Here is a 54,342-nt window from a genome sequence, read left to right as displayed (position 1 = left end):
GTTGAGGTCTGTTTTCACACACTGGGTTTAACACCCTCCGCCTTCGATTAACAGCGCCCACGCGGGAAAAGTCCGATCGGACTGAGCGGTTGGCGTGCTACCAACCGATTAGGACTCACTCATCTAGACTAGGAACACACCCGCGGGAGTGGTGGAATTGGCAGACACGCAGGATTTAGGTTCCTGTGCTTTCGAGCGTGGGGGTTCAAGTCCCCTCTCCCGCACATGGTCCACATTTCAGCACTCGACAGCACGTTGAACGACGTACTCTCCCATACGGGCGCCGTTCTTTTCTACCTGCTAATTTGGGGCTTGGTCTTCGCCGGAACAGCACTCTTTTTGGGCGTGTTCATTCCATTCATCACCGGCGATTCGCTATTGTTCGGATCCGGCCTCGTGGCCGCCTCCACGGGCAACATTAACATCGTGATCCTGGTCATCGGCACGGGCATCGCAGCGTTCCTCGGCGACCAGGTGGGTTTTCTGCTCGGACGTCACTACGGGCGCGGCTATCTGGAACGTCACGGCGGCCGGCGCACCCAGACCGCGATCGTCAAAACCGAATCCTTTTACCGCAAGTTCGGCTGGTGGTCGGTGGTCATTGCCCGATTCATGCCGTGGGCTCGGGTCTTCGTTCCCGTGGTCGCCGGAGTCGGTCGTATGAATTACTACAAATTTCTCACTAGCAATCTGCTCGGAGCGCTGTCCTGGGGCGTCGGCCTCACCCTCACCGGGTATTACGCGGCGACGATCCCCGGCGTCAAGAGTGCGGCGTACATTATCGCGGGCGTTCTCATCACGGCCTCGATCGTGGTCGGGTATCGCACCTGGCGAATCGACCGCGCCCAGCGCACAGCGGATGCCGCAGCCCGAGACCTCGAGACCAGCCCCCCAATCGGCTGAACCATCCCCTGTTTCAGGGGTTGGCGGCCGGGCATTCTCTCACCATTAGGCGATACCCTGTGACTCGGCACCCGCCGTCGTTACCCGAACGTCTGCCCCCCGCCGACAGGAGTTCCCGCGTGATTCACACCGCACTGATTCCCTGGCTCGACCCGACAAACATCATTGAGTCGGCCGGTCCCTGGGCCCTGCTCGTCGTCTGCGCGATCGTCTTCGCCGAGACCGGCCTCCTCGTCGGGTTTCTGCTGCCGGGCGATACCCTGCTGGTCATCACCGGCCTGCTCGCCTTCCCCGCCGCCGGAGTCATCCGAATCGACATCTGGTGGGTGGCGCTGGCGATCGGCTTCGCGGCCTTTCTCGGCGGCGAGGTCGGCTACCTGATCGGGCATAAGTTCGGTCCGCGCGTCTTCGAGCGCAAGGAATCCGGGCTGTTCAGCATCAAGAATGTCGACCGCACGAATGCGTTCTTCGTGCGCTTCGGCGGCGTCGCCGTCATCGTCGCGCGGTTCGTGCCGATCGTGCGCACCTTCGCGCCGGTCGCCGCCGGTGTCGGCCACATGGAATACCGCAAATACACCCTGTACAACCTGATCGGCGCACTGCTCTGGGGTGCCGGCCTCACCTTCGGCGGGTACTTCCTGGGCTACATTCCGCCGGTGGCCGAATTCGTCACGAAGTACATCGACCTGATCTTGCTCGGCGCGGTGGTCGTCACCCTCATTCCCACGGTGTACCACTACGTGCTGTCCGTCGTGAAGGCCCGCCGGTTGCGCGGCCAGCCCAGCACCGCCACGGGCAGCCACCTCCTCAACCCCGAGACGTTCAAGACCAACCACAACGGGCGCCACGAGAGCTGATCGGCACCGATCGGCTCAGCGTTCAAACAATTCAGCGGTGCTGGTGGTCTTCGTGCTCGGCGTGCTCGGCCGGTTCCAGTTGAAACGTCGAGTGCGCGACGTCGAAGTGTGTACTGAGGCATCCGGACAGCTCATCGAGCAGAGCGTCGGTGCCGTGAGCGAGTACGGCCGCCTCCACGACGATGTGTGCGGTGAAGACGTGGGCTCCGCTCGTGATGGCCCAGACATGCACGTCGTGCACGGCGACCACGCCGGCAGTGCCGAGCAGATGGCGCCGAATCTCGGAAATATCGGTATCGGCCGGCGTGGATTGGCCGAACACGCGCACGACGTCACGCAGCAGCACACAGGCGCGCGGCACGATCATGGCGGCGATGACCAGCGAGGCGACGGCATCCGCCCCGGTAAAACCGGTCACGAGGATGACGATGGCCGCGACGATCACGGCGACCGACCCGAGCGCGTCCCCGAGCACCTCGAGGTAGGCGCCGCGCATGTTGATCGACCCAGCGACTGCGGGGCGAAGCAGCATTATTCCGGCGATGTTCGCTGCCAGACCGATGATGGCGACGATGAGCATGGGGGTGGGCAACACAGCGCTGTCGCTCGGACTAATGAGGCGGGCGATCGCGGCGACCGAAACGGCGCCGGCCACAGCGAGCAGAATCAGGCCGTTGATCAGCGCGCCGAACACCTCGGCCCGTTGAAAGCCGAAGGTGGCCCGGTCAGTCGCCGGGCGCGCAGCGACCACGGTTGCGGTCAGTGCGACAATGAGCCCGAACAGGTCGGAGAGCATGTGCCCAGCGTCGGCCAGCAGCGCGAGCGATCCGGTCAGAGCGGCACCGATCACTTCGAGCAGCAGCACGGATGCCACGATGCCGATGGCGAGGGTCAGTCGCCTCCGGTTCGAGCTGGTGCCGTGCGCGTGATCGTGGCCCATGGCTCAAGATTAGGGCCGGGCGGGCCTGCTTGCCAGCCGCACGCCTAGTTGGGAATGAATGCCGTTCTCAGCTCCCTAGGGCTGGCCGAGCACCTCGCGCAGCACCGGAACGAGGCCCTCGAAGGCGATCGCCCGATGGCTGACCTGGTTCTTCACGTGGGCCGACAGCTCGGCGGCCGAAATGGCATACCCCTCGGGCAGAAAGATCGGGTCGTAGCCGAACCCGTTGGCACCGGCCGGTTCGAACAGAAGCTGACCCGGCCATTGGCCGGTCACGGCCCGCTCGGTACCGTCGGGCAGGGCAAGGGCTGCCACACAGGTGAAATGGGCGTCGCGGTGCTCCTCGGGAACGTCGCTGAGCTGCCAGAGGAGCAGGCGCAGGTTCTCGCCGGCGTCCTTGGCCGGCCCAGACCAGCGCGCCGAAAAGATTCCGGGTGCTCCGCCGAGAATATCGACGCAGATGCCAGAGTCGTCGGCGATCGCCGGAAGTCCGGTGTACGCGGCTGCGGCGCGAGCCTTGATCAGGGCGTTTTCGGTGAAGCTGATGCCGTCCTCGACCGGTTCGGGGCCGTCATAGGCCAGCACCTCGATACCGGGAAGCTGCGAGGCGAGAATGCGCCGCAACTCCTCGACCTTGTGGGCGTTGTGAGTGGCCAGAACGATCTGCACCGCTCAGCGCCCCGAACCGCTGGCCAGTGCGCCGGTCTGGAATTCGGTCAGGGTGACGGCGCCCTTCAGAGCGAGGTCGAGCAGCGTGTCGAGCTCGCTGCGGTCGAACGGTGCAGCTTCGGCTGTGCCCTGCACCTCGACGAACTTGCCGCGCCCGGTGACGACGACGTTCATGTCGGTGTCGGCCCGCACGTCTTCGGTATAGGCGAGGTCGAGCATCGGAACCCCGCCGATGATGCCGACGGACACGGCCGAGACGCTGTCAATGAGGGGCTGCGCCTTCTGGGAGATGAACTTCTTCGTGCGTCCCCACTCGAGGGCGTCGGCGAGGGCTACGTAAGCACCGGTGATGGCCGCGGTTCGGGTGCCGCCGTCGGCCTGCAGCACGTCGCAGTCGAGCACGAGGGTGTTCTCGCCGAGCGCCTTCATGTCAACGACCGCGCGCAGGCTGCGGCCGATCAGGCGGCTGATCTCGTGGGTGCGACCGCCGATCTTGCCCTTGACCGATTCGCGATCCATGCGGCTGTTGGTCGAGCGCGGCAGCATCGAGTACTCGGCGGTGACCCAGCCCTTACCCTTGCCGCTCATCCAGCGCGGAACGCCGTTGGTGAACGACGCCGTGCAGAGCACCTTGGTGCGGCCGTAGGAGATCAAAGCCGAGCCTTCGGCCTGGTCGCTCCAGCCACGCTCGATCGCGATCGAGCGCAGTTCGTCGTTGGTGCGCCCGTCGGCGCGCAGGGTCTCGGTCACGGTGTACTCCTACTGGTTCGGGTGCTGTGGGGACTGTGCGGGCAGGCGCGTGGCTGCTGCCAGCTCTGCGAGGTTGAGGGTGCCGGTCTCGATCAGGTCGACGCGGCTGACCTCCGGTCCGATCAGGCGATGGGCGAGAGCCAGAAAGTCCTCGGCACTGTCGCCGGTGGCCTCGTAACGGTAGCTGGGTGGACTGGTGTGTGAGCGTTCCAGGCCCTGACTCACCAGCACCCGATACACGTCATTGGCCGTTTCGGTGTCGCTCGAGACCAGGGTGACGCCCTCCCCCATCACGTACGAGATGGCGCCGCGCAGAAAGGGATAGTGGGTGCAGCCGAGCACGAGGGTGTCGACCCCAGCTGCGCGGAGCGGCGCGAGGTATTCCTCGGCGACGGCGAGAACCTCGTCACCGGTCGTGACTCCGGCTTCGACGAACTCGACGAACCGCGGGCAGGCCTGGCTGAACAGGGTGATCTGGGGCGCGGCGGCGAAGGCATCGTTGTAGGCGCGTGAGTTGACGGTGCCGAGGGTGCCGATGACCCCCACTCGGTGGTTTCGAGTGGTCGCGACGGCGCGGCGCACTGCGGGTTGGATGACCTCGATCACGGGCACGCTGTAGCGTTCGCGAGCATCCCGGAGCATCGCTGCCGACGCCGTATTGCACGCGATCACGAGCAGTTTCACGTCTTGCGCCACGAGATCGTCGAGCACGTCGAGGGCAAAACCACGCACGTCGGCGATCTTCTTCGGCCCGTATGGCGAATGCGCCGTGTCCCCGATATAGAGAATGGATTCGCCCGGCAACTGGTCCTTGATAGCCCGGGCGACGGTCAGGCCGCCGACTCCGGAATCGAAAATACCAATCGGTGCATCCGTCACGGTGATCAAGCCTAGCCCGCCAAGCGGATAAGCTGTGCCGGGTGACCCCGTCCCCCGCTCCAGCACACCGTGGTCCAGCCGACCGCACACCAGCACTGCGCACCGATCGGTACGAGCTCACCATGGTGGATGCCGCCATCCAGAGCGGCACCGCCGATCGTGCGTGCATGTTCGAGGCCTTCGCCCGCCGCCTGCCCGCCGGTCGCCGCTACGGCATCGTCGCCGGTACCGGCCGCCTGCTCGAGCTGATTCGCGACTTTCGCTTCGAGACCGAGGAACTGACTTGGCTCGCCCAGAACTCGGTCGTACGCACTCCCACCCTCGACTACCTGGCCGACTATTCCTTCAGCGGCAACGTCTGGGGCTACCAGGAGGGTGAAGCCTACTTTCCCGGATCGCCCCTGCTACTGGTGGAGAGCACCTTCGCCGAGGGCGTCATTCTGGAGACCCTCATCCTCAGTGTGCTCAACTACGACATCTCCGTTGCCAGCGCCGCCGCGCGCATGGTCTCGGTGAGTCTCGGCCGCCCGATCGCCGAGATGGGATCCCGTCGCACCAACGAGCACTCCGCGGTCGCCGCCGCCCGCGCCGCCTTCATCGCCGGCTTCGCGTCGACCAGCAACCTCGAAGCCGGCCGCCAGTGGGGCCTGCCGACCATGGGCACCGCCGCCCACTCGTTCATTTTGCTGCACGACAGCGAGGAAGAAGCGTTCCAGGCGCAAGTGGATGCCTTCGGTTCCGCCACCACGCTGCTCGTTGACACCTACGACGTACCGGCTGGAATCGCCCTGGCGGTCAAGATCGCCGGGCCCGAGCTCGGCTCGATTCGCATCGACTCTGGTGACCTGCCCACCGTCGTTGCCGCGGCACGCGCTCAGCTCGACGCCCTCGGCGCGGTGAATACCAAGATCACGGTCACGAGCGACCTCGACGAGTTCGCTATCGCGGCCCTGTCGGCCAGTCCGGTCGACGCCTTCGGGGTTGGCACCTCGGTCGTCACCGGGTCGGGCGAACCGGCCGCCGGCCTCGTCTACAAGCTCGTCGCCCACAAGGGCCACGGCGATGACTGGGTCTCCGTCGCGAAAACGTCGACCGCGAAACTCTCCATCGGTGGCCGCAAGAGCGCACTGCGCCGAGTGGATGCCGCGGGTACCGCCCAGGAAGAAATCGTGCTGCTCGGCGACGGCCCCGGCGGCCCGTCCGACTCCGGCAGCGGCCTGGAGCGGGCGCTGCTGGTTCCGCTGATCCAGGATGGTACCGTCTGCGAACGTTATCTGGGAGCATCCGGGACGCTGCGCGCCCGCGCGCACAACGCATCCGTTATGCAGGAACTGCCGATCGAGGCTTTTCGATTGGGGCGCGGCGAAGCCATCATCCCAACCTCGTACCGCTAGCTGCGGCCAAAAATGCTACTTGGCCTTCATCTTCTCGTAGATGGCCTTACAGGTTGGGCAGACCGGAAACTTCTCCGGGTCGCGCCCCGGCAGCCATTTCTTGCCGCACAGGGCCTTGACCGGCTTGCCCGAAATGGCCGATTCGAGAATCTTGTCTTTGGGCACATAGTGCGAAAAGCGTTCGTGATCGCCCGGCTCGATCTGCTCCTGGTTCAGGAGTTCTTCGAGTTCACGGTCGAGCGTGGACGTTCCGCCGCCGGGCTGGCCGGGTTCTGCAATGCTCGCACGAATTTCAGTCATGGGAACAGTCTAAACAGTCAGCAGGTCAGGCGCGCTGGGCTGAGGCGAGCATCTCCGGACCGCGCCGGTCGAAGGCACGAGAGCCGGCCCAAATTCCCACGACCACGGCCACGATGCCAAGGCCGAGGCCGGCGCCGAGAGCGCGCAGGTGCCAGGCCGGATCCTCGAAGATTCCGAGGTAGGCGAAGATGAGCGCGGGCAGCGCCACCACGATCGAACCGGTGAAGGTCAGCGACTGCACCAGCGCCGAGGCGGTTTCTGAGGCCTGCGGCTGGGCGAATGGGCTGTCACCGGGTTTGGTCACCGGGTAGGGAAACCGGGTGGAGGTATAGCTGGAGAAGCCCAAACCGGCCAAGAGGATGCACGTACTCACGCCCAACATAGACGGCAACACCGACCAGTCCCCGTAGAACGAAACACTGATGGCCGAGCCAATACCAATGAGCGGGATGCCCACGGCCAGCGCGGGAGCGAGCCGGCCGAGGCGGTCGGCGACGCCGCGCGTTCCTGAAGCCACGTGCAGCCAGATGGCTGTGTTGTCGTAGGCAACGTCGTTGTGCATGGTCCATCCGAGAAAAATGCACATGAGAGGCACCGGCACAAGGGCGAGGTAGTGCAGCGGCACGCCGACGATGCTCAGTGGCACGATCGCGATGATCGGAACGATCGGAATCATGATCAGCGACACCCAGTACCGCGAGTCGCGCGCCCAATACGTGAAGGTGCGTGCGGCGATAGCACCAACGGAACTGTGCGGAAGGCGGTCGAACCAGCCCAGCCCGGAGTACTGCTTCGCCGCAGCCTCACGACCAGGCGATACCAGCATGCGCGCCACGACAAGCTGCCAGATCAGCCATAGGGTGTAGGCAGAGACCGCGGCAATGAGCAGTTTGAGGATCGCGGCGCCCCAGGCACCGGTGGAGGCATCCCCGGGGGCAGCCCACGCTGCGCCGAGCGGCGTCCAGCCCAGAATCGTGGCCAAGGTGGCAAGCAGGCCACGGCCATGACGGCCCCAATCCGTGCTGAGCAGCACCACAACGAGTGGAGATATCAGCACCAGCACGACGACACCGATCATGCCGGTGAACTCCCGCGAGCGTCTGGTTGACAGGAGGAAGGCGGCAAGGGAGGCGCTCACCCGCGACAGCAGAATGCAGGTCGCGAGGATCAGCGCGGCCGATACCAGAGCGAGCACGGTCTGCCCGATGCCGCGCGACCAGGTGAAAACGGTGCCGAGCAGCACGATCGTCAGAGTGAGCGCCGGAACGCCGATCAGCGCCGAGCCGGCCAGTCCGAGCGACAACGAACGGTTGGGAATTCCGAGGAACGCAAACTTGCGGGGGTCCATGCTGTCGTCGATGCCAACCACAATCGGGATGACCAGAAAGCCCAGTGCCACGGCCGATCCGGCCACGGTGAGTGAATCACGAATGAGTTCGAGGTCCCCAACGAATCGCAGGGTGATCAGGGCGACGAGAATTGTGATGGCGACGCCGAGGCCGTAGAGCAGTCCGACGACGAGGCCGACGACCTGCCAGGGACTACGACGGAACAGATTGGCGAGGAGCCGGAGCTTCAGTCCGAAAAATTGTGCAACCATTCCATGCCCTCCGCGACCTTGCGCCCGCCGGCGAGTTCGACGAACCGATTTTCCAGCGTCTTCTGTCCGCGCACCTCGTCGACGGTTCCCGCCGCCAGGACGCGGCCCTGCACGATGATGGCAACGTGATCGCAGACGCGCTGGATCAGATCCATGCCGTGGCTGGACAGCACGACGGTTCCCCCGGCAGCCACGTACTTCTGCAATATCTCGGTGACGTTAACCGCGGAAACCGGGTCGACCGACTCGAACGGCTCGTCGAGCACGAGCACGCGCGGGGAGTGGATCATGGCGCAGGCCAGGGCGATCTTCTTGGTCATTCCGGCGGAATAGTCAGCGACCAGACGGTTGAGGGCGTCCTCGAGGCCGAACGCCGCCGCGAGATCTGCCGAGCGGGCGCGCACGGTGTCGTTGTCGAGGCCGCGCAGGGTGCCAGCGTAATAGAGGAGTTGTGCGCCGGTCAGGCGGTCAAAGAGGCGAAGTCGGTCGGGCAGAACGCCCATCACACGCTTGGCCTCGTTGGGCCGAGCCCAGACGTCGATACCGTGAACCAGAACTTTTCCGGCGGTCGGCCGCAGCAGCCCGGTGATCATCGACAGGGTCGTGGTCTTTCCGGCCCCGTTCGGCCCGACGATGCCATAGAACGAACCAGCTCGAACGCTGAGGGCGAGATCGGAGACCGCGACGTTGTGACCGAACCTCTTCACGAGTCCGACGGCTTCAATGACGATCGGGGCTTGCGCGATCGAGGTCACATCGGCTGCGGGCTGCACGGCTGGCTTCGTCGCTGGCCTTTCGGCCAGCGATGCGGCCAGCGGTGCGATCGGCTTCGCCGGCAGCTTCGCGTTCGACTTCGCGTCTGTGGAGCTGACGGACTTCACGGCTGGCTCAGCTGGGGTGCTGGGAGTGGACGGCGGCGGTGTTGTCTGCACGGCAGGATCGCTGATCGGTTCCGGCAGAGGTACAACCGGCGTGGCCAGCGACGCTCCCGTTTCGATCGTGACGAGCGCGTCGCGGGTCACGTAGGGCCGCGTGGTTTCGTCGGTGGAGTTCTCGGCGAGCGTCTGTTCGGCCAGCCTGGCCAACCCGGCGACCGCCGGGGATTTCGGCGTCGTCGGTTTCTTCGGCATCGTCGACGTACTAACGGTCGGCTTGCGCACTGCTGGTTTGCGCACTGCTGGCTTACGCGCGCCGGTAGCCGGCGTTACAGCATCCGGCTTGGCCGCCGCAGACTTGGCGGCAGACTTGGCGGCAGTCGACTTCACGGCACTTGGCTTCGCGACAGCGGCCGTGGTGCTCGCCGTCGTGCGCACCGCTGGCTTACGCACCGCTGGCTTACGCACCGCTGGCTTACGCACGGCGGGTTTGCTAGCCAACGGCGTAGCGGCGAGCGGTGCCGTCGATTCGGCTGCGCGGTTCGCGGCAGACTCGTCGTCACGTTCAGGGTGGGGCGGCACAAAAGTCACTCCGCTAACCTACCAAGGACCGCTGACCCGGGGGCACGGAAGACGCCCGGGCCACGGTTTCAACCTGTGAGTACGCTCCACGCCGGGTCACGAAATGGACACGTGCTGAGCTGATTCTTTCTTCGGAACGACCCAACAGGTTATGGTGAGATTGACATAACGGTGTGTCTTTACGTGAACATGTGGGTAAATCCTAAGCAAACTCTTCGCATCTGAGTGGGTTTTGCGGTGTAGCCCCAACCATTCTTGAGGAGATAATCGTGACGACGCAGGCAAATGTGCGCGCAGTCAAGACGCAAGTTGTCATTCTGGCAGCCGGCATGGGTAGCCGCCTTGGGCGTTCCCTGCCAAAGCCGCTCACCGAGCTGAGCGACGGCCGCACGATCATGCAGCAGCAGTTCGACAACATCAACCACGCCTTCGGCAACGCTGCCAAGGTCACGATCGTCGTCGGCTACAAGCTCGAGCACATCATCGAAGCGTTCCCGCAGGCTTCCTTTGTCTACAACGAAGAGTACGACCAGACCAACACGTCGAAGAGCCTGCTGCGCGCCCTGCAGGCCTCGAAGTCGGGCGGTGTGCTCTGGATGAACGGTGACGTCGTCTTCGACCCGGCGATTCTCGACCGCGCGGCCGTCATGATGGCCCGCGACCAGTCCTTCGTCACCGTGAACACCGACAAGGTGTCCGATGAAGAGGTCAAGTACACCACGAGCGCCGAAGGCTACATCAAGGAACTCTCGAAAACCGTCAAGGGCGGTCTCGGCGAAGCCGTCGGCATCAACTACGTGTCGAGCGCCGACAAGGCAACGTTGATCCGCCAGCTGAGCAAGGTCGCCGACCAGGACTACTTCGAGCGCGGCATCGAGTTGGCCATCGAGCACAACCGCATGCTGGTGGAGCCGGTGAACATCTCCGACTTCTACGCCGTCGAGGTGGACTTCGCCGAAGACCTTGAGCGCGCCAACCTGTTCGTCTAACCGACACACCGCACGACAAAACCCTCACGCTTCGGCGTGGGGGTTTTGTCGTTCTGGATAAGGTCTAACCGTTGCCATCGTGCCCACACGTCGCGGGTACAAGACGCCCCGAGTGAAGCCGGTGCCGATCGCGACGGGACCCACGCACGTGCGGTCGTGTTATGCCGACGTCGGCATAAGTCGTGGGACGTTACCGATCTGCGCACTCCGTGGCGAGGGAAGCCTTCAAGGCCCACTCGATCTTCGACATCTGGTCTCGCAAGATCGTCGGCTTCCGGGTCGAGAAGCGCGAGAGTGACCATCTAGCGGTGGACATGTTCGAGACCGCGTGGCGAGAGGCCTACCTCAAGCGTGAGCTCACCGTACACGCCCACCACCAGAAGAACCCGGAATGATTCCGCACACAACCGAAAACACCCGCGCGAGCTGGCGTTGTCGGGATCAATTTGCCCGACAAAAATCGCCAGAAGTCAACCCAAGTGACTCAAAACAGCTTGACGTTGATACTGGAAACAGCCGTTCGGAGCATGACCCTCAACTTGGCTGACGGCCCCCGCGAAGGGTCTGTCTTTGCTTTGATCTGCCTGCCCTGGTCGGTGTTAAAGTGTCGGCTGGCCGGGTATGACCTCATAGGAGCTTGACCTCTTCGACCCGGTCTCGTCAACGTCTTGTCTGCCCTACCCGGCCGCCACTTCCCATTCTGAAACACGACCGACGGGAAGTACACCATGAACGATCAGTCTCTGATCGTTGCGGGCGTGGACACGCACCAGAACACGCACTAAGCGGCGGTGATCTCCGTCACTGGGGAACACCTCGGAGCAGCCTAATTCCCCGCTGGCGACGCCGGCTATCGCTCGCTTGAGAGCTTCATCACTTGCCACGACGCACTGCTGCGCGCCGGTGTTGAGGGCACGAACTCATACGGCGCGGCCTTGACCCGGCACCCGACTACCGACATTCCCGAGGAACATTCATGCTTAAAAGCACTAAACCAGCGAAATTCGCCAAAGAATACTCAAAGAAATGTTTTCGCGGACGGCCACCGGCACACACGGCTCGATTTTGGGGCCGGGTATCGGGTCCGTGTCGTTGGTAACGCGTCGACGGCTTGCCCGGCGGATGCCGGATTCGCTCCACGCAAGGTAGAGAATGAAAGTGTCGAAGTGGGTCGACAGAACGATCGAACAGAAATGTGAGCGCGCCGCTGGCGTAGATTTGAACTAGGAGACTTTCAGAGGATGGATGGACGTGGCGCAGGATAGCTTGACCGACGACCGCGACACTCTAGAGGTCGAGACCGTGGTGTTGGTCGCCGAGGACGGAACGCCCATCGGTACGGCCGACAAAGCGCTCGTGCATGACCTCGATACTCCCCTGCACCTTGCTTTTTCCTGCCATGTCTTCGATGAGCACGGGCGCATTTTGGTCACCAGACGGGCGCTGATAAAAAAGGCCTGGCCGGGCGTGTGGACAAACTCCTTCTGCGGTCACCCGGCACCCGGTGAAACCCTGGCGGATGCTGCCCTACGCCGGGCGAGCCATGAACTCGGCATCGGGCTGACCGAACTCACCCTGGTCTTGCCCGATTTTCGGTACCGTGCAGTCGACGCGTCGGGAATCGTGGAAAACGAAATATGCCCGGTTTTCACGGCAGTCACGTACTCGACGGTTGAGCCCCGTGCCGACGAGGTCATGGAATGGCGGTGGGTGCCTCGCGACGACCTTGTGATAGCGGTGCGCACTACCCCGTGGGCGTTCAGCCCCTGGCTGACCCTGCAACTTCCCCTGCTCTTCCCGCACGACTAGTTCGGCCCGATCGAACTCGGTTGTTTCACCCGCGAGCGTCAGCCCGGGACGAAAATGGCCACGTGAACGCTGCATCGGCATCCGGAGTTGCTCGCAAGGTTGTGGTCAGTGCGCCGCTGCGCGCTTTAGCTCGAGATCATTTTGGTGACCATCGGCATCGGCCTGGCCGCCCACTGTTCTGCGCGAGTCGGGCGCGCCCGACTCTCACCGGTGTCAACAGCAGCTCGCGGCTACGCCACCCATCATTCTGCCAGAGCCTGGCCTCGTTTCTCAGGGAGTCTGAAGGTACCGAGCGCGCGACCGGAAGCTCGGCTCCCAGGCCGAGCCCCACGAGGAATCGCCAGGCGATCAGCACGGCCACCGATCCGGAAAGAGCGGATGCTCCCGTCGCCACGCCGTAAACGAGGAGGGTCAGCGCAAATACCTGGCGGCGTCCGATGCGGTCGGCCAATAGTCCACCGAGAACGGCGCCCACTGCCATGCCGACGAAACCGGCGGACGCGATCCAGGATAATTCCATGCCGGTCGTGTTCCACTGCACCGCTAATTGGGCCAGCACGAAGGAGATGAGCCCCACATCCATGGCATCCAACGCCCAGCCTAGGCCGGAGCCGACCAGAAGACGTCGATGCTCCCGCGTAAACGGCAGGGCATCCAATCGGGCGGTACGCGTCAATCGTGCCGGGACGTTCACGGGCACTGCTCGATTGACATTTGCGGGAACTTCGGTGACACGGTTGCCACTTCACTTAGACCAGAACAATCAACCAATATTTTACGCGCGTGATTACCGTGGCACCGAGCCCCGGCGCGGCAGCCGAGAAACGGTTACTGTGGCTGCGGCGCCCGCGTCCGGCGGGACGATCACGACTTGCCTGGCCGGAATATCGCAGCCGGCCGTTCGCACCAAAAGTTCGGCCGTTGGATCGGTGCCGCGTTTGATGACCGCGAGCGCGACCATACCTAATTCAAAATGCCGGGCAACCGAAGTCACCCGCCCGACGATCTGGTCCGCACCGTCTTTGTTCGGTGCCACAACTTCGTCGCCGCGCGAGGGCCGCACACTGTGTTTATCAACACTGTGCGCATCTTCCGGGTAGAGCATCACGAGCCGGCGCGGCGGATGACCGATGTTGTGCACCTTGGCCACCGTCTGCTGGCCGCGATAACCGCCCTTGTTCAGGTGCACGGCTGTGCGCAACCAATCAAGTTCATGGGGAATCGTCTTTTCATCAACCTCCGAGGAAAAAAGCGGCCGCCAGGCTGCTATCCGCAAGGCCTCGAGGGCGTCCAGCCCAGCGACAGGAATATCGGAGGCGACGATCCCCGCCAGGGCGCTTCGCGGCACCAATACCTCGCTGTAGGTCCAGTCCGCCGCCGGATGCCTGGTCGCTTTCGCGTACTGAAATCCACCCGGGCCAACGCTCATCCACCGGTCCCGCCAGACCACGGGAAGCCCATGAGGGGCCGTCACCGGAAGCGGCGGCTGGCCGAGAGTGCCGATGGTCGCGAATTCGATGGAACGATCCATCAGTTCTACCCGCAGCGCGAATTGCATGCTGCCCAACCATGTGAGCAGCCCTGCTACTTCGTTTCGCTCCAGCAGCAGCCACAGATCGGTTCCGTCATCAAACAGGCGCACCGCATAGTCGATCCGCCCGGTCATATTGAGTAGAAGGGTCTCCGAGGATTCGCCCGGCGCCAAACCGGCGACACTCTGGCTGGTCAATGAATTTATCCAGCTGAGGCGATCTGGACCGCTGATGGTAATCACGGCCCGGTGTGAGAGGTCCACGATCGCGGTTCCTGCAGCCAGTGCGCGCTGCTCGGCGAGCGGGTCCCCATAATGGGCGGCCACTCCGGCATCGACCGCCTGGTCGGCACCGACCGCGCCGGGCCGGTTTAGAAATTCGTTGAACACGACCGGCACGTTCCCGACGGAGATCTGCGGAGCGAGCATTCCCTGCGTTGAATTCATCTGTCTCCATTGGGCGCCATCAACTGCCCGATATTGTCGTGCCTGGTTAGTACATTCCGAGTTGGAGCCGAGCGGCTTCCGACATCCGGTCCTGGCCCCACGGTGGGTCCCAGACCAGTTCGATATCGATCTCGCCGACGCCCGGAACCGCCTGAATTGCTGTGCGGGCATCCTCTTTGAGCACATCGCCCATGCCGCAGCCCGGAGCGGTCATTGACATGTTGACTTCGACCCGGTGGGTGCCATCAGGCAGCGGCTCCGCCTGGCACAGATAGATCAGACCCAGATCGACAACATTGATCGGAATTTCCGGGTCGAACACGTTCTTGAGCGCATCGAGCACCTGGTCCAGGTCAAACGGACCGTCATTCATGTTCACGGTTTCGGCGACCGGTCGGCTCAGGCCGAGCGCGGCCGAGTCTTCGGCACTGATCCGAACGAGGTAGCCCATTGAGGTTTGGACGGTGACGCTCGCACCGAGGGTTTGCGTTATGACAACCTGCTCGCCGGCCTGAAGCAGCATCGGTTGCCCGCCCGGAATTACCGTCGCCTGGCAGCTGTGTTCGAGTTCGACGATCTTGTATTGGCCTGAGTCCATCGGCTACTTCTCCGTCCCGACGACACGGCTGCCGTCCGCGCGGTCGTCACCTTCCAGCGCATTGCGCAACGCCTGCCAGGCCAGGGAGGCGCACTTGACCCGGGTCGGGTACTCCCATACGCCAGAGAGCACCGCGAGCTTGCCCACCTCGGCCAATGCCGCTTCCCCCTCGGATTCGCTGGTGAGCATGGTGTGCACGCGAGCGAACAGCGTCAGGGCTTCCTCCTCTGCCAGACCCTTGACGGCCATGGTCATCAGCGAAGCGGATGCCTGGGAAATGGTGCATCCGCTCCCCGTGAAGGCAACGTCGGTGATGACGCCGTCGGTGAGTTGAATGGCGAGAGTCAACTGATCGCCGCATAGCGGGTTAACGGCCTCGATCGAGCACGTCGCACGGTCGATTGTACGAAAATTCCGTGGCCGGCGGCCATGGTCGATGATCATTTCCTGGTAGAGACCCGCGATTCCCGCACTGACCGAAGCGATCCCTGGGCCGGCCGTCATGGAGCGACCACAGTGGCGTCACTCCCGAACCGGGTAGCGACCACGCGTTCCAACTGGGCGCGCAGTGGGTCCAACTCGATCCGGTCCACCATTTCGTGTACAAACGCGTAGATGAGCAGGCCCCTGGCCGCTTCCAGCGGGATGGCACGCGTCTGAAGGTAGAGGAGAGCCTCCTCATCCATTTGGCCCACCGCAGCACCGTGCGTGCACTTCACATCATCGGTATAGATTTCCAGCCGGGGCCTGGTGTCGACTTCGGCGCGGTCGGAGAGCAGTAAGTTCTTGTTCTTCTGGTTCGCATCGGTACCGTCAGCGCCATGACGAACCATAATGTGGCCGTTGAACACACCGTGTGCCCGGCCGTCCAACACTCCCTTATACAGCTGGTGGCTGGTGCAGTCTGTCGCGGCGTGATCGACGAAGATCGTGTTGTCGTGGAGTTGATCGCCCTGGGGCAGGTAGACGCCGTCGAGGCTGACCTCGGCGCCGACGCCATCCAGTTGAACTCGCACCTCGTGCCGGGCTATGCGGGCGCCGAGCATGATGGAACGGGAAGAGAATCGGCTGCCCCGCCCTTGCCGCACGGACAGCAGCGCCACATGGAAAGCACTCGTCGGCTCGTTTTGCACCTTGTAGTGCTCAATGTGGGCGTCTTCGGCGAGGAGGAGTTCGGTGACGGCGTTGGTGCAATACACGTCGGAATCGACCCCGGCGTAGGTCTCGACGATCGTGGCACGAGAGTGCGAATCGGCGATTATCACCGAACGTGGACTGGATATCAGCGGGACTCCACCGGTGTCGGAGAAGTAGACCAGCTGAATCGGCTCGTCCACGATGGTGCCGCTGGGAAGATGAATGAATGCGCCATCCTCGGCCAGAGCGTCATTGAATGCTGCGAAGGCGTGACGCACTCCCGGTGCATGCGCGAAAAAGGGTTCGAGGCGGTCAGGCCCGGCTGCCAGCACCGCGGCCAGGGTCGTGACGACCGCACCGGCTGGCACCCCGGTCACTCGCGAGAATTCGGACGAGAAATGGCCGTTGACGAAGACCAACCGTGGACCACCGAGATCGACCGCAGCCTCGTCGATCATTTCTGCCGTCACCCGGCTGCCAGATGCCACGGTGGAGGCATCGAACGGTACGGCGAGGATCGGGGCCAATCCGGTGTATTTCCAGTCCTCATCCTTGTGGGTCGGGAAGCCGTGCTCACCCACCCACTGGAGGGCGGCTACCCGCGCCTCGGCAAGCCAGGCGGGATCACGCGCGCCGAGCCGAGGTTCAAAGCCAGCGAGCACTCCGCTGGCCGCGCTCAGAACGGTCATCGCGATATCCCGGCCGTGCTCAATCGACCTGCGTCAGCTTCCTGGGTACCGGTGTAGCCGTGCGCTTCGAGCTCGACGGCCAGGTCCTTGCCCCCGGAACGCACGATCCGGCCGGCGGTCATCACGTGCACCTGGTCGGGCACGATGTAGTCCAGAAGGCGCTGGTGGTGCGTGATGACGAGCATGCTGCGGCCTTCGCTCCGGAGGGCGTTCACCCCGCTGGCGACCACCCTCAGAGCGTCGATGTCCAAACCGGAGTCGGTCTCATCCAAAATCGCGAGTTTGGGTTCCAGGATCGCCATTTGCAGGATCTCGTTGCGTTTCTTTTCACCGCCGGAGAATCCCTCGTTGACCGAGCGATTCATGAAGGTCTGGTCCATCTCAACGAGCTTCATCTTCTCCTGAGCCAGCGCCAGAAAGTCCACCGGATCCAGTTCTTCTTCTCCACGCTGGCGGCGCAGGGAGTTCAAGGCGGTGCGCATGAAGTACATGTTTCCGACGCCGGGAATCTCGACCGGATGTTGGAAGGCCAGGAATACACCGGCGGCAGCGCGCTCTTCCGGTGACAAGGTCAGCAGGTCCTGACCCTCATACGTGACGCTGCCAGAGACTAGGTACCCCTCACGGCCGATCAATACACTGGCCAAGGTGCTTTTCCCCGAACCGTTCGGGCCCATGATCGCGTGCACCTCACCCGGTTTCAGTTGCAGGTTCACCCCTCGCAATATTTCTTTGTCCTCGATACTGGCGTGCAGTTCTTCGATTTTCAGCATTAGCCAACGCTTCCTTCCAGGCTTACGGTTAACAGTTTTTGCGCCTCAACGGCGAATTCCATGGGCAGCATCTTGAAAACTTCACGGCAGAAACCGTTCACAATCATCGACACCGCCTCTTCTTCCGGGATACCCCTCTGCCGGCAGTACAGGAGTTGTTCCTCGCCGATTTTGGAGGTCGATGCCTCGTGCTCAACCTGCCCGGTCTGGTTCTTCACCTCGATGTACGGAAGCGTGTGTGCACCGCTGTCCTTGCCGATCAACAGGGAATCGCACTGGGTGAAATTGCGGGCTCCGACGGCCGAATGTCGCATGTCCACCAGACCGCGGTAGGTGTTCTGCCCGTGACCGGCTGAAATAGCCTTCGAGATGATGGTGCTCTTGGTGTTCTTGCCGATGTGCACCATCTTGCTGCCGGTATCCGCTTGCTGACGTCTGGCCGTCAATGCCACCGAGTAGAACTCGCCGACCGAGTTGTCACCCTTAAGAACCACGCCGGGGTACTTCCAGGTGATCGAGGAGCCGGTTTCAACCTGGGTCCAGGAAATCTTTGCGTTGCGGCCGGAAGCCATACCCCGTTTGGTGACGAAGTTGTACACGCCGCCGTTGCCGTCGGCATCTCCGGGATACCAGTTCTGCACCGTCGAGTACTTGATCTGGGCATCGTTCAGTGCCACCAGCTCAACCACGGCGGCGTGCAGCTGGTTCGTATCACGAACAGGCGCCGTGCAGCCCTCGAGATAGCTGACATAAGCGCCCTCTTCGGCGATGATCAGGGTTCGCTCGAACTGGCCGGTGTCGGCGGCGTTGATGCGGAAGTAGGTGGACAGCTCCATCGGGCAGCGCACGCCCTTAGGGATGTAACAGAACGAACCGTCGGTGAACACCGCCGCGTTCAGGCAGGCGAAGAAGTTGTCATTGTACGGAACCACGGAGCCGAGGTACTGACGCACCAGATCCGGATGCTCCTGAACGGCTTCCGAGAAGGAGCAGAAGATCACTCCGACCTCGGCCAACTTGTCTTTGAACGTCGTGGCAACCGAGACCGAATCGACGATCGCGTCGACCGCCACGCCGCTGAGACGCTCCTGCTCACCGAGCGAAATGCCGAGCTTGTCGAACATCTCCCGCAGCTCCGGGTCGACCTCGTCCATGCTCTCCACGCGTTTTTTCGGCTTGGGAGCGGCGTAGTAAATGATGTCCTGGTAGTCGACCGGCCCATAGGTGACGTGCTGCCAGGTCGGTGCCGTGAGCGTGGTCCAGTGCCGGTAGGCACGGAGCCGCCATTCCAACAGCCAATCCGGCTCATTTTTCTTGCTCGAAATCAGTCGGATGATGTCTTCGTTCAGCCCGCGGGGTGCGACGTCAGTTTCGAGATCGGTCACAAATCCATACTGGTATTCCTGGTTCGCTAATTCGCGGACCTCGTCAGAGATACCAGTCGAGGTTGTGGGTGCACTCATTTCGTCTCCATGTCAGTTGTTGTTGGCTGCGAGCAGCCCGATCGTTTCGGTCAGCGACGCTGTGAGGGAAGTGCCGCGATCAGCGGGTGATCCTTGGCGTATGGGCCGACCTTGGCCGCTCCACCCGGGGAGCCGATGTCGTCGAAGAACTCAACGTTGGCCTTGTAGTAGTCGGCCCACTGCTCCGGCACGTCATCTTCGTAGAAGATCGCCTCGACCGGGCAGACTGGTTCACAGGCTCCGCAGTCGATGCACTCATCGGGGTGGATGTAGAGCGCCCGGTCACCCTCATAAATGCAATCGACGGGGCATTCATCAATACATGCCCTGTCCTTGACGTCCACGCAGGGCAAGGCGATGACGTAGGTCACAGTACCTCCACCCCGAACACCGCGGGGACCTGGTCGAGAGCGTTGAGCAACACGGTGATCTCGGCCACCGTGTTGTAGGCGGCGAAGGTCACTCGCGTGGTCGCGGCCACGTCCAGACGCTGGTGTAATGGCCAGGCGCAGTGGTGGCCGACTCGCACCGCGACTCCGGCATCGTCGAGGATTTGGCCAACGTCGTGCGCGTGCACGCCGTCGACCACAAAAGACACCACACCGGTACGGTCCGCACCGTCGACCGGTCCGATGACACGGATCCAGGGGCGTTGGGCCAGGCCGGCCAGCAGGACTTCGGTGAGGGCCTGCTCATGGGCGCTCACCCGCGGCATCCCCAACCGGGTCAGGTAATCACAGGCCGCAGCCAGGCCAACGGCCTGCGCGGCCACCGGGACACCCGCCTCGAAACGTTGCGGCGGCGCAGCGTAGGTTGAGCCCTCCATGTGCACGGTGTGGATCATCGAGCCTCCGGTGAGGAAGGGGGGCATGGCTTCCAGGAGGCCAGAGCGGCCCCAGAGCACACCGACCCCGAGGGGGCCGAACATTTTGTGACCACTGAAGGCCAGCAAGTCGACGTCGAGATCGACGACGTCGATCCCCAGGTGCGGCACCGACTGGCTGGCGTCGAGCACGGTCAGAGCCCCGACCTTCCGGGCCCGAGCCACAATGGCCGAAACCGGATTGATGGTACCCAAAACATTGGACACGTGCGTGAAGGCGACCACCTTGGTACGGTCACTGATGACCGTCTCCAAATCGTTCAGGTTTAAGCGACCGTCATCGGTGACACCGATCCACCGCAGGGTAGCGCCGCTGCGCCGGGCAAGTTCCTGCCAGGGAATGAGATTGGCATGATGCTCCATCTCGGTGATCACGATCTCGTCGCCCACGCCGAGCTTGAAGCGCGCCGCGACATCCGCTTCGACGCCGTCCATGGCCCCGGTAGCGGCCGCGTTGCTGAACGAATACGCCACGAGATTCAGGGCTTCGGTGGCGTTCTTGGTGAACACCACCTCCTTAGTTTGTGCACCGATGAACCGTGCAACGGTCGCGCGCGCCGATTCAAATGCTTCGGTGGCTTCCTCGGCCAGCTGATGAGCACCACGGTGAACCGCGGAGTTGTGTTGCTCATAGAAGGTGCGTTCGGCATCGAGTACCTGGTGCGGTTTGTGTGACGTGGCCCCGGAGTCCAGGTACACCAATGGTTTCCCGCCACGCACGAGACGCGAGAGAATTGGGAAGTCGCTACGGATGGCGGCCGACTCCTCGATGCTGAATGCCGCGTTCGCGCCGACGTCAGAATTGATGGCCTCGGGGCGGGTGATCGGATGCACTCCCGTGATTAGTCCTGCACTGGTACTCATACATTTGTCCCGTCGTTACAATTGTTCGTGTCGGAGCTGGTAGTCGTGGCCAGAGCGTCAAGGGGGATGAACGTCGCGCAGCTGTGTGCGCCCCCAGCCAGAGTCGTGCGTCGTTGAACCGGAACTCCGAGCAGCCGGGAGAAAGCCTCGGTCTCGGCGTCGCAGAACTCCGGAAACTCAGCCGCGACATGCAGAACGGGGCAGTGCCCCTGACACAGCTGCACACCATTCGCTGGCAGGTCAGCTCCGACCGGCCGGATCGTCGCCGCGAAACCTTCATCGCTCAGTACCGACGCCAGTGCCTCTGCACGGGCGCGGACATTTCCGCCGGTCGAGGGCAGTTGTGCGGCATAGCCTCGCTCGAGTTGTGCGCTGCGTTCACGGGCGAACTCGCCAACGGCATCCGCTCCGGCGCGTTCGGCGAGAAAGCGTAACGCCGAGGTCGCCACATCGGCGTAGTCAGCCCCCAGACCGGCATGACCGGACGCGGAGAGGACATAGGCGCGGGCCGGCCGGCCGCGGCCACCTGACGTCGCGGGCACGTGTTCTTCGACGGCGCCTTCCTCGGCGAGCTGGTCGAGGTGGCGGCGAACGGCGGCGGGCGTCAGTCCCAAGCGCGCGGCCAGATCGGCTGCGGTCAGTGGGCCATCCTCGGCGAGCATCTGCCGCACGCGGTCCCAGGTGCGTTCCTCCAGACCATTCGCTCCAGGGTTCGACCCGTCTGTGCCAGCGGTTCCGCGGCGGTGAGCTATTAACATGACATAAGCATGTCCTAATTCAGCTCGGCTGGCAAGTTAACGCGCCGGTCCACCGCCTGGCAGCAACTAGAGTCGAGCAGGCGGTGGGGTCGTTACCCTCGAGTCAAAGGAGAACGCGTGCTTTTTCGCCAACTGGAATATTTTGTCGCTGTCGCACGGGAACGACACTTCGCGCACGCGGCTGCGGCCTGTCATGTTTCCTAGCCCGCCCTTCACGCGGGAATCAGCAAGCTGGAGCAGGAACTCAATGTCTCACTGATCAACCGTGGTCATGCTTTTGAGGGGTTGACGCCGGAGGGCGAACTCGTGGTGATGTGGGCCAAACGGATTGTGGCGGAGCGTGACACGCTCAAGGCGGAGGTGCCCGCACTCAAATCCGGCGTGACCGGCGTACTGCGTCTTGGCGTCGTGCCCAGCGCATCGACAACGGTCGCGCTACCGGTTGCGGCGTTCTGTGCCGCGCATCCGCTGGGCGCGACACCTGCCAAACCGGCGTCACAGAAAGAGGCCACATGGCCAAGATTCTTCTTGTCCTTTACCCAGATTCCGTCACCGGGTACCCGCCGCAGTGCGCACGCGACAGCATCCCTGTACTTGATGACTACCCAGAACGGGAGCTCGCGAGCGCTGACATCGTGATTTCCCAACCATTCTGGCCGGCCTATTTGACCGCAGAAAGGATCGCGGAGGCGCCAAAATTGAAGCTCGCGATCACGGCCGGCATCGGTTCGGATCACGTTGATCTCGACGCAACAATCATCCACGGCATCACCGTGGTCGAAGAGACCTATAGCAACAGCATCAGTGTCGCCGAGCACGCTGTTATGCAAGTCCTCGATCTCGTTCGCAACTACCTCCCCTCGCACGAATGGGTCGTCAATGGTGGCTGGAACATAGCCGACAGCGTCGAGCGCGCCCATGACATCGAGGGAATGAACGTCGGTGTCATCGCGGCCGGCCGCATCGGTCGTGCCGTTCTGCGCCGACTCGCACCCTTTGATGTTCACCTGCACTACACCGACAAGAACAGGCTGTCCACCGAAATCAAGCGCGAACTTGGGCTGACCTTCCACCCGGATGCGGCCTCGGTCGTGCGGGCCGTCGACGTGGTATCGATCCATGCACCGCTGCATCCGGAGACGCATCACCTCTTCGACGACGCCCTGATCTCATCAATGAAACGAGGCTCGTACATCGTGAACACGGCCCGAGCCGAGATCACCGACCGTGACGCGATCGTTCGCGCGTTGGAATCCGGGCAAATCGCCGGATATGCCCGCGACGTCTGGTATCCGCAGCCGCCAGCGGCCGACCACCCCTGGCGCACGATCCCGGACAACGGCATGACCCGCCACGTGTCCGGGTCGTTTCTGTCCGCTCAGACAGCGAGAGCACCGATGTAGCACTGGGGAAGGCCGCGGTGACTGCGGTGGGATTCCAATCCGCTGGTTTGGAACTGCTGCCCGGGTCAGAGCGTGGTCAGCAGCTGCTCACGCACCTGTTTGCGCAGGATCTTGCCGAGCAGGCGCGCGGGGTTGCATCCACCGGTGATAGTGAGTGCCCTAGCGCGGTCGACGATCGTGGGGAAGCCGTCCTCGTCGACGGTCGCGACGTCCCCGGTCACGACGCCAGCCGTCCGGGAACAGCGTGGTTCTCTCCCGGGTCGTGGCACGCGTTCCAACCAGTGCCGCGGTCGCAAACACGTGCCGCGAGCGCCGGGTCACCGCAGAAACGTCGGTTTTACCGGTGGGCGGCGAGCAACTCGCGGGTGAACGGATGCTGCGGCGCCGCAAAGAGATCGACCGCTGGCCCCTGCTCCACAACAACGCCCTCCTTCATCACGAGGATCTCGTGGCTCAGTGCCCGAACCACGGCGAGGTCGTGCGAGATGAACACCATGGCGAGTCCGGTGGATTCCTGGAGAGAAGCCAGCAGCGCGAGCACCTGGGATTGAACCTGCGCGTCGAGCGCCGAGACCGGCTCGTCGCACACCAGGATGCTCGGCCGCCGGGCGAGCGCCCTGGCGATCGCCACGCGCTGCCGCTGCCCGCCGGAGAGCTCGTGCGCGCGCCGGCCAAGCAGCCCGGTCGCCAGCGCCACCTGCGCGAGCAATTCCACCGCCCGAGCTGTACGCCACTGGCGCGAAATCCCGTCGAGAGCGATAGCCTCCGACAGAATCTGCAGCACCGTCGCCCGCGGGTCGAAGGCGCTCAGCGAGTCCTGGTGAATGATTTGGAGACGTCCCCGCCGGGCCCGGCGCTGGGATTCCGGCAGGCCGCTCCAGGGCTCGCCGTGCAGCAGCACCGAACCATGGTCGGGCGACTGCGTGCCCAGCAGCATCCGTGCCACGGTACTCTTACCCGAGCCTGACTCGCCCACGATACCCACGGTGTGGCCGGCTCGCAGTTCGAACGAGACCCCGTCGACGGCCGTCAGCGTTCCGTATGTCTTGGCGAGGTCATGTGCGGCGAGCACCACGGGGCCCGGCTTCGGCGCCGTGGCCGTGCCCAGCGCGGCAGCGGCCAGCAACTGACGAGTATACGGATGCTGCGGCGCGGCAAACAGGGCGGCCGCGGCCTGCACTTCCACGAATCGGCCGTCCTTCATGACCGCCACCTGGTCGGCCAGCTGGCAGATGATCGACAGGTCATGGCTGATCAGCAACAGGGCGAGGCCAGATTCCTTCAGCTCACGCAGCAGTCGCACGACCTGCGCCTGCACCGTCGCGTCGAGAGCTGTCGTGGGTTCGTCGGCGATCAGCAGCGACGGCGATGCCGCCAGTGCCGCGGCGATAAGCGCGCGCTGGCGCAGCCCGCCGGAGAGCTCGTGCGGGTACTGCCGGGCACGCCGGGCCGGATCGGGCATGGCAACCTGCCGGAGCAGCTGCAGCACTCGGCGAGAACGGTCGACACGGCCGAGCTGCGGTTCGTGCACCTCGAGCGGTTCGGCCACCTCGGCGCCCACTCGGCGCAGCGGGTCGAGAGACACCAGGGCATCCTGGCTCACGAGCCCTACCCGCGCCCCACGGAGGCCCCGCCAGCCTTGAGGGGAGAGCGCGCGGGCGTCGACGCCAGCCACCGTCAGTTCGTCGGCGGTGACCCCGGAGCCGGCGAGCCCGATCAGGCTACGCGCTGTCAGGGTCTTACCGGCACCGGACTCCCCCACGATGCCGAGGCACTGCCCAGCCTCGATGCGAAACGACACCCCATCGACCACGGCGGCCCCGCCCGGCACGACGACGCGCAGGTTGCGCACACTCACGACGCTCATCGTTGCCGCCCCGCCGCGCTGGCCTGCAGATGCCGTCCGAGAACGCTCGTCGAGACCACGGTCGCGGTGATCACGAGTCCAGGGAACACAGCGATCCACCAGGCTGTAGCGAGAAAGTTGCGTCCCTCGGAGAGAATGAGCCCCCACTCCGGTGTGGGCGGCTTCGGTCCGAGGCCGAGAAAACTGAGGCCGGCGGCGGCCGTGATGGCCGTACCGATTCCCATTGTGGCCATCACGAGCAACGGCCCGAGCGTGTTCGGCACCACGTGCCGCAGCACGGTGACCGCCGGCGGCACCCCGAGTGTGCGGGCGGCCTCCACGTAGCCGGCCCGCTTCACCACCAGGGTCTGTACCCGGGCGACGCGGGCATATGACGGAATCACCGCGATGGCGACCGCGATCAGCAGACTCGCCTCCCCCGGCCCGATGATCGCTATCACGATCAGCGCTAGCAGAAACTCCGGAAACGCCATCACGATCTCGATCGCCCGGCTCAATACACCGTCGCCGACCCGGCGCATCAGCCCGGCCAGAGAGCCGATCACCAGGCCCGCCAGGAGGGCAATCAGGGTAGCCCCGAAGCCGATCACGAGCGAGTAGCGCGAGCCATAGATGACACGTGCGAACACGTCGCGGCCGGCCTGGTCAGTTCCAAACGGATGCCCAGGGCCGGGCGCCAGCAGCGCAGCGCCGATGTCCGTGCGCACGGGATCAGTTCCGGTGAACAACCGAGGAAACAATGCGGACAGCAAGAGGAGCAGTAGGAAGCCGGCGGCCACCCAGAGGGCCGGTGTGGGAATCCGGGTCACGCGTCGGGTGCGGGCGGTTCGGGAGCGCGCGGCGGCGAGAATGCTCACGCGTAGGCCTGCTCGGTCGCCAGGCGCGGGTCGAGACGGTCGGCCACGAAGTCGACCAGCAGGTTGACCAACGAGAACGACACTGCGGCGAGCACAATAATGCCCAGCACCACAGGCACATCCCGATTGACGATGGCGTTCAGGGCCACGCGTCCGAGTCCGGGACGGGCGAAGACGGTCTCTACCAGCACCGAACCGCCGAGCAAGGAACCGACGATGTAGCCCGTGAGGGTGACGCTGTTCGCTGCGGCGTGGCGCAGGGTATGCCGCAGCACGAGGCGGGTCTGGCTCGCTCCACGGGCGCGCACGGTGTCGACAAAGGGCAGAGCGGCCGCGTCGTCGAGGCCCTGGCGCAACACCTGGCTGAGAATGCCGGCCACCGGAATGGCGAGGGTCACGGCGGGCAGCACGAGCGCGCCAAACCCGGCGGTGGCGACCACGGGGAACCAACCCAGTCCGAAGCCGAAAACACCAATCAGCACCAGACCGATCCAAAAGGTGGGCGAGGACACCGCCACGAGCTCGAGCAGGCCAGCCATCGGGCCGGTGCGCCTGCCGCGGCCGAGCAGCGCCGACCCGACCGCGAGCAGCACGGCGAACGCGATGGCGAGGCCCATCAGTTGCATCGTCGGCGCGAGTTGCTGGCCGATCACCGCGACGACGGGTTGTTGCATGCGATACGACGTGCCGAGGTCACCCTGCAGCAGGCGGCCGAGGTAGTGGAAATACTGCAGGAGAAGCGGGTCGACGAGGCCCCAGTCTGCTCGGATCTGGTCGCGCACTCGCTGCGACACGTTGCCGAGCCCCACGAGCACGTTCACCGGGTCGCCGGGGATCAACCGCAGCGAGAAGAAGCCCACGGTGGCGGCGCCCCACACCACGAGGATCATGCCGCCGATCCGGCCGATCCGGCCGACCAGGCGGGCGCCCGGTCGGCCGGATCGACGCGCACGGCCCTCGCGGTGCGCGGTCACGGCGCGGTCGTGAGGGACGCCTCGTAGAAGAGCGGCTGCCCGTACAGATCGAAGCTCAAGTTCTCGATGGTCTTGCTGTAGGCGGTGATGGCGGTGGGCACCGTGATCGGCACCATGACCACATGGGTCGCGTTCCACTGCTGCAGCTGCTGGTAGAGCGCTTCGCGTTCGGTCGGATCGCTCGTGGCGATGGCGTCGTCGAGCAGCTGGTCGACGACCGGGTCGGCCGTAGACGAGCCGTTCTTATAGCCGCCGCTGTGCAGGTGGGCGCGCAGGACGTCGGCGTCGACGCTGGGGAAACTCCAGTCGGACAGGTCATAGTCGCGTGCGTCGAAGGCCTCGTAGTATTGGGCGATCTCACGGTTGTCGCGCACGATTTCGAACCCGATGTCGCGCAGGTCAGACTGCACCACGTCGCCGAGGCTTGCGTTGGCGTCGGAGACCGGGGTGTAGGCGAGCCACTGGGCGCTCAGTCGGGCTCCACCTTTAGTGCGGTAGCCCTCGGAGTCGCGCTCGGTCCAGCCGGACGCATCAAGCAGCGCATTGGCCTGGTCTGGGTCGAACGCCCAGCTGTCTTCGAGGCTCGGGTCGTAGGAGTTGGGCGTGGCCGGGGAGAGGATGCTCCAGGCTCGCTCCGCCTGTCCCTGGTAGATGGTCTCGACGGCCGGACCGATGTCGACCCCGAGCGCGAAGGCACGGCGCACGTTCTCGTCGGCGAAGACGCCGTGCGCCTCGTTCAGGAACAGGGTGTACGGCAGGCCAGGCATCGTCACGTTCTGGATGGTGAAGTCGTCGCCGATCTGGCTGACTGTGTTCGGAGTGATGTCGCTGGCGATCTGTGCCTGGCCGCTCGTGAGGGCGCCCGTGCGCACCGAGGATTCGGGAAGGATGCGGAACTCGAGCGTGTCGATGGCGGGCGCGCCCTGATGGGAGCTGCCCTCCGGCGCCCAGTCGTAGTTTTCATTTGCGGTGAAGACGATGCTCTGGTCTGGCGTATATTCGCTCAGCACGTAAGGTCCGGTTCCCACCGAAATGCCCGGTCCACCGGCCGAAAGCTGCGCCGCGTTGTCCCGCAGAGTGGCCGGCGAGTAGAAGCCAAGCTTGGCGGTGCTCACCGCCTGCAGGAATGGCGCGTATGGCTGGCTGAAGTTCACCCGAACGGTGAATTCGTCGATGACCTCGGTGCCAGCGTAGAAGCCGCCGGTTTCGGCGTACCCGATCAGACTGGCAGCATCCGCTGACGCCGTCTCTGGGGCGACGACGTGCTCGAAATTAGCCTTGACGGCCTCGGCGTTGAAGGGTTCGCCGTCGTGGAACGTGACATCGCCCCGCAGATCGAACGTGTAGTGCAGGCCGTCGTCGGAGATCTGCCAGGACGTGGCGAGCCATGGCACGAACGAACCGTCGGCTTTCTCATAGACGAGGGAGTCGAAGGAGTTGCGCATTACGAGGGCGGTGGCCTGGAACGCCGACGAGTGGATGTCCATCTTGCCGCCGCTGAGCGTGCCGCCGTTGATGGCGTAGGTCAGCGTGTTCGCGTTGGCGGGGGCATTCGGGGAGGTGGCAGCGCATCCGGAAACCAGAGCGATGGTGGCAATGACGGCGGCGGCGGCGCGAAGTCGGGATGTTGAATGTGCACGAGTGCGCATAGGTGGGGTCTCTTCTCAGGTACTGGTCGAACGGTGACGCATGTTGACTCCGCCTGGCGGTGGGCTATTAACATGACGTAAGCATGTCCTAATTTAACAGCGACAGCAAATAACCGTCACCAACTATCTACCGAATCTCGGTCAGGTAGGTGGTGTAACCGGCCCCGCGCAAGGCGGCACGGATCGGTTCAGCGCCAGCGGACCCAGCCACGGCGATCATCGCGCCGCCGCCGCCTCCGCCGGTCAGCTTGGCACCGAGGGCACCGGCCCGGCGGGCGATGGCGACCATCTGCTCGAGCTCGGGACTCGAGACTTGCAGGGCATTGAGCAGGCCCTGGTTGATGTTCATCAGCTCGCCCAGTTCGACAGTGTCGCCCCGGCGCAGGGCGTCGGCCCCCTCCCCGACCAGAGAGTCGATCTGATCGAAGATCGCATCGTAACGCGCGGGGCGCTGCCGCCACGCCGCGCGCACGGCGGCCACCGTGTGCGCGGTCAGGGCGTGCACACCGGTGAGACCGATCACAATCGGGATCGGATTCGGTGTGACGATGTCGCGGATTTCGTGACCACTCGGAGCATCCGTTTTTTGAAAAAGAATCGGACGGCCGAACGTGGCAACGGTGTTGTCGATGCCGGACGGTGTGCCGTGCACAATCTTTTCGCACTCAAATGCCAAACTCGACACTTGCTCGTCGCTGAGCCGAATGGAGAAGCACTCGGCGGTCGCCCGGATGAGAGCGACGGCGAACGCGGCCGACGCCCCTAGACCGCTCGCTCGCGGCAGCTCAGAAAACACGTCGACCCGCACGCCGGATTGCGGCAAACCCAGACGTGCGGCGATCAACGTGGCGACCCGGTGTGAGACGTCGGCGCTGATCGGTTCCTGCACCGAACCATCCGCGTCCCAGTCGGTGATGATCGGCGCCTGCCCCGGCTCGCCGCGCCCGACCTCGGCGCGCACCGTGAGGCCGATGGGCGCGGCGATGGCCCGCCGACCGTACACCACTGAGTGTTCCCCGAGCAGGATGATCTTGCCGTAACCGACGTGCCCGCCCGCACCCTGCGGTGCACGCGTGGGGGGCATGGCTGTTACTGCGGCGGCGGGGGCGCTGGCGGCCAGCGGCGGGGCTTCAAGGTCTGCCAGAATTTGCCGCGCCTTCCACACCTTAATCTCGCCGCCGACGACGAGCTGCTCCACAACCTCATCGAAGCGCGCCGGGCTGGTGCCGGCGGCCACCGCGACCGCCCGGGCGTGCAAGCGCATGTGCCCGTGTTGGATTCCCGTGGTGGAGAGCGCTTTGAGCGCCGCCAGGTTTTGGGCCAGCCCCGCCGCCGCCATGACCTCGGCCAGTTCGCGCGCCGACCCGATTCTCAGGATGCTGTGGGCGATTTGCACGGCCGGGTTTGATTCCACCTGCCCGCCGACCGTGCCCACCTTGAGCGGCATCGTCAGCTCGCCGACCAGGTCACCAGCCGAGTTCGCCCGCCAGGTCGACAACGGCGCGTAGTGTTCACCGCGAGCGGCATAGGCGTGGGCAGCCGCTTCGATGGCTCGCCAGTCGTTGCCGGTCGCGACGGCGTCGATGACGTTCATGATGCCCTTGTTGTGGGTGGTAGCCCGGTAGGGATCCAGCTCGGCGAATTCGGCAGCCAGAATGATGCCGTCACGAACGCGGTCACCGGAGTACTCCCCGGTGGCCAGCGCTGCCTGCGGGATGACCGCGCGGGCACGCACGAGGGCACGATCAGTCAGGTTCGAGAGAATGCGCAGGAACACCCGCCCCGTGCTGATTTGCTCGACCAGGGGCGCAATGCTCTCGCACATTGAGTTGACGAGATTCGCCCCCATCGCATCGCGGGTATCGACCAGCAGGTGCACGACCAGCAGCTCACCGTTCTGCGCCGTCGCTCCCCGCGAATACACCTCGACACCGCGCGCGCCGCCGCCGCGGGCGACCATCTTCGCGTGGCCGCTGTTGGCGAGCCGCAGAATTTGTTCCGTCTGCGCGAGCAGAGCTAGACGCGCCAACGCCGGGTCGGCGACGTCAACGACCTGCACCTGGCCGATTAGTAGCGGCTCATCGGCCGTGCTGGTAAAACCGCCGTTTTGGCGCACCAGAAGTGCGGTGGAACTGACCGCCGCCACGATGGACGGTTCCTCCACCACCATGGGAATCAGGTAGTCGCGACCGTTGATCTGAAAATTGAGCCCGAGCCCCATTGGCAGGGAAAACACGCCGATCACGTTTTCGGTCAGTCGGTCAGCGGTTTCGGCGTCGAGCAGCCCGGTACCCGGCTGCAACATGGCATAGTCGGCATCGTTCAACGCGCCGCGTTTGTGCAACAAATCCAGTCGTTTCTGCACCGACAGCTGATAGAACTTCGCGATGCGGGAGCCGGTCATGACCGGGCCCCTGGCGCGCCGAATTCAAATGGCACAACGGATGCCCCGGCGTCGGCCAGCGCACGTTCGAGGCGTTCGGCGGGCGCGCCGCTCGCGCTGAAGGCGAGCCCGACGTCGCCGCCGCCGGCGCCGGAGGTCTTGAACACGCCGCCAGCACGCTCGGCCACCGCGCGTAGCTCAAGGTGGCGCTCGGTCACGATGCCGGCCTGGGCGTGGGCGTCGAGCAGGGCCAGCGCCCTGAAGTAGTCATCGACCAGGCGCAGAAAACCGTCGCGGTCGGCGAGCGCTGAGCACGCCGAGTGGGCGAGGCGGATCAGGCGCGCCAGGTCCTGGTCGTGCTGCGCCGGATTCTGCACGGCAAAATCGTTGACCCGACCGACCAGATCGGTCGTCGCCGAGCCAGCACCGGTAACCACGGCCACAACGCTGAGGTCGCTGGGCCACTGCATCTGCACGGGCGGCGTCTCGACGGTGTAGGAGAGCAGACCGCCGTACACGCTCGCGGCGACATCCCCGCCACTGCCCGTGCCGTGTTGCGCGGCCCGATGGGCCGAATTGGCCAGAGTGAACAGCGCCTCCCGATCGAGGTGAAGCCCGGAGGCTTCTGCCAGGGCCGCAGTGAGCGCGCTGGCCACCGCGGCGCTTGATCCGAGCCCCAATTTATGGCCATCGCGCACGAATGACGAGCTGTCCATGCTGATCTCAAACGGGCCAGAGCCGGCTGTACCCGCCCGCACCGCCACACGCACCGCGTCGAACAGGCGCAGGGTCGAACGGGTATGCGCGTCGAGGGTGGCGGGAAGGCGACCTTCCTCATCGAGGTCGAGATGCTGGATGCCCACGCTGGGGGCGTGCAGCCGCCACGACCCGGCAGGTGTGACGGTAACGGTCACCCGACGATCGACGGCTGCCAGCAGCGCCGGCGCCCCGTGCAAGACGGCATACTCCCCAAGCAGAAACAATTTTCCGGGTGCCGACGACGAAAAGGATGCCACGTCATTCCAACCTGTAGGCGCTCGGGCCGAGAGCACTCGGGCGTACCTCGTGCACTCCGGCAACGTTCGACAGCGCCTCCTGAACCAGGGGCACATCCCCGGGTAGGCAGAGCACCTTCAGCTGCGGCCCGGCGTCGATGGTGAAATAGGCCGGCACGCCGGACGCGCGCAGATCCCGAACGGCGTGCATCGCCGCGACCGTCGCGGCGTTCCAATAGATCAGCGCCGGCCGAGTGGTCAGCATCAGGGCGTGTAGCTTGAGGCAGTTGTACTCGGTGAGTTCGCCCAGCCGCACGAAGTCGCGGGCGGCGATCGCGGCCCGCATATCAGCGAGATCACCGGGGGCCGTCGCCAGCCAGGCCGGGTAGAACGGTGAACTGGCAGCGCTAGCCCCCATTCCGACGGTGGAGGTGATCGTTTTCGCACCCAGCTCGGTAATGGCGACAACCACGGAGAGCGGCCAGTCCGCGCCGGTCAGCAGCTGCACGGCGTAGGAATCCGAGCCGTCAGCGGCGCTGCCGGCGTGCATCTGGGCGTAGCCCCCGAAGATGGAACGGGCCGCCGAACCGGAGCCGTGCCTGGCCAGAATCGACAGTTGCCGGTCGGTGAGCGTGAGCCCGGCAGCGCCACTGGCAGCGACGGCGAGAGCGGCGAAACCAGATGCCGACGAGGCCAGCCCGGCTCCGGTCGGAAAATTGTTCGCGGACTCCACGACGGCGAACAAGTGCGTTCCTCGGGCCTGACGCACCAGATCGAGAACGCGGGCGACCTTGGTGGCCTCCTGCCGGCATCCGCTCAGCCAGAATTCATCGGCAGCGAGACCCGAACGAAAGGTCACCCGGGTATCGGTGAAGAGGGCATCGAGGGTGACGGAGATCGATCCGACCGCGGGGGTATTGAGAACGACATTGTTCTTGCCCCAATATTTGACCAGCGCGATATTGCTATGTGCGCGGGCGCGCGCCGTAGCGCCGGCCTCGAGGGTCTGTGACACAGGGCTACTCCGATCGGTTCTGCCTCTATTTTAGCCGGGAGCCCCGACGGCATCCGGCCGAACCAGCCGGCGCCGGACTACTCGCAGCTTCACCGACTAAAACGACGGTGTGTTCACGACCCGGTGCGGTCAAGCAAGCACCTGAAAAGTTAAGTAGACACAGTTGGCTCCTGGAATAAGTGGTTTTTCCCTCTATCTCCCGCCCTATCGCGTGCAGCTCGAAGCGTGGTGTGCCTGGAATGACCAGCCGTGGGAGAAATTCCGCTCGGTGGTCGGCCGAAGTTTTCGCATGCGTGCCCCCGCGCAGAGCGTGTACACCTTTGCCGCCAATGCGGTGTGGCGCCTGATTCGGGACTACGACATCGACCCGTCCCAGGTTGGGCTGCTCGCGCTCGGCACCGAGTCGAGCACCGACAATTCCGCCGGCGCGGTCATCGTCAAGGGCATGGTCAATGAGGCCCTGGCCGCGGCTGGCCTGCCTCAGTTGGCTCGGGACTGCGAAGTGCCCGAATTCAAACAGGCCTGCCTGGGCGGCGTCTACGGCGTGAAAGCTGCGCTGCGCTATTTGGCAACGGATGGCCGCGGTCGCCAGGCCATCGTGGTGTGCGCCGATATTGCGGAGTACGCGCGCGGCGGCAGTGCAGAGCCCACGCAGGGTGCCGGCGCGGTCGCGATGCTGCTGGAGAGCGACGCGCGCCTGCTCGAAGTGGACCTCGCCGCAGCCGGCAGCGACTCCGACTACCGCGTGGCCGATTTTCGCAAGCCGTTTGCCCGTTTTCGCAATCAGCCGGCGCGCGATGACGGACAGGTGCAGGATCTGCCCATGTTCAACGGGCACTGTTCCACCAGCTGCTACATCGGTGCCATCCACCACGCCATGACGGCCATGCTGGAGAAACGCCCCGGCCGAAGCCTCGACTATTTTCACGACATCGACGCGGTTTTCATGCACCGCCCGTACCACCAGATGCCGACGACCGGGTGGGTCATGGCCTACCTGTTCGCTCTGGCTCATGATGACGACGGCCATGACCAGTTGCGCGCACTCGCTGCCGACGCCGGTGTCGATGCCGATCTGCTCCTCGAGGAGCTGCTCGCGCCATCACCGTTTCACGGTAACGGCGCCGATCTCGCCGAAAACACCGGCGACGTTTTTCCCCTGGCCCGCAAGGTACGCAACCAGCTACGCAAAACCCCGCTCTGGGACACGCTAGTCGAAGACAAGCTCAGGCTGGGCTCCGAAGCCATGCGCGACCTCGGCAATCTCTACACCGCTTTGCCCTTCCGGCCTGGCTCGCCGCTGGCCTGCAGCAGGCACTGACCGATCGCATCGAGCTGACCGATCAGAACTGGTTGGCCCTCGGCTACGGCAGTGGCGACGCTGCGGAGGCGCTGCCACTGCGCGTTGTCGCCGGCTGGCAAGAAGCGGCCAGGCGAATCAATTTTGAGTCAGCCTTGGTTGGCGCAATCGATCTGAACGAAGCGCAATACATCGATGTGCACGAGGGACGCCGCATCGAAAATATCGCCCCGCCCGCCCGCGATGAGTTCGTGATCGATCACGTCGGTACGTCGAATGGGCCGGACTTCTTCGATGAGGGCGTCGAGTACTACCGCTACGTCGTCGGCAGCGCCGAATGAACCAAACGGGGCAGACCCGCGCCGACCGCGTTCTGCCTCTCGCTGCTACTCGGTCGTGCCGATCGCGGGCTCGCCCTGCGCGTGCCGGGCACGCAGCCACGGAATGAGGCCGCCGACCAGGAGCATCTCAATCTGGCGGGTCGAAAGCTCGTGCCGCACGGAATAAGTCTCATCGCGGGTGGTGTTGCGAACGATAATCTCGGTGCCGTTGGTGAGCGCCTCGCGAATACCGTCGAGCACCAGCACGTCTCCCTGGCCAATGCGGTCGTGATCGGCGGCATCCGTGAATTGCAGCGCGAGCGCGCCGAAGTTCGCCAAATTCTGCCAGTGGATGCGCGCAAACGACACCGCCAGCACAACCCGCAGCCCGAGGAATCGCGGGGTGATCGCTGCGTGCTCGCGAGAAGACCCTTGCCCGTAGTTCGCCCCAGCGACGATCATGTGACCGGTCGTGTCTCGGGTGAGTGCGGCGCGGGTTGGGTAGGTAGGGTCGACCTGATCAAAGGTGAATTCGGCGAGCTTGGGAACGTTGCTGCGAAACGGCAAGACGCGCGCGCCGGCCGGAAGAATCTCATCCGTTGAAATATTATCGCCGACAATCAGGGCAACGGGAGCCTCGATGCGTTCGGCGAGCGGACCGAAGACGGGCAGCGACGAAATGTTTTCGCCCTTGACGAGCGCGACGGTGAGCGATTCTGCAGCGGGCAGCGGCGCCTCGAGCATAGTCAGGTTGACGCTGGAGAACTCCGGCAGGGTGATCGCGGGATAATCCATGTTAAACAGGTCAGCGAGATCTCTCGGGTCGGTGATTTTTCCGGTTAGCGCGGCTGCAGCCCCGGTCTCTGGGGAGCAGAGGTAAACCGAGTCTTCTTGCGTGCCCGAGCGGCCTGGGAAATTGCGCGGCATGGTGCGCAGGCTGATGCTGCCGTTGGCGGGGGCCTGTCCCATTCCGATGCACCCCATGCAGCCAGACTGGTGCAACCGCGCACCGGCCCCGATGAGATCGAGGGTGGCGCCCATCTTGGTCAAGTCCTGCAAAATCTGGCGGGAGCTTGGGTTGACGTCGAGGGATAGCCCGGGGAACGACTGCCGCCCCTTGGTGATCGCCGCGACGATCGCGAAATCTCGCAGACCTGGGTTAGCGGATGACCCGATCACCACTTGCTCGACCGGTCGGCCAGCGACTTCACTGACCGGAACGACGTTGCCCGGCGAACTGGGCAGGGCGATCAGAGGAACGATCGAGGCCAGGTCTATCTCCTCGGTCACGTCGTAGGTCGCATCAGCATCGGCGAGTAATTCCACGAAGTCGTCCTCGCGCGCCTCGGCGCGTAAGAATGTGCGCACCTGGTCATCGGCGGGGAACACTGTCGAGGTCGCGCCGAGTTCGGCACCCATGTTCGCGATCACGTGCCGATCCATGGCGGTCAGGGTGGCCAGCCCCGGTCCGTAATACTCGACGATGCGGTTGACGCCGCCCTTCACACCGTGGCGACGGAGCATTTCGAGAATGACGTCCTTGGCGCTCGTCCACGGCGGCAGCTGCCCGGTCAGGCGTACGCCCCAAATTTGGGGCATGCGAATGTAGAGCGGTTCGCCGGCGATGGCGAGCGCTACTTCGGTGCCGCCGACGCCGATGGCGAGCATGCCGAGCGATCCGGCCGCCGGGGTGTGGCTGTCCGAGCCGACCATGGTCTTGCCCGGAATGCCGAAGCGCTGCATGTGCGTCGGGTGCGACACCCCGTTACCGGCTTTGGAGAACCAGATACCGAAGCGTTGGCAGGCGGATCGCAGAAAGTCGTGGTCTTCGGCATTCTTGCTGTCGGCCTGTAGCAGGTTGTGGTCCACGTATTGCACGGACACTTCCGTGCGGGCATAGTCGAGACCGAGTGCCTCCAGTTCGAGCATGACCAGGGTACCGGTCGCATCCTGGGTCAAGGTCTGGTCGATTCGCAGGCCGATTTCGGTGCCGGGAACCATCTCCCCCACTACCAAGTGCGAGGCGATCAGTTTCTGAGCGACGTTGTAGGCCATATTGACTCCCTTGCTCGTGTGCGGGTCCGGTGTCGACAATCACGCATCGACGTTGTGCGCAGAGTTTCAATCTACGCGAATGCGGGATTAACGACCAGCGTTTGAGGGCGTGTGAGCAAGAGACCAGAAAGGGCCGGCTGGCAAGGGACCAAGTCAGGCTCCCATACGATAGACCGCGTGAGTAGTTACGCCCAGGTGCGCCCCGAACAGCGCACACCGATCGCCCGGTATCGGCATTCGCTGTGGTTGCTGACCGAGCGCGACCTGCGTGTGCGTTACTCCACCTCGGTGCTCGGCTACTTCTGGTCCATCCTCGATCCGCTCGTGATGGCCGGCATCTACTGGTTCGTCTTCACCCAGGTATTTAACAAAAACGTCGGCAACGACCCCTATATCGTGTTCCTGCTGGCCGCCCTGCTGCCCTGGATGTGGTTCAACGGCGCCGTCTCGGACTGCACCCGCGCTTTTCTGCGCGAGGCAAAGCTCATTCGTTCCACCCGAATCCCCCGCACTATCTGGGTGAACCGCCTGGTGCTCTCCAAGGGCATCGAGTTTCTCGCGTCGATTCCGGTGCTCGCCCTGTTTGCGATTCTCTACGGCGCCGAGCTGAACGCCGACGCGCTGTTCTTTCCTCTCGCCATTCTGATTCAGGCCGCCCTGACCGCGGGTGTCGGTCTGCTGGTCGCCCCGCTCGTGGTGTTCTTCCGCGACCTGGAGCGGGCCGTCAAACTCATTCTGCGCTTTCTGTTCTACGCCTCCCCCATCATCTACGGCACCGCAGACCTGCCACCGGAGCTGCATTTCTGGGCTGCTTTCAACCCACTGAGCGGCATTTTCAGCCTGTATCGGGCGGCATTCTTTCCGGAGCAACTCGACTGGTTCGCGATCGCGATCAGCGCAGGTCTGTCCCTCCTCTTTCTCGGGCTCGGACTGCTGGTCTTCCGCCGCACCGAACGCGCCGTTCTGAAGGAGATCTAGTGGCCCAGGGGAAAGCATCCGCTTCGACAACGCCGGTGATCTCGCTACAGGATGTCGGCATCCGCTTTCGCAGGAATCGGCGCGGGCGTCGCAATTTCAAGGATCTCTTCGGCGCCAGCAAACGCCGCAGCCGACCGGGCGAATTCTGGGCCCTGCAGCACGTGACCTTCAGCGTGCAACCGGGCGAAGCCATCGGTGTCGTCGGGCGTAACGGGCAGGGCAAGTCCACCCTGCTCAAACTCGTCACCGGAGTCGTGCTGCCCGACCAGGGAACGGTGCACGTGACCGAGGGTGTGGCGCCGCTGATCGAGATCACGGGCGGGTTCGTCGACGACCTCAGCGTGCGCGACAACGTCTATCTGACCGCGGGCCTGCACGGCATGACGCGCAGGCAGATCACCGAACGCTTCGACGAGATCATTGAATTCGCCGAGATCGCCGACTTCATCGACACGCCCTACAAACACCTGTCGAGCGGGATGAAGGTGCGAATCGCCTTTGCGGTGATCTCTCGGCTCGAAGAGCCCATTCTACTGGTCGACGAGGTTTTGGCGGTGGGCGACAAGGCTTTTCGGGAGAAGTGCTATCGCCGCATCGAAGAACTTCTCGCCGGTGGTCGCACCCTGTTCATCGTCTCGCACAATGAGCGCGATCTGCGGCGATTTTGCACCCGCGGTCTCTACCTCGACAAGGGAGACCTGGTGCTCGACGGGCCGATCACCGACGTGCTCGCACGTTACAACACCGACTATGGCGTCAAACCGGCAGCCTGACCCTAGCCCAGCCGCCGACTCGCCAGAGCTTCCTGGGAACGACGAAAGTCGATGGCAATGTAGGAGTCGCGAGTCGGCGGTAGCTGCCCAACGGCGAGACCGGTTACCAGCTCACTCAATTCGAGTTGCAGCACGGCCGCCAGCCGAATGAGCGTGTACATCGTCGGGTTCCCGTGGCCCCGGTCGATGCGCGCGTAATTCGAGACATTGAGTCCGGCGAGCAGAGCGACGGACTCCTGATTGAACCCGAGCGCCAGGCGGCGCTCCCGCAGGCGAAGGCCGAGCAGTCGGGAGGCTTCTGATTTAGGCTCAAGCATTCCTCAGTTGTAGCGGCACAGAGGATTCTTGACTAGCGGGTGGACATTTGGCGAAAGATAGTATTTGTACTCCGGCACCCGCCCGCGCGTCCCGGCGTGCGCGCCGGTGCACCACGTACACTCGACGAGACGCAACCGAGAAGGGCGAGCAATGGCCAGGAAGAGCATACCGATGCTGTCATCGACCGGCGGCACTCCGCAGGGCGGCGCGCTGCCGACCGGGTTCGTCAAGGGCTTTGATCGGGTGTTGGCCGTTCACCGGCCCGTAGTGCTCGCCCATATTCGCAGCATAAGACGGCGGAATCCCCACGCCTCCCCCGAGCAGATCGTGCGCATCCTGGAAAAGCGCTACCTCGCGGCCGTGACGACCGGGGGTGCCGCAGTGGGTGCCACCGCGGTCATTCCCGGCGTCGGAACCGGCATCACCCTCGCTTTGTCAGGCGTGGAGACCGCTGGCTTCCTCGAGGCGACGGCGCTGTTCACCCAGTCGGTGAGCGAGGTACACGGCATCGCGGTGGAAGACCCTGACCGCGCTCGCGCCCTGGTCATGACCATGATGCTCGGCCGTGAAGGCAGCGACTTGGTGCGGCAGCTCGCGGGCCAGGCGACCGGCTCGGGAACCGCCCGAAACACCTACTGGGGTGAGCTCATAACGAACAGTCTGCCCCGCGCAATTCTCGGCCCGCTCACCGACAGACTCAAGAGCGCATTTCTGCGCCAGTTCGCGACCCGCGGCAGTGCCAGCCTGCTCGGCAAGGCCCTGCCGTTTGGCATCGGAGCCGTGATCGGCGGTGCGGGCAACCACATTCTCGGCAGCAAGGTCATGCACGCGTCCCGCCTCGCCTTCGGCCCGGCACCGGTCGGTTTTCAGCCGGATCTGGAGCCCCGGGTGCGTGAGATCACTGTGCGTGAAAAAACTGTGCGTGAGAAAACTGTGCGTGACCCGCGCCGACGCAAGCTCCTGCCGACCAAATCCGCGCCAACGCCAGTTCAGGACCAGGCGCTATAACTCATCCGGAAGAACCGTCGCGGGATCAGGCACAATCGCGATGTCAGCGTCGTGCACGGCCGCGAACCGGTCCCACTCGTCCATCAGGTGCGCAACGGCCGCGTGCAGTCGCTCCGTCGCGACGCCCGGCGTGGTGTCGCCGAAGTAATGCTGCACCCAGCCCTGCAGGCGTTCCACCACGGCCTCATCGTGCGTGAGGCGTGCGACGAAAGCCACGATGTCGGCGGCGTTCTCGGCGGGCAACCACTCGCAGTCCGAGAGATACCCGCTCGTGTCGATCACGGCCGTCGGGTTCACCGGTCGGGTGATGATGAGCGGCTTACCGGTGGCGAGTCGGTCGTAGACCATGGCGGAGATGTCGACGATGGCGACATCCGCTGCGGCCAGTTGCCAGCCGAGGTCGGGGCCCGCGTCGTAGACGTGCTGGGCGCGCGAATCGCGGGCGTTGGCCGCCGCAAGAGCGGCGATGATGGTCTTGTTGGCCGTTCCGTAGGCATGGTCGACGACGCCGCTGCGCGGGTGCGGTCGGTAGATTACCCGGTGGGTGCCGGTGGCGAGCAGCGCGGTAACCAGGGCGACCCCGTGGGTTGCGACGGAGCCATAGGCGGCAGCGGCCCGGTCGCCCTCCCAGGTGGGGGCGTAGAGCACGACCTGGCGTTCATCGGGCGTGTAAGGCAGCTCACCACTGAAGTAGTCGGCCTGAGGGCGCCCGATCTTGATGGCGCGCTTGTCGAAGTCATAGTCCCAGAGCACCCGGTCCAGCCGGGCGAGGGCGGCGTCCCCTGCGACAAACGAATAGTCGTAGGCCTTGAACTGGTTGGTGATCATGTACATTTTGTCGCTCTCACCGTGGTTGATGAAAACGTGCCAGCAGCGCCCGTAGCGCATCATCTGAAAGTTGCGCGGGTTCTGGTTGACGTAGAACACGATGCGAATGTCCTGCTCGGCCACGATCTGCTCGAGCTGCGGAACCGTGCGCGCGTAGGCAACCGGAACCGGCGACTCATCCATGAGTTTGAGGGTGCCGCCGCCGGTACGGCTGAGCACGAGCACCGGCCAGGTCTTGGCGAGTGTGGCGAGCGGCTGATACCACTGCCGCATCTGGTACAGATTGACCGGCCCATCGGCAAAGTAGACGGCGATCTTGAAGTGATTATCTTCGCGTAGTTCCCGCGCTTTCAGCGGACCGCGCAGCCTGTGTTGGGCCTTGCGGGAGGCCACAACGTCCCTGACCAGTTTGACTGCACGCCTGACGTCTTTCCGAATTACCACCGAATAAGACTACCTTCCGTTAGATGATCGGCGGGCGTCCGGCGCGGGTCATCCGCCAGACCGTGCGGGCTCGCAGCGGATGCCGCGGCCCCGGATCGCCGCGCCACCCTTCACGCCAGCCGCCGAACCAGGCGCGCAACGCCGGCCGATTGCTCAGCGACCAGCGCAGCACCTGAATTGCCGTCCACGAGCCCACGTACAGTGGCACCAACAGGACCGGCAGATTGCGTCGGGCCAGCCAGACCCGGTTGCGGGCGTTCAACCGGTAGTAGTCGGCATGGCGGGTCGGCAGAATCACCGGGTGGTTGGCGACCAGGTCGCCGGCATACCAAGCGACCCGGCCCTGGTCCCAGACCCGCCAGGCCAGTTCGATCCCTTCGTGGGCGTAGAAAAACGGTTCGGCCCAACCGCCGGTCGCGTCGAAAACCGTGCGCGGCAACAGCACAGCCCCCTCCCAGACCGAGAACACCGGTCCGGGCGTAGACGCCTCACCCTTGCGTATGCGGGGAATCCACCGACGCGGCGATTCGATTCCCGCCGGGTCTTCGACCCGCGGCTGCAGCAGCCCGATCGTCGGGTCAGCGCGCAGTTTGCCGATCGCCTCGATCAGAAAATTCGGGTCGGGAATGCTCGCATCGTCGTCGAGAAAAAACAGGTACTCGCCGGTGACACGCGACACCCCGCGGTTGCGGCCGGCCGGAATGCCGAGGTTGGTGGGCAGACCGAGCGTGTGCACGCCGGCCGGCAGGTCGGTCGGCTGCCAGCCGTTGCCGACACAGACCACGTCGAGCGTCACTGAATGCTGAGCCAGCACCGAGCGGATGCCCCGATCGAGGTCGCGAGGACGCGTGCCCTGGGTGAGCACCACCACCCCGACCGTCGGCCGCTCTGCGGCCTCGCTAGGAACGGACACGCTTGGACGCCATGATGGCCACGAAATGCCCGATGAGCGACAGGAAAGCGAGGGGAACAAGAACGACGAGCACGGCCCGGTCGACCGTCGGCTGCCCGGCGAACAGCCCGATCACTGCCGCAGCGAAGATCACCATGGTCAGTTCGACCGAGTGGTAGAGCCGGTGAAAAGGCACAAAACGGGCGAGCCGACGCACTCGGGCGATCAGGCTCGAGGTCGGTGTCTTCTCACCCTGGGTATCGGCGAGCTTCGTCAAGCCGGCATTGGCACGGGCGACGTGCACCATGTCGTTGAGCGCCTTGTTCAGCACGATGATCAGGGCGAGCAGCAGCGCGAGGCTGGTCCACAGATAGTCATCTGGCGACTCGAACGGGTAGGCAGCCGCCCGAATGCCGAGCGCGATGGGAATGAGCGACTCGGTGGAGTAGTGCCCGACCTTGTCGAGGAACACCCCGGCCGGCGAGGAGGTACCGCGCCACCTGGCGACCTCTCCGTCGCAGCAGTCGATGAGCATCTGCACCTGACTGAGCGCGAGAGCGAGTACCGCCCCCCAGATTCCGGGGATCAATAGGGCCGCAGCGGTCGACCAGCCCGCCAGGATCATCAGCGCGGTCACACCGTTGGCGGAGATGCGGGTCTTCAGCAGCATCCACGTGAGGTACGGCGACAGGTCGCGCAGGTACAGGCTCGCCGTCCAGTGCTCGGCGTTGGCGCGCAGGCGTACCTCGGGCGGCTGGGCGACAGCGCGCAACTGCGCGATCGACTCCGGCCTGGCCGTGGGGTCGCGGGCGATATTCGGCGAACTAGTCATCTGCTCACCTTCCCGTGTGTGCCGTGATATTGCTGGTCAGTTTCAGGTAGCCGAGCACGAACCCGATCCCCCAGCAGAAGTGAATGCAGGGCAAGACTACGAGAAAATTGAGGGACGTACGAAATCCGTCCGGCCGGGCCACTGCGAGCGTCGCGGCGACCACGATGAGCAGGTACCCGGCGGGAACGATCAGGCCCAGCAGCAGCCACGGCGCCGCGCCGAGGGTGGCCTGCACGACCCCGACGATGCCAAGGAGCAGACCGAGGGCCACTGTGAGTACCATGGCCGGCGGCACGAAATAGCGGATGCCGTTGGCCGCCGGATACCGCCGCGCCAGCTCACCGCGCCAGAGCCCGGTCGAGAGCATCTGCCGGGCCAGCTGGGCCACGGTCGGCCGCGGCCGATAGAGTACGCGCAGTTTCGGGGTGAACCAGACCGTGCCGCCGGCTTCCCGGAGACGACGGTTCAAGTCCCAGTCCTGGCCACGCTTGACACCCTCGTCGAACAGGCCGACGTTCAGGATGCTCTCGGTGCGAAAGCAACCGAGGTACACGGTTTCGGCGGCGCCTTCAGCACCGCCAACGTGATGCGGCGTGCCGCCAAGGCCAATACGAGTGCCGTAGGCCCGGGCCACTGCGCGCTCGAATGCGCTGATGCCGCGAGCATCCATAATGCCGCCGACGTTGTCGGCGCCGGTGCGCTCGAGCGTCTCGACGGCGATGCGGGCGTAGTCCGGCGGCAGCACGGAGTGCGCGTCGACGCGGATGACCACCGCGTATTGGGAGGCGCGGATGGCGATATTCAGGCCCGCCGGAGTCGACCCGACGTCGTTGGGTACCACGCGGATTCGCGCGTCCACGGCGGCCATTTCTTCGACCAGTTCGGTCGTGCCGTCGATGCTCGGTCCGAGGGCCAGGGTGACCTCGAACGCCCCCTGGTAGTCCTGAGCGAGCAGGCTTTCGACGGCGGCTCGCACGTGCGTCGCCTCGTTGAGAACGGGCATCACATACGACACCCCGGGAAGAAAACCCGTACCACGTTGGTGCACCTGGCTGGCCAGCTTTCCGGTTATTGGGTAGGACGATCGAGCCTACCAGCCCCTGAATTTGCCACGCGCCGCGCGGCGAACGCACGTACTGACAAACACATCGCGCCGCCGGACCAGCCGGCGACGCGATTGTGGGAAGGAACAGTATGGAGCGGTTAGCTGGAGAGCTCACCGACCGTGACCGAGACGGTGATCGACTTGCCGTCCCGCACGTAGGTGAGATCGGCGCTGCCGCCGGCCGGGAGCACCCGCACCTGGGCGGTGAGGTCGATCGAGTCCGTGATCGGCACACCGTTGAAGTTGGTGATGACATCGTCGGCGGCGAGACCGGCCTTGGCTGCGGCGCCACCCGAGGTGACCTCGCTGATCAGCGCCCCGACGGTGCTGCTGGTAGAACTGGAGGCGTCCTTGACGCTCGCACCGAGCAGGCCGTGGGTGGCCGTTCCGTTGGCGATGATCTCGTCGGAGATGCGCTTGGCGAAGTTCGACGGGATAGAGAACCCGACGCCGATGCTGCCGGCCGCCGACGACGAGGTGGTGCTGCCGGCGCTGGCGATGGCCACGTTGATGCCGATCAGTTCACCGCTGCCGTTGAGCAGTGCGCCGCCGGAGTTGCCAGGGTTGATGGCGGCATCCGTTTGAATCACCGGGAGCGCAATGCTGGCGGTGGCGGCCTGCGAGCCCTGCGATTGGGTGCCATCCTGGCCCGGAAAGTCGAAGAAGAACGGGTTCTGGCTTTGGCCTTCGTCGGGCGTTGTGGTGTCGGGCGAGGTCGGGGCGGCCGAGCTAGCGACGGTGATACTGCGGTTCAGGGCGCTGACAATGCCGTCGGTGACCGTTCCGGAGAGACCGAGCGGGGCGCCGATGGCGATGGCGCTGTCACCGACATTGAGCTCGGAGGAATCGCCCCAGGTAATCGGGGTGAGTCCGCTCGCGTCGGTCAGTTTGATCACGGCGAGGTCGGAGATGGGGTCGGTGCCGACCATGGTCGCGGAATAGAGCTTGCCGTCGTTACTCTTGACCTCGATTTTCACATCGGAGGCTGCGCCGTCGAGGGTGACCACGTGGGTGTTGGTGAGCACGTAGCCGTCGTCGGTGAGAATGACGCCGGAACCGGTTCCGCCCGCTGAGCTGCTGGAAACGTCGATGGTAACGACACTCGGTGAAGCCTTGGCCGCGACGGCGGTGATCTGATTGACGCTCTTGGTGTTATTCACCACAACGTTGCTCGGGCCGGAGGCCTGGCTGACCGGGACACCGTTGTTCTGGCCGTTCATCATGAGGGCGGTGATGCCGGCGCCGGACGATCCGCCGACCAGCGCACCAATGGCGAGGGCGGCGATCAGTGCGACGCTGCCCCTGCGGCGACCGGGTTCCTTGGTCTTATTGGAGGCAAAGGGCTGGCTGGGATAAGCATCCGTCGGGTAGGAATCTGCGGTCGCATAGGCCTGGGGGGCGCCGCTAGGGGCATAGGCGGAGGACGACGCTGTTGGGGTCCCGATCGGGCGGCCGAAGGCATCCGTCGGGTAAGAATTCGTGGGGTAGGCGTCCGTTGGGTTGGCAGCGGGATGGCTTTCAGCTGGGATGTCGTCAGCGGGCTCCGGTGAAACGGATGCTGCCGGCTGGCTCGGTGCTACAACGACCGGTACAGCGGGCACGGCGTTGGCCGGCGGGATCGGGGCCGAGGGCGCGGCCGGAGCATCGGTGGGTGGCACCGTCGGTGGTGCGGTGGGCGGGGTAGCCTCACCGGAATCATTCACGGCAAAAGCGGCGGCATCATCGGACCTGTCGGGGGTGGTGCCGGAATCATTGGTGTTGTCAGTCATCGGGTGCTCCTTCCAAGCGTTGCCAGCTTTGCGCCCAAACCTGAACGTTCGATATGTACACACTGAGAGCATTCAATGATCAAGCCGAGACGTTGCCGAGGCGATAGTTTGGGAACCATGCAGCACTCCTCACGGGCAGTACCAGCCATGACCATTTCCGGCGCCTGGCAACGCGCAGCCAGCGGGGCCGGACTGCTCGCCGCAGACGGCAGCGTGGCGGCGAGTATCTTCGCCGAGATGAGCGCTCTGGCAGCGCGCACCGGGGCGATCAACCTTGGGCAAGGCTTTCCCGATGAAGATGGGCCGGCCGTGGTGGTCGAGGCGGCCCGCCAGGCGATCAGTGACGGGACGAACCAGTACCCGCCGGGCCGGGGCCAGCCGGTCTTACTCGAGGCGATCGCCCGGCATCAGCAGCGGTTCTACGGTCTCACGCTGGATGCGGGCAGCGAAATCCTGGTCACTGCCGGAGCAACAGAGGCTCTCGCCGCGACGATTCTGGCGCTGATCGAGCCCGGAGACGAGGTCGTCACCTTTGAGCCGTTTTACGACGCTTATGGCGGTCTGATCGGCTTGGGCGGCGGCATCCATCGAACCGTGCCGTTGCGTGCCCCCGATTTTCAGCCCGACCTCGACGCGCTGCGGGCCGCCGTCACCGACCGCACCCGGTTGATCATCGTCAACGATCCGCACAATCCCACCGGCGCAGTGTTTCCCCGCGAAACGCTCGAGCTGATCGTGGAGCTCGCGCACCAGCACGATGCCATTATCGTCACCGACGAGGTCTACGAACACCTGACCTTTGGCGCGCCGCACATTCCCATCGCCACCCTGCCGGGAGCCTGGGAACGCACGGTCACCATCTCCTCGGGCGGCAAGACGTTCAGCCTCACCGGCTGGAAGGTGGGCTGGCTGAGTGCGCCGGCCGCCATCGTCACGGCGATTCTCGCGGTCAAACAGTTTCTCACCTACGTCAATGCGGCACCGTTCCAGCCGGCCATCGCCGTCGGGCTCGACCTGCCGGACTCGTATTTTGCGCACATCGCCGACGCGATGAAAACGAAAAGGGATGTGCTCGCCACCGGACTGCGCGCGGCCGGCTTCGCGATCAGCGTGCCGCAGGGTTCGTACTTCATCGTGGCGGATGCCACCCAGCTCGGCTTCACGGACGGCGCCGAGCTCTGCCGACGACTCCCAGAGCTGGCCGGCGTGGTCGCGGTGCCGATCCAGGCGTTCTGTTCCCCCGCCCACCGCACGGAATACGCACCGCTGGTGCGGTTCGCCTGCTGCAAGAAGGTGGAAGTCCTGGAGCAGGCGTCGGCCCAGCTCGCTGCTTTATCCCAACGTTGAAGCGCGAGGGCACAAAAAATGTCCGGATGACGGAGTCAAACGGACACTTTTCGCGTGCTCGCGGGTACTTAAGAAGCTAGAGCGGGATAGTCCGTGTAGCCCTCGGCACCGTCGGCGTAATAGGTGAGCGGGTTGGGCTCGTTCACCGGGAGGTCGTCACGCCAGCGACGCACCAGGTCGGGGTTCGCAATGGCGGCGCGACCGACCACGACGGCGTCGGCGATGTCGTCACGTACGAGGGCGAGGGCTTCGTCGCGCGCGGTGATGGCACCGAATCCGCTGTTGACCAGGAAGACGCCACCGAAACGGGTACGCAGGTTCTGCACGAACTCGCCGCGGGGGTCGGCATGCAGCACGCTGAGGTAGGCCAATTCGAGCGGGGCCAGCCCGTCGACGAGGGCACCATAGGTGGCGGTGACGTCGTCGGCATCCGTTTCGAGCGCATCCTGGATGTTGTGTTCCGGCGAGATACGGAGGCCGACTCGGTCGGCGCCGATCGCGTCGGCAACGGCGGCCACGACGTCGATGACGAAGCGGGCGCGATTCTCCGGCGAGCCGCCGAAGGCGTCATCGCGCACGTTGGAGGCGGGCGAGAGGAACTCGTGCAGCAGGTAGCCGTTGGCGGCGTGCAGCTCTACGCCATCGAATCCGGCCGCGATGGCATTCCGCGAGGCGAGCACGAACTCGGCGATGATGCCGGGCAGTTCGCCTTCGCTCAGCGCGTGCGGCACCGGGTAGGCCTGTTTGCCGTCGTAGGTGCGCGTCGTTCCGTTGATAGCGATCGCGCTCGGGCCGACGACCGGGAAGCCGCCGGTCGTCGCCTCATGGGTGACGCGTCCGGCGTGCATGACCTGGGCGACGATGCGACCGCCGGCGGCGTGCACCGAGTCGGTCACGGCCTTCCAGCCGGCGAGTTGCTCTGGCTCAACGAGCCCGGGCTGGCCGGGAAAACCCTGGCCGGCGTGGCTCGGGTAGGTGCCCTCACTCACGATCAGGCCGAGAGAGGCCCGCTGCGTGTAGTACCGGGCAATGAGTTCACCGGGAACGCCGGTCTGGCCGGAGCGGATGCGGGTCAGCGGCGCCATGACGAGACGGTTGGGGAGTTCAAGGTCGCCGAGGATCAGCGGAGAAAAGAGATTCACGGGCACTTCTTTCACAATCACGTTCGTTGGGGGGCACCAGGTAGATCCTGGGTACCCGTAGGCGGCAACGGGCCCAAGCCGCGCGATATTCCTGCCTGTCAATTGGCTGGATGGCCGGGTGGGCAATCCGGTTTGTCTGCGGCACCGAACTACCACCATGAGCATCTTGATGTCCCGACCAGCGATCCGAAACCACGCCGTGGCACCGCTCGGCGCTCTGGACTCACCGAAGCCCGGCCCGCGTCCCGGCCCCCAGGCCCCTACCCGGCCGAAACCCGCACCCCCGGCCACCGTTCTGGGCTACAGCCCATTCGCGCTCGACGCCGATGCCCGCCACTTCGGCCTGACCACGAGTTCCATGCGACTCAAGGGCGGCACGGTCATGGTGCGGCACGGGCGCCGTACCGCGAGCACCACCGCGACCATTCTGCTGCACGGCGCTGCCGGGTCGTGGACCACCTGGACGCCCCTGTTGCAGGCCGCCGATGCGACCGCTCGTGACCTGACCGATCTCATCATTCCCGACCTGCCGGGGTGGGGCGACTCGCCCCTTCCGACCGACCGTGCACTGCAGGGCGTCGAGTCGATGGCCGAGCTGGTCGCCGATCTGGCGCGCTCCCTCGGCTACGAGCGCTGGAATGTTGTGGGTCACTCCATGGGCGGGTTCATCGCGCTGGCGCTGGCGGCGAGCGAAACGCGCGCCACGGCATCCGTCGGTCTGGTCTCGGCCACCTCGTTTTCGATCCAGGACAGCGTTCGTCACCCGGTTCGCCGGTTCTCGGTTCTGCCCGCCTTCTCGGCGCTGTTCCAGACCATGCGGATGCTGCAGCTCACCGGCCAGCTCGGCCGTGGCCTGGTGCGGGCGCTCACGCGCCTCGACCTACTGCGAACCCTGGTGGCTCCGCTGTTTCGGTACGGTCAGGCCGTCGATGCCACCGTGATCGCCGCCCTCGGCACCGAGGTGCGGCCGGCCGGTTTCGTGCTGGCAGCGACCCGCGCGGGCGCCTATGACGCCGCAGCGCGCTGGGCGCGGATCAGCTGCCCTGTACGTTCGGTGCACGGCGACCGGGACGTGTTCGTCACGGCCCAGGACGACCGGCAGCTCCTTAAGGTCGTGCCGCAGTGCGTAATCAGCACGATTGCCGGCACCGGGCATTTCGGCCAAATCGAGCGCCCGCTCGAGGTACTGCTCCGACTCGAATTTGCGGTTCCACTACCGATTGTGTCGACTCCGAGTCAGCTGGGCACTTTCTAAAAATCTTGTATTTGCCCCCCAAACGGAGGACAGTAGGAAGCAGTTCCCGGTTCCACGCCAAAGTGCATATTTCGCTTTCATTCGTTCCGGCGCCGGGCTCTTCGTGAGCGTAACCGATCGCAGCGAAATGGAAGTGGCAATCATGGGTTCTCTCACGTACGACCGTGTCGTCGTGGAATTCGAAGATCGTATGCTGGCGCACCTCCAGCTCGTGATCATTCAAAAACTGCGCCGGGGAGAAAGTTTTCTGTTTTCCTGGCGTGATGCCGCCGTCGTCGGCGATGGCCGTAGCTCTGCCTGGCTACACCCGGCGATTCCGCTCTATTTCAAGTTTGCCGGCGGGCACGCCCCCACCATCAACCCGAACTGGGTCGCCCAGCTCACCCGCTCGGCGAACAGCTCGCAGGGGCTCGTGGTGACCGCGGAAGAAGGCGCGGCCGTTGACGCCAATGCGATCCCCCGAGTAGAACCGGCCATCGGCATTCGAGCGGCAGCGCAGACCCGGGCGACCAAGGCCAGCGTCACTGAACGCTAAGCGAGTGCCGTGCGGTCAGCGCGGCACGACGGCGAAGCGGCGGAGCGCCAGGGCCGGATTGATCGTGCGTACGGCGGTGACGCGGGCCGGTGGGAGAAACGCGACGGTGACATCCGCTGCCTCGCCGAGGGTGGCCAACGCAACGCCCATCGGATCAATGATCAGACTGGTGCCAACGCCGATCGGCGGGGTGTGATCAGCAGCCGCCACAAAAACGGTGTTCTCCAGAGCCCTGGCCGTCAGCAGGGTACGCCAGTGCTGTTCCTTGAGCGGGCCGCGCACCCACTCTGACGGCACGAGCACGACCGTGACTCCGGCGTCGACGAGCCGACGAGTGACCTCGGGAAAGCGGATGTCGTAGCAGGTCTGCAGTCCCACTCGCAGGCCGCCGACGTCGAAGGTTTCGGGGTCGGTCACGGTGCCGGGGAGCACCCACTCCGATTCACGGTCGCCGAAAGCGTCGTACAGGTGCAGCTTGCGGTAGGTCGCCACGAGACGCCCGGTCTGATCGACAGCGACGAGCGTGTTCGAGAATCGGGCCGGGTCTGCGGTCGTTTCGAGCATGCCGGCCACAATGTGGATGCCGAGCTCGGCGGCGAGCTCGGCCAGCGCGGTCACGAATTCTCCATCCAGCGGTTCGGCGGCCGCCACAAACGACGGCCCGAGTTTCGGTTCAAAAAATGCCGAGTACTCGGGAAAAACGACAAGCTGGGCGCCGCGCGCGGCGGCCGTCGCAGCCAGCTGCCGCATGGTGGCGAGATTGAGCGCCCGATCGGATCCCGGGGCGAATTGGGCAACGGCCACGCCGACCGCATTGGATTCATCTGTGGCGGATTTGTGCGTGCTGAATTCGTGCGGTGCGGTGCCTTGAGTCATGGCGAAAGCCTAGCTGGCCGCCCGATCACAGTGCCGATACCGGTGCCGACCGGCGAAAGGATTGGTCTTCGCAGGCAACTCGGGGGTTTTCGAAGGCTCCCGTTAACATTTGCTGGGTAGGTTCATGGGGTGACCTCCGTTCTCGCACCGCATCTCGTGGCATCTCCGGTAGCCGGACGACGCCTGTGGCAGCGGCGCTCCCCCGGCTGGTCGGCCGGCCTCGTGGGCCTCGTGGCCTTTTTGGTGTCATTCGCGTGGTCCTGGCAACCGTCGTATTGGGGCGATGAGGCGGCCAGCGTCATGTCGGCCGAACGATCGCTCCCCTCGCTGTTTGGCATGCTCGAGAACGTCGATGCCGTGCACGGCCTCTACTACCTGTTTCTGCACGGCTGGATCGACCTGTTCGGCGCATCCGAGCTGGCCACCCGGCTGCCGAGCGCGATCGCGATCGGTGTCGCGGCGGCGGGAACGGTTGTTCTGGCGCGATTCTTCATGGGGTCGCGGGTTGCCATCGCCGGCGGACTGGTCTTTATGATCATTCCGCGAGTGACCTATATGGGCTCGGAAGCGCGATCCACCGCCATCGCAACGGCCATCGGAGTCTGGCTGACCGTGCTCCTCGTGCTGGCACTGCGCAGCGGCAACCATAGTCCACGCCGACAGATCTTGCTCTGGGGCGCCTATTCCCTGTTGCTCGCACTCGGCATCTACGTCTTCCTGTTTTTGGCGCTGCTGCTACCAGTACACGCGGTGGCGGTTCTCCTGCTGAACGGCCGGCATCCGCTGTGGCGCAGCCTCGTCATCTGGGTGGGCGCGAGCGCGCTCGGGCTGCTGCTGGCCGCCCCGATGGTCCTGGCTGGCTCGGCGCAGCGGGAACAAATCGCCTTCATCGGCCGACGACCGCTTGTCAGCGTGAGCGAAGCGGCCGTCATGCAGTGGTTCGACACCATTCCGGTGGCGATCATGGCCTGGTCGCTCATTATCGTGGCCGTGATAACGGTATTCCTGCGGCGCCCCGGCGCACAACGGCCGGCCGGCCGGCCGGGCCGCGCGGAACTGACGATTTTTCTGGCCTGGATGCTGGTGCCGAGCGCGATTCTGCTCGTCGGCACTCAGCTGGTCACGCCGATGTATTCGCTGCGTTACCTCTCGCTGTGCACCCCGGCGGTGGGCATTGTGATCGCCGTTGGCGTGGCGGCACTGGCCAACAACTGGCTCCGAGCCGCGGTCATGGTCGCGCTCGTGGCCGTCATTGTGCCCGCCTATGCGGTGCAACGCGGTGACTACGGCAAGAACGAGGGTAGCGATTGGCGCCAGGCAGCCGCCATCATCGCCGCCCGGGCGGCACCAGGCGATGGCGTCGTCTTCGACCAGAGCGTGCGCCCGTCACGCCTGCCCCGGTTGGCCATGCATCTCTACCCCAACGCCTTCGCCGGCCTGCGCGACGTGACCCTGACCCGCTCGTACGCTGACACAACGTGGCTGTGGGACGAGGTCGCACCGCTGACCGACGTTCTGCCGACCGTGGCGAACCTCAACACGGTGTGGCTGCTGCAATACTCGGGGAGTGCAGATTCACGGAAAGAAACGGATGTCCACACGCTTCAAATCCAGGGTTTCCGCGTCGCCGACACGACAGTGGTCAACCGCACTCGCATCATCGAAATGACGAGGTAACGTCGTGCCCACCAACTCCACCACGCTGGTACTCGTGCCGACCTACAACGAGGCCGAAAACATTGCCTCGATCGTGGGTCGGCTGCGCTCCAGTGTGCCCGAGGTACACATTTTGGTCGTCGATGACGCTTCTCCCGACGGCACCGGCGCCCTCGCCGACGCGATCGCGGTGCGGGATTCCAGTGTTCACGTGCTGCACCGCACCGAGAAGACCGGCCTCGGCGCGGCGTACCTCGACGGCTTCGGCTGGGGCCTCGGCCGCGGCTACACCCGGTTGGTGCAGCTCGACGCCGATGGCTCCCACCTGCCGGAGCAGCTGGGCACCCTGCTCGATGCCGCAGCCACGGCCGATGTGGTGATGGGCTCACGCTGGGTACCCGGAGGGGCCATCGAGAATTGGCCCTGGCACCGGCGAGCACTCTCCCGCGGCGGCTCCTGGTATTCCCGGCTGCTGCTGCGGCTGCCGCAGCGCGACGCCACCGGCGGCTACCGCGTCTACTCGGCCAGGGCACTCGAGCGCATGGACCTCTCCAGTGTCGACAGCCTCGGCTACTGCTTTCAAATCGAAATGCTGCTGCACGCCGTGCGCGCGAACCTGCACGTCGTCGAGGTACCGATCACCTTCGTCGAGCGGGTACGCGGATCGTCGAAGATGAGCCCGCGCATCGCTATCGAGGCGATGGCCCGGGTTACTCTGTGGGGCGTAACCGGCATGGGCATCAGTCGATCCGGTGCCCGCGAGGCCGCCGCGGCCGCCCGCGGAGCCTGACTCTGAAACATTCCTGTGTTTGAGTCAATTTGACTATATGATGGACCCAGCAGTTAAAGTCACACCGACCTTTACGACTGGACCCCCGTGCTGGAGCACCACCTGACCGAGCAGAGCCCACTCGAGCGCGGCAGCGTGCAGGCGACCCTCGCGGTTTCCACGGTTATCTTCGCGCTGCGCCCCGACGACGAGTCAGGCCTGAAGACACTCTGGCTGCCTCTGGTGCGGCGCACCCGCGACCCGCACCGAGACCTGTGGGCGCTGCCCGGCGGATGGCTGCCGGCCGACGAAGAGCTCGCCGCCGCCGCCGGCCGCACTCTGCGCGAGACCACAGACCTGTCCCCGCGCTATCTGGAACAGCTCTATACCTTCGGTGACATCGACCGCTCCCCCGGGCTTCGCGTCGTCTCCGTCGTGTACTGGGCGCTGGTGCGTTCGGAGGTCGCGGAGCGGGCATCCGTTGGGGAAAACGTGCGTTGGTTTGCGGCCGATCAACTGCCGCCACTGGCTTTTGACCACAACCGCATCGTGGAATACGCGCTCTGGCGGCTCCGCACCAAGGTGGAATACGCGCGAATCGCCCATGCCTTTCTCGGTGACACGTTCACCCTGGCCCAGCTGCGCGAGGTGCACGAGGCCGTGCTGCAAAAGGCGCTCGACCCGGCCAATTTTCGGCGGTCGATGGAGTCGAGCGGCACCCTGATCAGCACCGATCAACATGTGGCCGGTGCCCGGCATCGGCCGGCGCGACTGTACCGCTACGACGATCGGGCCAGCGAACACGACCCACCGGGACCGACCCGCTAAATCCCCTCACCCCTCTTTATTCTCAAGGAGCACGACCATGACTATTCCCTCGGTCGAGACCACCATTCGTCTCATCGGCACCGGCAATGCCGCCGGCAGCACGTGCAGCCCCGACCTGGCGACCGCGCCGTGGGAATTCGACGCCGGCACGCCCGGCTACGGGCCGGGTTCGTCGATGGGCGACGTGATTCCGGCCGGATCTCCGCGTCAGGGAGCGCTGCCCGAGCGCTACCGCACCGCCTCGCCCGAAGAACTCAGCGCCCGCATCGTCGAGGCCAAGAACGTCCTCGGTGACTCGGTCGTGATTCTCGGCCACTTCTACCAGCGCGACGAAGTGCTGCGCCACGCCGATTTCGTCGGCGACAGCTTTCAGCTCGCCCAGGCCACGCAGAGCCGCCCCGACGCGGCCGCGATCGTGTTCTGCGGCGTGCACTTCATGGCCGAAACTGCCGACCTGCTCTCCGGGCCAGACCAGGCCG

The 54,342-nt window shown here is 64.7% G+C and carries 53 protein-coding genes, 1 tRNA gene and 1 pseudogene (1 of these 55 cut by a window edge); 21 read left to right on the top strand and 34 right to left on the bottom strand.

The genetic code is table 11. The annotated features are described in order from the left end of the window. Window positions 1-142 precede the first annotated feature (142 nt). From CJ028_RS15935 to CJ028_RS15925, 3 genes are all read left to right on the top strand, one after another. Window positions 143-224: transfer RNA gene (locus CJ028_RS15935), tRNA-Leu, on the top strand. A gap of 1 nt (window position 225) precedes the next feature. Further along, a complete protein-coding gene (locus CJ028_RS15930) occupies window positions 226-903 on the top strand; it encodes a DedA family protein (RefSeq protein WP_105036192.1) in 678 nt (225 codons plus the stop codon). Window positions 904-1,025: 122 nt separating this feature from the next. Further along, a complete protein-coding gene (locus CJ028_RS15925; RefSeq protein ID WP_205684070.1) occupies window positions 1,026-1,760 on the top strand; it encodes a DedA family protein in 735 nt (244 codons plus the stop codon). 31 nt (window positions 1,761-1,791) lie between these two features. On the opposite strand, the gene CJ028_RS15920 is transcribed toward CJ028_RS15925, so the two are convergent. The 4 genes from CJ028_RS15920 to murI form a co-directional block, all read right to left on the bottom strand. Further along, window positions 1,792-2,700 (bottom strand): cation diffusion facilitator family transporter, encoded by a 909-nt coding sequence (locus CJ028_RS15920; protein ID WP_105036190.1) that lies wholly within the window; start codon window positions 2,698-2,700, stop codon window positions 1,792-1,794. Between the two features lie 75 nt (window positions 2,701-2,775). After that, a complete protein-coding gene (gene rdgB, locus CJ028_RS15915; protein WP_105036189.1) occupies window positions 2,776-3,369 on the bottom strand; it encodes an RdgB/HAM1 family non-canonical purine NTP pyrophosphatase in 594 nt (197 codons plus the stop codon). Window positions 3,370-3,372: 3 nt separating this feature from the next. After that, a complete protein-coding gene (gene rph, locus CJ028_RS15910; RefSeq protein WP_105036188.1) occupies window positions 3,373-4,119 on the bottom strand; it encodes a ribonuclease PH in 747 nt (248 codons plus the stop codon). 9 nt (window positions 4,120-4,128) lie between these two features. Next, entirely contained in the window at window positions 4,129-4,998 is an 870-nt protein-coding gene (murI, locus tag CJ028_RS15905) for a glutamate racemase (protein ID WP_105036207.1), read from the bottom strand. Between the two features lie 41 nt (window positions 4,999-5,039). Here murI and CJ028_RS15900 point away from each other — a divergent pair, with 41 nt between their 5' ends. Then, complete coding sequence (locus CJ028_RS15900; protein ID WP_276309395.1) at window positions 5,040-6,392, top strand: nicotinate phosphoribosyltransferase; 1,353 nt, start codon at window positions 5,040-5,042, stop codon at window positions 6,390-6,392. A gap of 15 nt (window positions 6,393-6,407) precedes the next feature. Here CJ028_RS15900 and CJ028_RS15895 read toward each other — a convergent pair whose 3' ends face one another. The 3 genes from CJ028_RS15895 to CJ028_RS15885 are packed head-to-tail and all read right to left on the bottom strand — an operon-like array spanning window position 6,408 to window position 9,065. Next, window positions 6,408-6,692 (bottom strand): DUF3039 domain-containing protein, encoded by a 285-nt coding sequence (locus CJ028_RS15895; protein ID WP_092341477.1) that lies wholly within the window; start codon window positions 6,690-6,692, stop codon window positions 6,408-6,410. A 25-nt stretch (window positions 6,693-6,717) separates the two neighbouring features. Beyond that, window positions 6,718-8,292: a hypothetical protein gene (locus CJ028_RS15890; protein WP_105036187.1), complete on the bottom strand. Its 1,575-nt coding sequence runs from the start codon at window positions 8,290-8,292 to the stop codon at window positions 6,718-6,720. Further along, window positions 8,268-9,065 carry an ABC transporter ATP-binding protein gene (locus CJ028_RS15885; protein WP_439099054.1) on the bottom strand — a complete coding sequence of 266 codons (798 nt, stop codon included), beginning with the start codon at window positions 9,063-9,065 and terminating at the stop codon, window positions 8,268-8,270. Before CJ028_RS15885 ends, CJ028_RS15890 begins: the two co-directional genes overlap by 25 nt. 953 nt (window positions 9,066-10,018) lie before the next feature. On the opposite strand from CJ028_RS15885, the gene CJ028_RS15880 reads away from it, so the two are divergent. The 3 genes from CJ028_RS15880 to idi all read left to right on the top strand — a co-directional run bounded on the left by CJ028_RS15880 (window position 10,019) and on the right by idi (window position 12,547). Then, window positions 10,019-10,738 (top strand): phosphocholine cytidylyltransferase family protein, encoded by a 720-nt coding sequence (locus CJ028_RS15880; RefSeq protein WP_276309394.1) that lies wholly within the window; start codon window positions 10,019-10,021, stop codon window positions 10,736-10,738. 182 nt (window positions 10,739-10,920) lie between these two features. Beyond that, window positions 10,921-11,133, top strand: a complete 213-nt coding sequence (locus CJ028_RS15875) for a hypothetical protein (RefSeq protein ID WP_129590526.1) — start codon at window positions 10,921-10,923, stop codon at window positions 11,131-11,133. An 850-nt stretch (window positions 11,134-11,983) separates the two neighbouring features. Continuing rightward, window positions 11,984-12,547 carry an isopentenyl-diphosphate Delta-isomerase gene (gene idi, locus CJ028_RS15870; protein ID WP_105036185.1) on the top strand — a complete coding sequence of 188 codons (564 nt, stop codon included), beginning with the start codon at window positions 11,984-11,986 and terminating at the stop codon, window positions 12,545-12,547. A gap of 277 nt (window positions 12,548-12,824) precedes the next feature. On the opposite strand, the pseudogene CJ028_RS15865 reads toward idi, so the two are convergent. From CJ028_RS15865 to CJ028_RS15820, 10 genes and pseudogenes are all read right to left on the bottom strand, one after another. Then, window positions 12,825-13,247, bottom strand: a pseudogene (locus CJ028_RS15865) (MFS transporter); the annotation flags it as partial. A gap of 87 nt (window positions 13,248-13,334) precedes the next feature. Beyond that, window positions 13,335-14,507: a CAF17-like 4Fe-4S cluster assembly/insertion protein YgfZ gene (ygfZ, locus tag CJ028_RS15860; protein WP_105036183.1), complete on the bottom strand. Its 1,173-nt coding sequence runs from the start codon at window positions 14,505-14,507 to the stop codon at window positions 13,335-13,337. A gap of 64 nt (window positions 14,508-14,571) precedes the next feature. Beyond that, on the bottom strand, window positions 14,572-15,123 hold the full coding sequence (gene sufT / locus CJ028_RS15855) for a putative Fe-S cluster assembly protein SufT (protein ID WP_105036182.1): 552 nt from the start codon (window positions 15,121-15,123) through the stop codon (window positions 14,572-14,574). 3 nt (window positions 15,124-15,126) lie between these two features. After that, window positions 15,127-15,627 carry a Fe-S cluster assembly sulfur transfer protein SufU gene (sufU, locus tag CJ028_RS15850; protein WP_105036181.1) on the bottom strand — a complete coding sequence of 167 codons (501 nt, stop codon included), beginning with the start codon at window positions 15,625-15,627 and terminating at the stop codon, window positions 15,127-15,129. Beyond that, window positions 15,624-16,949, bottom strand: coding sequence for a Fe-S cluster assembly protein SufD (gene sufD / locus CJ028_RS15845; protein ID WP_205684065.1), 1,326 nt, complete (start codon window positions 16,947-16,949; stop codon window positions 15,624-15,626). Before sufD ends, sufU begins: the two co-directional genes overlap by 4 nt. After that, entirely contained in the window at window positions 16,946-17,722 is a 777-nt protein-coding gene (gene sufC, locus CJ028_RS15840; protein WP_105036180.1) for a Fe-S cluster assembly ATPase SufC, read from the bottom strand. Before sufC ends, sufD begins: the two co-directional genes overlap by 4 nt. After that, window positions 17,722-19,185 (bottom strand): Fe-S cluster assembly protein SufB, encoded by a 1,464-nt coding sequence (gene sufB, locus CJ028_RS15835; protein ID WP_105036179.1) that lies wholly within the window; start codon window positions 19,183-19,185, stop codon window positions 17,722-17,724. The genes sufC and sufB overlap by 1 nt, the downstream gene beginning before the upstream one ends. A 50-nt stretch (window positions 19,186-19,235) precedes the next feature. Then, the gene (fdxA, locus tag CJ028_RS15830) at window positions 19,236-19,556 is read right to left on the bottom strand and encodes a ferredoxin (RefSeq protein WP_092341486.1); all 321 of its coding nucleotides are present in this window, start codon (window positions 19,554-19,556) and stop codon (window positions 19,236-19,238) included. Next, complete coding sequence (locus tag CJ028_RS15825; protein ID WP_105036178.1) at window positions 19,553-20,932, bottom strand: SufS family cysteine desulfurase; 1,380 nt, start codon at window positions 20,930-20,932, stop codon at window positions 19,553-19,555. Before CJ028_RS15825 ends, fdxA begins: the two co-directional genes overlap by 4 nt. Beyond that, window positions 20,929-21,690 (bottom strand): helix-turn-helix transcriptional regulator, encoded by a 762-nt coding sequence (locus CJ028_RS15820; protein WP_105036177.1) that lies wholly within the window; start codon window positions 21,688-21,690, stop codon window positions 20,929-20,931. The genes CJ028_RS15825 and CJ028_RS15820 overlap by 4 nt, the downstream gene beginning before the upstream one ends. Window positions 21,691-21,807: 117 nt before the next feature. Between CJ028_RS15820 and CJ028_RS21990 the strand changes: the two genes are divergently transcribed. Then, entirely contained in the window at window positions 21,808-21,894 is an 87-nt protein-coding gene (locus CJ028_RS21990) for a LysR family transcriptional regulator (RefSeq protein WP_369126452.1), read from the top strand. A 308-nt stretch (window positions 21,895-22,202) separates the two neighbouring features. Continuing rightward, window positions 22,203-23,093 (top strand): NAD-dependent formate dehydrogenase, encoded by an 891-nt coding sequence (locus tag CJ028_RS15810; RefSeq protein ID WP_105036176.1) that lies wholly within the window; start codon window positions 22,203-22,205, stop codon window positions 23,091-23,093. Between the two features lie 65 nt (window positions 23,094-23,158). On the opposite strand, the gene CJ028_RS21015 is transcribed toward CJ028_RS15810, so the two are convergent. The 8 genes from CJ028_RS21015 to mvaD all read right to left on the bottom strand — a co-directional run bounded on the left by CJ028_RS21015 (window position 23,159) and on the right by mvaD (window position 32,833). After that, entirely contained in the window at window positions 23,159-23,314 is a 156-nt protein-coding gene (locus CJ028_RS21015) for a hypothetical protein (protein ID WP_161499007.1), read from the bottom strand. A gap of 116 nt (window positions 23,315-23,430) precedes the next feature. Then, window positions 23,431-24,960, bottom strand: a complete 1,530-nt coding sequence (locus CJ028_RS15805) for a dipeptide ABC transporter ATP-binding protein (RefSeq protein WP_105036175.1) — start codon at window positions 24,958-24,960, stop codon at window positions 23,431-23,433. After that, window positions 24,957-25,817: an ABC transporter permease gene (locus CJ028_RS15800; protein ID WP_105036174.1), complete on the bottom strand. Its 861-nt coding sequence runs from the start codon at window positions 25,815-25,817 to the stop codon at window positions 24,957-24,959. Before CJ028_RS15800 ends, CJ028_RS15805 begins: the two co-directional genes overlap by 4 nt. Continuing rightward, entirely contained in the window at window positions 25,814-26,791 is a 978-nt protein-coding gene (locus CJ028_RS15795) for an ABC transporter permease (protein ID WP_240607350.1), read from the bottom strand. Before CJ028_RS15795 ends, CJ028_RS15800 begins: the two co-directional genes overlap by 4 nt. Beyond that, window positions 26,788-28,440 carry an ABC transporter substrate-binding protein gene (locus CJ028_RS15790; protein WP_105036173.1) on the bottom strand — a complete coding sequence of 551 codons (1,653 nt, stop codon included), beginning with the start codon at window positions 28,438-28,440 and terminating at the stop codon, window positions 26,788-26,790. Before CJ028_RS15790 ends, CJ028_RS15795 begins: the two co-directional genes overlap by 4 nt. A 127-nt stretch (window positions 28,441-28,567) precedes the next feature. Beyond that, window positions 28,568-30,844, bottom strand: a complete 2,277-nt coding sequence (locus CJ028_RS15785; protein WP_105036172.1) for a hydroxymethylglutaryl-CoA reductase, degradative — start codon at window positions 30,842-30,844, stop codon at window positions 28,568-28,570. Beyond that, entirely contained in the window at window positions 30,841-31,839 is a 999-nt protein-coding gene (locus CJ028_RS15780; protein WP_161499006.1) for a mevalonate kinase family protein, read from the bottom strand. Before CJ028_RS15780 ends, CJ028_RS15785 begins: the two co-directional genes overlap by 4 nt. Window position 31,840: 1 nt before the next feature. Continuing rightward, the gene (gene mvaD / locus CJ028_RS15775; protein ID WP_105036170.1) at window positions 31,841-32,833 is read right to left on the bottom strand and encodes a diphosphomevalonate decarboxylase; all 993 of its coding nucleotides are present in this window, start codon (window positions 32,831-32,833) and stop codon (window positions 31,841-31,843) included. Window positions 32,834-32,996: 163 nt separating this feature from the next. Here mvaD and CJ028_RS15770 point away from each other — a divergent pair, with 163 nt between their 5' ends. Continuing rightward, the gene (locus CJ028_RS15770) at window positions 32,997-34,154 is read left to right on the top strand and encodes a hydroxymethylglutaryl-CoA synthase family protein (protein WP_105036169.1); all 1,158 of its coding nucleotides are present in this window, start codon (window positions 32,997-32,999) and stop codon (window positions 34,152-34,154) included. 32 nt (window positions 34,155-34,186) lie between these two features. Next, window positions 34,187-34,474: a hypothetical protein gene (locus tag CJ028_RS15765; RefSeq protein WP_105036168.1), complete on the top strand. Its 288-nt coding sequence runs from the start codon at window positions 34,187-34,189 to the stop codon at window positions 34,472-34,474. 45 nt (window positions 34,475-34,519) lie between these two features. Here the strand turns inward: CJ028_RS15765 and CJ028_RS15760 are convergent, their stop codons facing one another. Next, on the bottom strand, window positions 34,520-36,508 hold the full coding sequence (locus CJ028_RS15760) for an aconitate hydratase (RefSeq protein ID WP_105036167.1): 1,989 nt from the start codon (window positions 36,506-36,508) through the stop codon (window positions 34,520-34,522). 177 nt (window positions 36,509-36,685) lie between these two features. On the opposite strand from CJ028_RS15760, the gene CJ028_RS15755 reads away from it, so the two are divergent. Continuing rightward, a complete protein-coding gene (locus CJ028_RS15755; protein ID WP_240607349.1) occupies window positions 36,686-37,486 on the top strand; it encodes an ABC transporter permease in 801 nt (266 codons plus the stop codon). Further along, a complete protein-coding gene (locus CJ028_RS15750; protein WP_105036165.1) occupies window positions 37,486-38,259 on the top strand; it encodes an ABC transporter ATP-binding protein in 774 nt (257 codons plus the stop codon). Before CJ028_RS15755 ends, CJ028_RS15750 begins: the two co-directional genes overlap by 1 nt. Before the next feature lie 2 nt (window positions 38,260-38,261). Here the strand turns inward: CJ028_RS15750 and CJ028_RS15745 are convergent, their stop codons facing one another. After that, window positions 38,262-38,576 carry a helix-turn-helix domain-containing protein gene (locus CJ028_RS15745; protein WP_105036164.1) on the bottom strand — a complete coding sequence of 105 codons (315 nt, stop codon included), beginning with the start codon at window positions 38,574-38,576 and terminating at the stop codon, window positions 38,262-38,264. A 151-nt stretch (window positions 38,577-38,727) separates the two neighbouring features. Between CJ028_RS15745 and CJ028_RS15740 the strand changes: the two genes are divergently transcribed. Next, entirely contained in the window at window positions 38,728-39,585 is an 858-nt protein-coding gene (locus CJ028_RS15740) for a hypothetical protein (RefSeq protein WP_439099051.1), read from the top strand. Here the strand turns inward: CJ028_RS15740 and CJ028_RS15735 are convergent. The 5 genes from CJ028_RS15735 to CJ028_RS15715 form a co-directional block, all read right to left on the bottom strand. Beyond that, window positions 39,580-40,857, bottom strand: a complete 1,278-nt coding sequence (locus tag CJ028_RS15735; protein WP_105036163.1) for a CDP-glycerol glycerophosphotransferase family protein — start codon at window positions 40,855-40,857, stop codon at window positions 39,580-39,582. The genes CJ028_RS15740 and CJ028_RS15735 overlap by 6 nt on opposite strands. A gap of 19 nt (window positions 40,858-40,876) precedes the next feature. After that, a complete protein-coding gene (locus tag CJ028_RS15730) occupies window positions 40,877-41,770 on the bottom strand; it encodes a glycosyltransferase family 2 protein (RefSeq protein ID WP_105036162.1) in 894 nt (297 codons plus the stop codon). Further along, window positions 41,757-42,581 (bottom strand): CDP-alcohol phosphatidyltransferase family protein, encoded by an 825-nt coding sequence (locus tag CJ028_RS15725; RefSeq protein ID WP_105036161.1) that lies wholly within the window; start codon window positions 42,579-42,581, stop codon window positions 41,757-41,759. Before CJ028_RS15725 ends, CJ028_RS15730 begins: the two co-directional genes overlap by 14 nt. Window positions 42,582-42,585: 4 nt before the next feature. Further along, complete coding sequence (locus CJ028_RS15720; RefSeq protein WP_439099053.1) at window positions 42,586-43,641, bottom strand: glycosyltransferase family 2 protein; 1,056 nt, start codon at window positions 43,639-43,641, stop codon at window positions 42,586-42,588. Between the two features lie 143 nt (window positions 43,642-43,784). Further along, window positions 43,785-45,455 (bottom strand): S1C family serine protease, encoded by a 1,671-nt coding sequence (locus CJ028_RS15715; protein ID WP_105036159.1) that lies wholly within the window; start codon window positions 45,453-45,455, stop codon window positions 43,785-43,787. A 147-nt stretch (window positions 45,456-45,602) separates the two neighbouring features. On the opposite strand from CJ028_RS15715, the gene CJ028_RS15710 reads away from it, so the two are divergent. After that, the gene (locus CJ028_RS15710) at window positions 45,603-46,802 is read left to right on the top strand and encodes an aminotransferase class I/II-fold pyridoxal phosphate-dependent enzyme (protein WP_105036158.1); all 1,200 of its coding nucleotides are present in this window, start codon (window positions 45,603-45,605) and stop codon (window positions 46,800-46,802) included. A gap of 68 nt (window positions 46,803-46,870) precedes the next feature. Here CJ028_RS15710 and CJ028_RS15705 read toward each other — a convergent pair whose 3' ends face one another. Continuing rightward, on the bottom strand, window positions 46,871-47,944 hold the full coding sequence (locus tag CJ028_RS15705) for an alkene reductase (RefSeq protein WP_105036157.1): 1,074 nt from the start codon (window positions 47,942-47,944) through the stop codon (window positions 46,871-46,873). A 157-nt stretch (window positions 47,945-48,101) separates the two neighbouring features. Here CJ028_RS15705 and CJ028_RS15700 point away from each other — a divergent pair, with 157 nt between their 5' ends. Both CJ028_RS15700 and CJ028_RS15695 read left to right on the top strand, forming a co-directional pair. Then, window positions 48,102-49,199 (top strand): alpha/beta fold hydrolase, encoded by a 1,098-nt coding sequence (locus tag CJ028_RS15700; protein ID WP_105036156.1) that lies wholly within the window; start codon window positions 48,102-48,104, stop codon window positions 49,197-49,199. A gap of 142 nt (window positions 49,200-49,341) precedes the next feature. Beyond that, window positions 49,342-49,734 carry a DUF7882 family protein gene (locus CJ028_RS15695; RefSeq protein ID WP_240607347.1) on the top strand — a complete coding sequence of 131 codons (393 nt, stop codon included), beginning with the start codon at window positions 49,342-49,344 and terminating at the stop codon, window positions 49,732-49,734. A 15-nt stretch (window positions 49,735-49,749) separates the two neighbouring features. Here the strand turns inward: CJ028_RS15695 and CJ028_RS15690 are convergent, their stop codons facing one another. Further along, on the bottom strand, window positions 49,750-50,610 hold the full coding sequence (locus tag CJ028_RS15690; RefSeq protein WP_105036155.1) for a carbon-nitrogen hydrolase family protein: 861 nt from the start codon (window positions 50,608-50,610) through the stop codon (window positions 49,750-49,752). Window positions 50,611-50,739: 129 nt separating this feature from the next. Between CJ028_RS15690 and CJ028_RS15685 the strand changes: the two genes are divergently transcribed. The 4 genes from CJ028_RS15685 to nadA form a co-directional block, all read left to right on the top strand. Next, entirely contained in the window at window positions 50,740-52,287 is a 1,548-nt protein-coding gene (locus tag CJ028_RS15685; protein ID WP_105036154.1) for a glycosyltransferase family 39 protein, read from the top strand. Window positions 52,288-52,291: 4 nt separating this feature from the next. Next, window positions 52,292-53,056: a polyprenol monophosphomannose synthase gene (locus CJ028_RS15680; RefSeq protein ID WP_105036153.1), complete on the top strand. Its 765-nt coding sequence runs from the start codon at window positions 52,292-52,294 to the stop codon at window positions 53,054-53,056. 87 nt (window positions 53,057-53,143) lie between these two features. After that, complete coding sequence (locus CJ028_RS15675) at window positions 53,144-53,863, top strand: NUDIX hydrolase (RefSeq protein ID WP_240607346.1); 720 nt, start codon at window positions 53,144-53,146, stop codon at window positions 53,861-53,863. A gap of 37 nt (window positions 53,864-53,900) precedes the next feature. After that, window positions 53,901-54,342 carry the start of a quinolinate synthase NadA gene (gene nadA, locus CJ028_RS15670; RefSeq protein ID WP_105036152.1) on the top strand. 905 nt of this gene lie beyond the right edge of the window, so the window shows 442 of its 1,347 coding nt (coding positions 1-442); it begins with the start codon at window positions 53,901-53,903; its stop codon lies beyond the right edge, outside the window.

Source organism: Cryobacterium aureum, from assembly GCF_002954245.1.
In the GTDB taxonomy this organism is placed as follows: Bacteria; Actinomycetota; Actinomycetes; order Actinomycetales; family Microbacteriaceae; genus Cryobacterium; species Cryobacterium aureum.
The sequence above is the reverse complement of the archived record's forward strand: the minus strand, read 5'-3'. Positions and strand labels throughout refer to the sequence as shown.

Coding starts and splice junctions, on each gene's coding strand:
- CJ028_RS15930 (WP_105036192.1), top strand. CDS start 226: ATGGTCCACATTTCAGCACTCGACAGCACGTTGAACGACGTACTCTCC.
- CJ028_RS15920 (WP_105036190.1), bottom strand. CDS start 2,700: ATGGGCCACGATCACGCGCACGGCACCAGCTCGAACCGGAGGCGACTG.
- CJ028_RS15895 (WP_092341477.1), bottom strand. CDS start 6,692: ATGACTGAAATTCGTGCGAGCATTGCAGAACCCGGCCAGCCCGGCGGC.
- CJ028_RS15890 (WP_105036187.1), bottom strand. CDS start 8,292: ATGGTTGCACAATTTTTCGGACTGAAGCTCCGGCTCCTCGCCAATCTG.
- idi (WP_105036185.1), top strand. CDS start 11,984: ATGGACGTGGCGCAGGATAGCTTGACCGACGACCGCGACACTCTAGAG.
- ygfZ (WP_105036183.1), bottom strand. CDS start 14,507: ATGCTCGCTCCGCAGATCTCCGTCGGGAACGTGCCGGTCGTGTTCAAC.
- sufT (WP_105036182.1), bottom strand. CDS start 15,123: ATGGACTCAGGCCAATACAAGATCGTCGAACTCGAACACAGCTGCCAG.
- sufU (WP_105036181.1), bottom strand. CDS start 15,627: ATGACGGCCGGCCCAGGGATCGCTTCGGTCAGTGCGGGAATCGCGGGT.
- sufD (WP_205684065.1), bottom strand. CDS start 16,949: ATGACCGTTCTGAGCGCGGCCAGCGGAGTGCTCGCTGGCTTTGAACCT.
- sufC (WP_105036180.1), bottom strand. CDS start 17,722: ATGCTGAAAATCGAAGAACTGCACGCCAGTATCGAGGACAAAGAAATA.
- sufB (WP_105036179.1), bottom strand. CDS start 19,185: ATGAGTGCACCCACAACCTCGACTGGTATCTCTGACGAGGTCCGCGAA.
- CJ028_RS15825 (WP_105036178.1), bottom strand. CDS start 20,932: ATGAGTACCAGTGCAGGACTAATCACGGGAGTGCATCCGATCACCCGC.
- CJ028_RS15820 (WP_105036177.1), bottom strand. CDS start 21,690: ATGTTAATAGCTCACCGCCGCGGAACCGCTGGCACAGACGGGTCGAAC.
- CJ028_RS15810 (WP_105036176.1), top strand. CDS start 22,203: ATGGCCAAGATTCTTCTTGTCCTTTACCCAGATTCCGTCACCGGGTAC.
- CJ028_RS15805 (WP_105036175.1), bottom strand. CDS start 24,960: ATGAGCGTCGTGAGTGTGCGCAACCTGCGCGTCGTCGTGCCGGGCGGG.
- CJ028_RS15790 (WP_105036173.1), bottom strand. CDS start 28,440: ATGCGCACTCGTGCACATTCAACATCCCGACTTCGCGCCGCCGCCGCC.
- CJ028_RS15785 (WP_105036172.1), bottom strand. CDS start 30,844: ATGACCGGCTCCCGCATCGCGAAGTTCTATCAGCTGTCGGTGCAGAAA.
- CJ028_RS15760 (WP_105036167.1), bottom strand. CDS start 36,508: ATGGCCTACAACGTCGCTCAGAAACTGATCGCCTCGCACTTGGTAGTG.
- CJ028_RS15745 (WP_105036164.1), bottom strand. CDS start 38,576: ATGCTTGAGCCTAAATCAGAAGCCTCCCGACTGCTCGGCCTTCGCCTG.
- CJ028_RS15740 (WP_439099051.1), top strand. CDS start 38,728: ATGGCCAGGAAGAGCATACCGATGCTGTCATCGACCGGCGGCACTCCG.
- CJ028_RS15725 (WP_105036161.1), bottom strand. CDS start 42,581: ATGACTAGTTCGCCGAATATCGCCCGCGACCCCACGGCCAGGCCGGAG.
- CJ028_RS15715 (WP_105036159.1), bottom strand. CDS start 45,455: ATGACTGACAACACCAATGATTCCGGCACCACCCCCGACAGGTCCGAT.
- CJ028_RS15710 (WP_105036158.1), top strand. CDS start 45,603: ATGACCATTTCCGGCGCCTGGCAACGCGCAGCCAGCGGGGCCGGACTG.
- CJ028_RS15700 (WP_105036156.1), top strand. CDS start 48,102: ATGAGCATCTTGATGTCCCGACCAGCGATCCGAAACCACGCCGTGGCA.
- CJ028_RS15695 (WP_240607347.1), top strand. CDS start 49,342: ATGGGTTCTCTCACGTACGACCGTGTCGTCGTGGAATTCGAAGATCGT.
- CJ028_RS15690 (WP_105036155.1), bottom strand. CDS start 50,610: ATGACTCAAGGCACCGCACCGCACGAATTCAGCACGCACAAATCCGCC.